52 protein-coding genes and 3 tRNA genes (2 of these 55 cut by a window edge) are annotated in these 56,409 nt (G+C 67.8%); 27 read left to right on the forward strand and 28 right to left on the reverse strand.

Features of this window, described 5'->3' with window-relative positions:
• From AC3A6P_RS14280 to AC3A6P_RS14315, 8 genes are all read right to left on the reverse strand, one after another.
• Positions 1 to 152: the 5' portion of an amidase gene (locus AC3A6P_RS14280; RefSeq protein WP_487692229.1), read on the reverse strand. The gene continues 1,312 nt to the left of window position 1, outside the view; only the first 152 of its 1,464 coding nucleotides appear in the window; the start codon lies at positions 150 to 152; its stop codon lies off the left edge, out of view.
• Positions 149 to 1,411 (reverse strand): cytosine permease, encoded by a 1,263-nt coding sequence (locus AC3A6P_RS14285; RefSeq protein WP_487692230.1) that lies wholly within the window; start codon positions 1,409 to 1,411, stop codon positions 149 to 151. Before AC3A6P_RS14285 ends, AC3A6P_RS14280 begins: the two co-directional genes overlap by 4 nt.
• Positions 1,408 to 2,067, reverse strand: a complete 660-nt coding sequence (locus AC3A6P_RS14290) for a GntR family transcriptional regulator (protein WP_487692231.1) — start codon at positions 2,065 to 2,067, stop codon at positions 1,408 to 1,410. Before AC3A6P_RS14290 ends, AC3A6P_RS14285 begins: the two co-directional genes overlap by 4 nt.
• 178 nt (positions 2,068 to 2,245) lie before the next feature.
• Positions 2,246 to 2,938 carry an SDR family oxidoreductase gene (locus tag AC3A6P_RS14295; RefSeq protein ID WP_487692232.1) on the reverse strand — a complete coding sequence of 231 codons (693 nt, stop codon included), beginning with the start codon at positions 2,936 to 2,938 and terminating at the stop codon, positions 2,246 to 2,248.
• A gap of 50 nt (positions 2,939 to 2,988) precedes the next feature.
• Positions 2,989 to 3,825 (reverse strand): alpha/beta fold hydrolase, encoded by an 837-nt coding sequence (locus tag AC3A6P_RS14300; RefSeq protein ID WP_487692233.1) that lies wholly within the window; start codon positions 3,823 to 3,825, stop codon positions 2,989 to 2,991.
• A gap of 25 nt (positions 3,826 to 3,850) precedes the next feature.
• Positions 3,851 to 4,684 carry an alpha/beta fold hydrolase gene (locus AC3A6P_RS14305; RefSeq protein ID WP_487692234.1) on the reverse strand — a complete coding sequence of 278 codons (834 nt, stop codon included), beginning with the start codon at positions 4,682 to 4,684 and terminating at the stop codon, positions 3,851 to 3,853.
• 22 nt (positions 4,685 to 4,706) lie between these two features.
• Positions 4,707 to 5,564, reverse strand: a complete 858-nt coding sequence (locus tag AC3A6P_RS14310; RefSeq protein WP_487692235.1) for an SDR family NAD(P)-dependent oxidoreductase — start codon at positions 5,562 to 5,564, stop codon at positions 4,707 to 4,709.
• Positions 5,561 to 6,808 (reverse strand): NADH:flavin oxidoreductase/NADH oxidase family protein, encoded by a 1,248-nt coding sequence (locus AC3A6P_RS14315; RefSeq protein WP_487692236.1) that lies wholly within the window; start codon positions 6,806 to 6,808, stop codon positions 5,561 to 5,563. Before AC3A6P_RS14315 ends, AC3A6P_RS14310 begins: the two co-directional genes overlap by 4 nt.
• A 96-nt stretch (positions 6,809 to 6,904) precedes the next feature.
• On the opposite strand from AC3A6P_RS14315, the gene AC3A6P_RS14320 reads away from it, so the two are divergent.
• Positions 6,905 to 7,489, forward strand: coding sequence for a TetR/AcrR family transcriptional regulator (locus tag AC3A6P_RS14320; RefSeq protein ID WP_487692237.1), 585 nt, complete (start codon positions 6,905 to 6,907; stop codon positions 7,487 to 7,489).
• Positions 7,486 to 8,502, forward strand: coding sequence for an NADP-dependent oxidoreductase (locus AC3A6P_RS14325; RefSeq protein ID WP_487692238.1), 1,017 nt, complete (start codon positions 7,486 to 7,488; stop codon positions 8,500 to 8,502). Before AC3A6P_RS14320 ends, AC3A6P_RS14325 begins: the two co-directional genes overlap by 4 nt.
• Positions 8,503 to 8,525: 23 nt before the next feature.
• Here the strand turns inward: AC3A6P_RS14325 and AC3A6P_RS14330 are convergent, their stop codons facing one another.
• From AC3A6P_RS14330 to AC3A6P_RS14360, 7 genes are all read right to left on the reverse strand, one after another.
• Positions 8,526 to 11,729: an arabinosyltransferase domain-containing protein gene (locus AC3A6P_RS14330; RefSeq protein WP_487692239.1), complete on the reverse strand. Its 3,204-nt coding sequence runs from the start codon at positions 11,727 to 11,729 to the stop codon at positions 8,526 to 8,528.
• Positions 11,726 to 15,034 (reverse strand): arabinosyltransferase domain-containing protein, encoded by a 3,309-nt coding sequence (locus tag AC3A6P_RS14335; RefSeq protein ID WP_487692241.1) that lies wholly within the window; start codon positions 15,032 to 15,034, stop codon positions 11,726 to 11,728. Before AC3A6P_RS14335 ends, AC3A6P_RS14330 begins: the two co-directional genes overlap by 4 nt.
• A gap of 71 nt (positions 15,035 to 15,105) precedes the next feature.
• A complete protein-coding gene (locus tag AC3A6P_RS14340; RefSeq protein ID WP_487692242.1) occupies positions 15,106 to 18,342 on the reverse strand; it encodes an arabinosyltransferase domain-containing protein in 3,237 nt (1,078 codons plus the stop codon).
• Complete coding sequence (locus tag AC3A6P_RS14345; protein WP_487692243.1) at positions 18,342 to 20,288, reverse strand: galactan 5-O-arabinofuranosyltransferase; 1,947 nt, start codon at positions 20,286 to 20,288, stop codon at positions 18,342 to 18,344. Before AC3A6P_RS14345 ends, AC3A6P_RS14340 begins: the two co-directional genes overlap by 1 nt.
• A 1-nt stretch (position 20,289) precedes the next feature.
• The gene (dprE2, locus tag AC3A6P_RS14350; protein WP_487692244.1) at positions 20,290 to 21,072 is read right to left on the reverse strand and encodes a decaprenylphospho-beta-D-erythro-pentofuranosid-2-ulose 2-reductase; all 783 of its coding nucleotides are present in this window, start codon (positions 21,070 to 21,072) and stop codon (positions 20,290 to 20,292) included.
• On the reverse strand, positions 21,073 to 22,434 hold the full coding sequence (gene dprE1 / locus AC3A6P_RS14355) for a decaprenylphosphoryl-beta-D-ribose oxidase (protein ID WP_487692245.1): 1,362 nt from the start codon (positions 22,432 to 22,434) through the stop codon (positions 21,073 to 21,075).
• 20 nt (positions 22,435 to 22,454) lie between these two features.
• Positions 22,455 to 22,850 (reverse strand): GtrA family protein, encoded by a 396-nt coding sequence (locus AC3A6P_RS14360; RefSeq protein ID WP_487692354.1) that lies wholly within the window; start codon positions 22,848 to 22,850, stop codon positions 22,455 to 22,457.
• Between the two features lie 167 nt (positions 22,851 to 23,017).
• Here AC3A6P_RS14360 and AC3A6P_RS14365 point away from each other — a divergent pair, with 167 nt between their 5' ends.
• Positions 23,018 to 23,641: an HD domain-containing protein gene (locus AC3A6P_RS14365; RefSeq protein WP_487692246.1), complete on the forward strand. Its 624-nt coding sequence runs from the start codon at positions 23,018 to 23,020 to the stop codon at positions 23,639 to 23,641.
• 40 nt (positions 23,642 to 23,681) lie between these two features.
• On the opposite strand, the gene pdxR is transcribed toward AC3A6P_RS14365, so the two are convergent.
• The gene (pdxR, locus tag AC3A6P_RS14370) at positions 23,682 to 25,109 is read right to left on the reverse strand and encodes a MocR-like pyridoxine biosynthesis transcription factor PdxR (protein ID WP_487692247.1); all 1,428 of its coding nucleotides are present in this window, start codon (positions 25,107 to 25,109) and stop codon (positions 23,682 to 23,684) included.
• 49 nt (positions 25,110 to 25,158) lie between these two features.
• On the opposite strand from pdxR, the gene AC3A6P_RS14375 reads away from it, so the two are divergent.
• Positions 25,159 to 25,632, forward strand: a complete 474-nt coding sequence (locus tag AC3A6P_RS14375) for a carboxymuconolactone decarboxylase family protein (RefSeq protein WP_487692249.1) — start codon at positions 25,159 to 25,161, stop codon at positions 25,630 to 25,632.
• A gap of 67 nt (positions 25,633 to 25,699) precedes the next feature.
• A complete protein-coding gene (locus tag AC3A6P_RS14380; RefSeq protein ID WP_487692250.1) occupies positions 25,700 to 26,128 on the forward strand; it encodes a pyridoxamine 5'-phosphate oxidase family protein in 429 nt (142 codons plus the stop codon).
• On the opposite strand, the gene AC3A6P_RS14385 is transcribed toward AC3A6P_RS14380, so the two are convergent.
• Positions 26,129 to 26,803, reverse strand: coding sequence for a hypothetical protein (locus AC3A6P_RS14385; protein ID WP_487692251.1), 675 nt, complete (start codon positions 26,801 to 26,803; stop codon positions 26,129 to 26,131).
• 160 nt (positions 26,804 to 26,963) lie between these two features.
• On the opposite strand from AC3A6P_RS14385, the gene AC3A6P_RS14390 reads away from it, so the two are divergent.
• Entirely contained in the window at positions 26,964 to 28,439 is a 1,476-nt protein-coding gene (locus AC3A6P_RS14390; RefSeq protein WP_487692252.1) for an HNH endonuclease signature motif containing protein, read from the forward strand.
• Here the strand turns inward: AC3A6P_RS14390 and wzm are convergent.
• Genes wzm through AC3A6P_RS14410 form a run of 4 tightly spaced genes read right to left on the reverse strand, consistent with a single transcriptional unit; the run spans position 28,338 to position 31,398 of the window.
• Positions 28,338 to 29,168 (reverse strand): galactan export ABC transporter permease subunit Wzm/RfbD, encoded by an 831-nt coding sequence (gene wzm, locus AC3A6P_RS14395; protein ID WP_487692254.1) that lies wholly within the window; start codon positions 29,166 to 29,168, stop codon positions 28,338 to 28,340. The genes AC3A6P_RS14390 and wzm overlap by 102 nt on opposite strands.
• Positions 29,165 to 30,064, reverse strand: coding sequence for a galactofuranosyltransferase GlfT1 (gene glfT1 / locus AC3A6P_RS14400; protein ID WP_487692257.1), 900 nt, complete (start codon positions 30,062 to 30,064; stop codon positions 29,165 to 29,167). Before glfT1 ends, wzm begins: the two co-directional genes overlap by 4 nt.
• Positions 30,057 to 30,878, reverse strand: coding sequence for a galactan export ABC transporter ATP-binding subunit Wzt/RfbE (gene wzt / locus AC3A6P_RS14405; protein WP_487692258.1), 822 nt, complete (start codon positions 30,876 to 30,878; stop codon positions 30,057 to 30,059). Before wzt ends, glfT1 begins: the two co-directional genes overlap by 8 nt.
• Positions 30,879 to 30,885: 7 nt before the next feature.
• Positions 30,886 to 31,398 carry a bacterial proteasome activator family protein gene (locus AC3A6P_RS14410; RefSeq protein WP_487692260.1) on the reverse strand — a complete coding sequence of 171 codons (513 nt, stop codon included), beginning with the start codon at positions 31,396 to 31,398 and terminating at the stop codon, positions 30,886 to 30,888.
• A 355-nt stretch (positions 31,399 to 31,753) separates the two neighbouring features.
• On the opposite strand from AC3A6P_RS14410, the gene AC3A6P_RS14415 reads away from it, so the two are divergent.
• Positions 31,754 to 32,950, forward strand: a complete 1,197-nt coding sequence (locus AC3A6P_RS14415; protein ID WP_487692261.1) for a cysteine desulfurase-like protein — start codon at positions 31,754 to 31,756, stop codon at positions 32,948 to 32,950.
• Positions 32,951 to 32,956: 6 nt separating this feature from the next.
• Here AC3A6P_RS14415 and AC3A6P_RS14420 read toward each other — a convergent pair whose 3' ends face one another.
• Positions 32,957 to 33,937 (reverse strand): NAD(P)H-quinone oxidoreductase, encoded by a 981-nt coding sequence (locus AC3A6P_RS14420; protein ID WP_487692262.1) that lies wholly within the window; start codon positions 33,935 to 33,937, stop codon positions 32,957 to 32,959.
• A gap of 65 nt (positions 33,938 to 34,002) precedes the next feature.
• Here AC3A6P_RS14420 and AC3A6P_RS14425 point away from each other — a divergent pair, with 65 nt between their 5' ends.
• A complete protein-coding gene (locus AC3A6P_RS14425) occupies positions 34,003 to 34,515 on the forward strand; it encodes a MarR family winged helix-turn-helix transcriptional regulator (protein WP_487692263.1) in 513 nt (170 codons plus the stop codon).
• Positions 34,516 to 34,533: 18 nt separating this feature from the next.
• A tRNA-Ser gene (locus AC3A6P_RS14430) sits at positions 34,534 to 34,620 on the forward strand.
• Between the two features lie 163 nt (positions 34,621 to 34,783).
• Here AC3A6P_RS14430 and AC3A6P_RS14435 read toward each other — a convergent pair.
• Both AC3A6P_RS14435 and AC3A6P_RS14440 read right to left on the reverse strand, forming a co-directional pair.
• Entirely contained in the window at positions 34,784 to 35,608 is an 825-nt protein-coding gene (locus AC3A6P_RS14435; RefSeq protein WP_487692264.1) for a crotonase/enoyl-CoA hydratase family protein, read from the reverse strand.
• Between the two features lie 35 nt (positions 35,609 to 35,643).
• A complete protein-coding gene (locus AC3A6P_RS14440) occupies positions 35,644 to 35,934 on the reverse strand; it encodes a hypothetical protein (protein WP_487692265.1) in 291 nt (96 codons plus the stop codon).
• Between the two features lie 47 nt (positions 35,935 to 35,981).
• On the opposite strand from AC3A6P_RS14440, the gene AC3A6P_RS14445 reads away from it, so the two are divergent.
• Positions 35,982 to 36,563, forward strand: a complete 582-nt coding sequence (locus tag AC3A6P_RS14445; protein WP_487692266.1) for a TIGR03086 family metal-binding protein — start codon at positions 35,982 to 35,984, stop codon at positions 36,561 to 36,563.
• Here AC3A6P_RS14445 and hisC read toward each other — a convergent pair.
• Positions 36,560 to 37,609 carry a histidinol-phosphate transaminase gene (gene hisC, locus AC3A6P_RS14450; RefSeq protein ID WP_487692267.1) on the reverse strand — a complete coding sequence of 350 codons (1,050 nt, stop codon included), beginning with the start codon at positions 37,607 to 37,609 and terminating at the stop codon, positions 36,560 to 36,562. The two genes, AC3A6P_RS14445 and hisC, sit on opposite strands and share 4 nt — an antisense overlap.
• Before the next feature lie 85 nt (positions 37,610 to 37,694).
• Between hisC and AC3A6P_RS14455 the strand changes: the two genes are divergently transcribed.
• From AC3A6P_RS14455 to AC3A6P_RS14465, 3 genes are all read left to right on the forward strand, one after another.
• A tRNA-Ser gene (locus AC3A6P_RS14455) sits at positions 37,695 to 37,786 on the forward strand.
• Positions 37,787 to 37,810: 24 nt separating this feature from the next.
• A tRNA-Arg gene (locus AC3A6P_RS14460) sits at positions 37,811 to 37,883 on the forward strand.
• 171 nt (positions 37,884 to 38,054) lie between these two features.
• Positions 38,055 to 39,848 carry an Ig-like domain-containing protein gene (locus AC3A6P_RS14465; protein WP_487692268.1) on the forward strand — a complete coding sequence of 598 codons (1,794 nt, stop codon included), beginning with the start codon at positions 38,055 to 38,057 and terminating at the stop codon, positions 39,846 to 39,848.
• Between the two features lie 5 nt (positions 39,849 to 39,853).
• Here AC3A6P_RS14465 and AC3A6P_RS14470 read toward each other — a convergent pair whose 3' ends face one another.
• A complete protein-coding gene (locus tag AC3A6P_RS14470) occupies positions 39,854 to 40,462 on the reverse strand; it encodes an AAA family ATPase (RefSeq protein WP_487692269.1) in 609 nt (202 codons plus the stop codon).
• Positions 40,463 to 40,573: 111 nt separating this feature from the next.
• Between AC3A6P_RS14470 and AC3A6P_RS14475 the strand changes: the two genes are divergently transcribed.
• The 12 genes from AC3A6P_RS14475 (at position 40,574) to AC3A6P_RS14530 (ending at position 53,923) form a co-directional block, all read left to right on the forward strand.
• Complete coding sequence (locus AC3A6P_RS14475; protein WP_487692270.1) at positions 40,574 to 41,458, forward strand: NAD(P)H-dependent oxidoreductase; 885 nt, start codon at positions 40,574 to 40,576, stop codon at positions 41,456 to 41,458.
• Positions 41,442 to 41,906 carry an RrF2 family transcriptional regulator gene (locus tag AC3A6P_RS14480; protein WP_487692271.1) on the forward strand — a complete coding sequence of 155 codons (465 nt, stop codon included), beginning with the start codon at positions 41,442 to 41,444 and terminating at the stop codon, positions 41,904 to 41,906. Before AC3A6P_RS14475 ends, AC3A6P_RS14480 begins: the two co-directional genes overlap by 17 nt.
• Positions 41,907 to 41,939: 33 nt before the next feature.
• Positions 41,940 to 43,136 (forward strand): acyl-CoA dehydrogenase family protein, encoded by a 1,197-nt coding sequence (locus tag AC3A6P_RS14485; RefSeq protein WP_487692272.1) that lies wholly within the window; start codon positions 41,940 to 41,942, stop codon positions 43,134 to 43,136.
• On the forward strand, positions 43,136 to 43,846 hold the full coding sequence (locus AC3A6P_RS14490; RefSeq protein ID WP_487692273.1) for an HpcH/HpaI aldolase/citrate lyase family protein: 711 nt from the start codon (positions 43,136 to 43,138) through the stop codon (positions 43,844 to 43,846). The genes AC3A6P_RS14485 and AC3A6P_RS14490 overlap by 1 nt, the downstream gene beginning before the upstream one ends.
• Positions 43,843 to 45,474: an ABC transporter substrate-binding protein gene (locus AC3A6P_RS14495; RefSeq protein ID WP_487692274.1), complete on the forward strand. Its 1,632-nt coding sequence runs from the start codon at positions 43,843 to 43,845 to the stop codon at positions 45,472 to 45,474. The genes AC3A6P_RS14490 and AC3A6P_RS14495 overlap by 4 nt, the downstream gene beginning before the upstream one ends.
• A gap of 61 nt (positions 45,475 to 45,535) precedes the next feature.
• Positions 45,536 to 47,179, forward strand: a complete 1,644-nt coding sequence (locus tag AC3A6P_RS14500) for an ABC transporter substrate-binding protein (protein WP_487692275.1) — start codon at positions 45,536 to 45,538, stop codon at positions 47,177 to 47,179.
• A complete protein-coding gene (locus AC3A6P_RS14505) occupies positions 47,176 to 48,141 on the forward strand; it encodes an ABC transporter permease (RefSeq protein WP_487692276.1) in 966 nt (321 codons plus the stop codon). The genes AC3A6P_RS14500 and AC3A6P_RS14505 overlap by 4 nt, the downstream gene beginning before the upstream one ends.
• Positions 48,138 to 49,043, forward strand: a complete 906-nt coding sequence (locus AC3A6P_RS14510; protein WP_487692278.1) for an ABC transporter permease — start codon at positions 48,138 to 48,140, stop codon at positions 49,041 to 49,043. Before AC3A6P_RS14505 ends, AC3A6P_RS14510 begins: the two co-directional genes overlap by 4 nt.
• Entirely contained in the window at positions 49,040 to 50,641 is a 1,602-nt protein-coding gene (locus AC3A6P_RS14515; RefSeq protein WP_487692279.1) for a dipeptide ABC transporter ATP-binding protein, read from the forward strand. Before AC3A6P_RS14510 ends, AC3A6P_RS14515 begins: the two co-directional genes overlap by 4 nt.
• Complete coding sequence (locus tag AC3A6P_RS14520; protein WP_487692280.1) at positions 50,638 to 51,765, forward strand: acyl-CoA dehydrogenase family protein; 1,128 nt, start codon at positions 50,638 to 50,640, stop codon at positions 51,763 to 51,765. The genes AC3A6P_RS14515 and AC3A6P_RS14520 overlap by 4 nt, the downstream gene beginning before the upstream one ends.
• Before the next feature lie 2 nt (positions 51,766 to 51,767).
• Positions 51,768 to 52,643 carry an LLM class flavin-dependent oxidoreductase gene (locus AC3A6P_RS14525; protein ID WP_487692282.1) on the forward strand — a complete coding sequence of 292 codons (876 nt, stop codon included), beginning with the start codon at positions 51,768 to 51,770 and terminating at the stop codon, positions 52,641 to 52,643.
• Positions 52,643 to 53,923, forward strand: coding sequence for an LLM class flavin-dependent oxidoreductase (locus tag AC3A6P_RS14530; protein ID WP_487692283.1), 1,281 nt, complete (start codon positions 52,643 to 52,645; stop codon positions 53,921 to 53,923). Before AC3A6P_RS14525 ends, AC3A6P_RS14530 begins: the two co-directional genes overlap by 1 nt.
• On the opposite strand, the gene AC3A6P_RS14535 is transcribed toward AC3A6P_RS14530, so the two are convergent.
• Positions 53,920 to 54,945, reverse strand: a complete 1,026-nt coding sequence (locus AC3A6P_RS14535; protein ID WP_487692284.1) for a 1-aminocyclopropane-1-carboxylate deaminase — start codon at positions 54,943 to 54,945, stop codon at positions 53,920 to 53,922. The genes AC3A6P_RS14530 and AC3A6P_RS14535 overlap by 4 nt on opposite strands.
• Positions 54,946 to 55,008: 63 nt before the next feature.
• Here AC3A6P_RS14535 and AC3A6P_RS14540 point away from each other — a divergent pair, with 63 nt between their 5' ends.
• Positions 55,009 to 55,644 carry a GntR family transcriptional regulator gene (locus AC3A6P_RS14540; protein WP_487692285.1) on the forward strand — a complete coding sequence of 212 codons (636 nt, stop codon included), beginning with the start codon at positions 55,009 to 55,011 and terminating at the stop codon, positions 55,642 to 55,644.
• Between the two features lie 12 nt (positions 55,645 to 55,656).
• On the opposite strand, the gene AC3A6P_RS14545 is transcribed toward AC3A6P_RS14540, so the two are convergent.
• Positions 55,657 to 56,022 carry a DUF1330 domain-containing protein gene (locus AC3A6P_RS14545; RefSeq protein ID WP_487692286.1) on the reverse strand — a complete coding sequence of 122 codons (366 nt, stop codon included), beginning with the start codon at positions 56,020 to 56,022 and terminating at the stop codon, positions 55,657 to 55,659.
• A gap of 75 nt (positions 56,023 to 56,097) precedes the next feature.
• Between AC3A6P_RS14545 and AC3A6P_RS14550 the strand changes: the two genes are divergently transcribed.
• Positions 56,098 to 56,409: the start of a TetR/AcrR family transcriptional regulator gene (locus AC3A6P_RS14550; RefSeq protein WP_487692287.1), read on the forward strand. The gene runs 312 nt beyond the window's last position; the window shows 312 of its 624 coding nt (coding positions 1-312); its start codon is at positions 56,098 to 56,100; its stop codon lies beyond the right edge, outside the window.

The raw sequence follows: 56,409 nt of genomic DNA on the forward strand, positions 1-56,409 counted from the left end.
TCGGCCAGTGCGTGGGGGTTGACCGAGACGACGGCGTTGAGCTGCGATTCGGCGATCCGGTCGAGGTACCACTGCGTGACGGCGACGGCGGTGATGGTGCCGGAACGAAATCCGTTGTGCAGGTCGGTGATGGTGAGTTCGTCGAAGCTCATCGCAGGGCTCCTTCGGTGACGGGTGCAGACGATGCGGTGTCGGTGGTGAGGCGGTTGAGCACGACGATGGCCACTCCGGCGGTGATGAGGCCGACGACGACGGTGCTCAACTGGGGTGCCTGCTTGTCGACCAGCAGGGCGGCGCCGGACCCGATGGCCCACGCCAGGAACGGCTGCCACCGGAAGGCAGGGGTCGCGCCGGTGACGGTGCGCCGCGCCAGTAGCTGGTCGACGATGAGGATGGCGCCGATCGGCGGGACGATGATGCCGAGCAGGTTGAGCCAGTTGATGAAGAAGTCCCAGATCCCCGCTGTCGCAGCGATGATGCCGATGACGCCCAGGACCGCGGTGAGGATCCGCATCCGGCTGCCCAGGATGGTCGACCAGCCGACGGCGGCGTTGTAGAGGCAGTGGGTGCACACCGAGCCGAGGTTGATGAACAGGAACAGCACGGCGATCACGGCCAGCACGCCGCCGCCCTCGGCCAGGATGCTGAAGACATCACCGGAGCCGCCGGCGGCTGCGGCGATGAACCCGCCGATCACCATGGCGATACCGTTGCCGACCGGGAAGGCGGCGGCCGTCGCGATCCAGGCATCGCGCGGTGTGCGCGCCCACCGCGTGAAATCCGCTGTCATGGTGCCGGAGTCGGCGAACAGGGCGAACACCAGCGTCACTCCCACGCCGAGGGCCAGGCCCATCGACGGGTCACCGGCGTAGCCCAGGATGTCCACCGAGCTGTCGCCGGCGGCGCGCACCGCGGCGACGATCCCCAGGATCAGGAACAGCGGCACCGAGATCTGCCCGATCAGCGACAGCGCGCGGATGCCCAGCAGCGTGAACAGTGTGAACAACACCCCGGCGATCAGCACGATCACCGTCTTGTTCACCTCGAACGCGCCGGCCACACTCTCGCCCACCAGGCCGGTCTGCACGGCGAACCAGCCGAGCACCAGGGTGGACAGCAGCCCGGAGCACACCACGTAGCCGGTGCGGCCGAAGGTCTCGCTGGCTTGCAGGGAGAAGTTCCGCCCGGTGCGGGCGGCCAGCATGCTCAGGGTGCCGACGTAGAGGAACAGCAACAGGTTGCCGAGCCCGATGGCGGCCATCCCGCCCCCGAAACCGAGTCCGTGCACCAGGGTGGCGCCGGTGACGGCCGCGGTGATGATCATCGGGAAACCGGCCCACACGCTGGCCACCGAGAACAGCGACCGGCGGGCGGCGGCCGGGACGGGAACGGATTCGTACTCGTCGTTCATGATTGGTCCTTCTGGGAGAGGGCGGCCGTGACGGTCCGCGAGGTGTAGTCGGAGTGTTCGGCGGTTTTGAGCAGCAGCGTGTAGGTGTCGCGGGCGGCGATGGCGTCGAGGATCTCCAGGTGCTGGCGGTGCGCCTCGGTGAAGTCTTCGACGGTGGAGGCGTAGATCGCCATGAAGGGCTCGACCTTGTCCCAGACCCGGCCGATCAGGTCCAGCAGGTCGGGACTGCGGGCGCAGTCGTAGAAGCGGCGGTGGAAATCCTGGTTGAGGGAACGCCATTCGTCGACGCCGATGTCGTCGCGGTCCATTTTGGCCAGGATGTCGCGCAGGTCGGCGACGTCGTCGTCGGTGACTTGGGCGATGGCCCATTCGCTGGCCAGGGTCTCGAGTTGCAGGCGGATGCGGAACACCTGGGTGACCTGCTCGGCGGACATGTTGCTGACCGTGATGACGCGGCGGCCGAAGACGACCAGTCCGTCGGATTCCAAGCGGCGCAATGCTTCTCGCACCGGCATGGTGCTGACCGAGAACGCGTTGGCCAGCGATCGGATGGAGATCTTGGTGCCCGGCGCGACGGTGCCCGCGGTGATGGCAGCGCGCAGCCGGCGGTAGACCTCGTCGCCCACCGTCGCCACCTGAATCGGATGAGGATGCACCGCGCTCCTTCAGCGTTCGTGATGTGTGATCACACCGAACGTTAGGAGCGGGGCGCGTTACGGCGCTGTTGGCCGGGTTTCGTTTGCGTTAAACGTGAGGGTGCTCAGCTCGGCCCACTGTTGTCGTCCCAGCCGGGCCGTCGCGGCCGATGAGATGTCGATCAACTGCCGGCGCGGATCAGCGATCGTGGATCAGTGTGCCGAGCTGGGCGCGGACCTGGCGGGTCATCTCGTCGGCGAGCACCTCCTCGGCGCCTGACTCCAGGCCGTCGAGTACCTGACGCACCACCTCCACCGGTGAGGATTTGGGGCTGTCGCCGGCGAAGGACGCCATGTCGGTGTCGACCAACCCCACGTAGACGCCCATCACCTGCACACCGCGGGACGCCAGTTCGAGGCGCATGGAATCGGTGGCGCTCCACAACGCGGCCTTCGTGACGCCGTAGCTGGCGCCGACCGGCCACCAGGCCAGCACCGAGGAGACGTTGACGATCGCGCCGTTGCGGTCGGCGATCCGGTCGGCGAACGCCGACGCCATCGCCAGCGGCCCGAACAGGTTGGTCTCCAACTCTTCTCGCAAGGCGGTGGTGTCGGCCGAGAGTACCGAGGCGCCGCGCAGGAGGCCGGCGTTGTTGATCAGCACCCCGACGTCGGGGGTTGCGTCGGATACCGCGGCGACGGATGCGGCGTCGGTGACGTCCAGGCGCAGTGGGACGACGCGGGCATCGGTGATGTTGATGGTCTCCGGATTGCGCGCGGTCGCGTACACCTTGGCCACGCCGCGCTCATCGAGCAGTTGGGTGATGTACTCGCGGCCCATACCGCGGTTGGCTCCGGTGACGAGGACGGTCTGGCCCTTGAGGTCGGTCACTTCAGGCTCCTGGTGGTGGTGTTGGTTGATGGACGGGACGAAAGAAGCAGTCACGCCAGGAAGGCAAGCGCTTCGGCGGTGAATTCCTGGTGGTACTGGAAGATTCCGCCGTGCCCGGAGTTGGGGTAGATGACGAGTGTGGATCCGGCGATTCGGCGGTGCATGTCCTCGGAGAGCACCGACGGCACCATGCGATCGTTGTCGCCGTTGACGATGAGGGTGGGCTGGCGGATGCTCGACAGGTCGGCGGGGGTGGCCCGCCCCCAGCGTTTGATGGCCTTCAGTTGGGTTCGGAAGGCCTTCACACTGATCTTTGCGTCCCTGTCGTGGGTGCGTTCCTCGAGACGTCGGACGAAAGCGCGGGCGGCTCGTTTGCCGATGTCGTCGCGGTTGAAGAAGAGGAACTCCTTGGGATCCTTGCCGGTCAGGGTGGCTCTCAGTGTGTCGAAATAGGTTGTGCCGGCTACCTTGTCGATTCCCTTGCCTCCTGCCGGACCGGTCCCGGCCAGGATGAGCTTGCGAACCAGTTCGGGGTGTTTGAGCACCAGTGCCTGGGCGACCATCCCGCCGAGGGAGAAGGACAGGATGTCGACGGCAGTGAAACCAAGCGCGGTGATGAAGGTGTAGGCGTCGTCGGCCATCGACTCGATGGTGTCGGGGACCGTGCCGGTGGAGGCTCCGACTCCGCGGTTGTCGACGGTGATGACGTGGTGTGTGCGGGCGATCGGGTCGATGACGCGCGGATCCCAGTTGTCGAGTGTGGCGGCGAGGTGGGTGAGGAAGACGACGGGGATGCCACCTTTGGGTCCAAGTTCCCGGTAGGCGTAGGTGACCCCGCCGGCGGTCACGGTGCGTGCCGGTGCGGCACTGTACGAAGTGGTGGTCACGGTGTCTCCTGGTGGGTGGGGATGCTCAGTTGGCGAGGAATTGCAGTGCTTCGGGCACGAACTCTTCGTGGTGTTGGAACACTCCGCCGTGTCCTGAGTTGGGATAGATCTTCAACTGGGCGTTGGGAAGTCGGCGTGCCATATCGGCGGAATGGGCGCTGTCGACCATGAGGTCGTGGTCGCCATTGGCGACGAAGACGGGTGCGGTGATGACCGAGAGATCGTCAGGCTTGCTCCGGCCGGCGTGCCGGATGGCCTTGACCTGGGCGACGCCGGCCTGGATGGAGATCTTCTTGTCCCGGTGGCGGCTGCGTTCCTCGAGTCGGCCGAAGTAGTCGGCTGCGGCTTTTTTGCCCTCGGGAGTACGGGGAAAGAACAGGAAGTTTCGGGGGTCGCTGCGAGTCAGTATTGCCTTGGCATACGCGCCGCCGACAATGGTGGCCATCTTGTCGATACCGCCGCCACCGCGAGGACCGGTGCCGGCCAGGATCATCCGACGGACGAGATCCGGTGCTTGTAGCGCCACCATCTGAGCGACACCGCCGCCGAGTGAGAACCCGAACAGATCAACCTTGTCGAGGCCCAGCGCGCGGATGAACGCGATGGCGTCGGTGCCCATCTGCTCGACGGTGGGTGGCACCGATCCGCCACTGCCCCCGACTCCGCGGTTGTCGAAGGCGATGACGCGGTGGTGGCCGGCGATGCCGTCGACCACGCGCGGGTCCCAGTCGTCGAGGACTGCGGTCAGATGGTGCAGGAACACCACCGGAACGTCTGAGCCGGTACCGAGTTCGCGGTAGGCGAACGGAACGCCGTCGACCTCGATGGTGCGATTCGGCGTGTCTTTCCAGGTGGTCATGTCGTGCCTCTCGTGCGTTCTGTCAGGGTGCGGTGTGTGTTCGGGCGTCGAGTTCGGCCAGTGCGGCCTGCGTGCGACGGTTGCGGACCAGGCGCGGATCCAGGGCCGGGGCGACGAGTCCACGCAGCACCGAGATGGGTATTATCCATCTGCCCGGTGCCATGACGCGCGGGGAACGGCGGCTGAGCCCGTCGGCGAGTGCCGTTGCGGCCGTCTCGGGTTGGAGGCGCTTGAGCAACGGCCGCGGCAGGGCCGCCAGGAGTTCATCGACGATCTGGTCCCCGTCCACACCGTGTCTGATCATGTCGGTGTTGATGAGGGAGAAGTAGGCGACCGTCGTCGACACGCCATACGCGGCGAGTTCGATGCGCAGCCCGCGGCCGAGTTGTTCGACGGCGGCCTTGCTCATCGCGTAGGGGATGGTTCCCATTCCGTTGAGGAACGCGAACACCGAACTGATGAGGACGAATTGGCCGTGGTGGGTGACGACCTGATCCATGGCGGCCTGGATCGTGTTGACGACGCCGGTGACGTTGACCGCGAGCACGGACTCGAGCGACGATGCCGGTGTGGTGCGCAGGGTGGCGGCGCGGGAAAGGATGCCGGCGTTGGCGATGGCGACGTCGATCCGCCCAAAGTGCTCGACGACGCCGGCGACGGCGTGGTCGAGTGTGGATCGCACCCGGACGTCCGCGACCGCTCCGAAAGCCGAGTGCGGCGACATGTGCGCGGCGATGCTTGGTGTGTCGGGGTCGACGTCGACGATGGCCACCTTGGCGCCCCGGCGGAGCAGTTCGCGGGCGGTGGCACTGCCGATTCCACCGGTCCCACCGGTGATGAGGACGACCTTGCCGGCCACGTCGTAGGACTGACGTGTCACCGGACGCCCCGCTTGGGACGCAAGGATGAGCGGCCGTTGCGCCGGAGCATGGCCACCGTCGTGGCCAGGCGACCTCGGTTGAGGTCCGGCTCGTGGCCCGCGCCAAGGCGGTGCAGCTGGTCGGTATTCCAGCTGATGTTGAGTACCCCGTCGAGTGCCTTGACGTCGACGAATCTGCCCAGCGCGCGGCGCATCCCGTAACGCAACTCCCGGGTCTGCAGCACTCCGATGCGGTCCGACAGGAGAGCTGCCGCGGCGTCGGGGGTCGTCACCGTCGGGCGGGCGAGTCCCACCACGTCGCAGTCACCGGCGCGCAGCGCGTCTGCGATGGCCGTGGCAGAGCGGAACCCGCCGGTCACGGCCAGCGGCACGTCGCCGGCCAGCTGCCGTACGGTGCGCGCGTAGTCGAGGAAGTACGCCTCGCGGTCGCGGGTGCTGGCGGCGGCCGAACCCGACATGGCCGGTGACTCATAGTTGCCGCCGCTGATCTCGATCAGGTCGAGGCCTTCTCCGGCCAGGGCCGCGACCACGTCGCGTGATTCCTCCTCGCTGAATCCGCCGCGCTGAAAGTCCGCGGAGTTGAGCTTCACGCTGAGTGCGAAGGCAGGTGATACCCGGGCGCGGATGCGACGGACGATCTCGAGGAGGAATCGCATCCGTCGTCGCGGGTCGCCGCCCCACTCGTCAGTGCGCAGGTTTGTCAGCGGTGACAGGAACTGCGTGACCAGGTAGCCGTGCGCGGCGTGGATCTGAACGCCGTCGAACCCGGCTGTCTCGCAGACCACGGCCGCCGTGACGAACCGCTCGATGATGTCCACGATCTCGGCCGAGGTCAGCTCGCGCGGCGTGGGTGAACCGGGCAGGCTCATCGGCACCGCGCTCGGGGCGACCGGAATGTGGCCCAGCGCCAGCGGGTTCGATTGCCGCCCTGGGTGATTGAGCTGAACCCAGATTGGCACACCGCCGTCGTGGGCGGACTTTGCCCACCGGCTGAGAGCCTCTGAGTCGCGGTCGTCCTCGATCACCACGTTGCCGGGTTCGCCCAGCTGGGTGCGGTCGACCATCACGTTGCCGGTGATCAGCAACCCGTATCCGCCTCGACTCCACGTGCGGTAGAGCCGCTCCAGGCGTGCATCCGGTGTGTGCGCAGCATCGGAGAGCGCTTCACTCATTGCGGCCTTCATCAGCCGGTTCGGGAGGACCTGCCCGCAGGGCAGCGGCAGTGGATCGTGCGGTGAAGGCATGGAGCGGTCCGTCCTCGAGAACTATTGGCGTACGACTGTAATATTATGACTGTAAGATAACTGCTATGGTTGGTCAAGCGAATCGGGAGGTCGACAGTGGCGAGGTACGACACAAAGCACAAAGCCCACACCCGGCAGCGGATCCTGGAGGCCGCGGGCCGACGTCTGAAGCGCGACGGCATCGACGGCTCCGGTATCGCCGCGCTGATGACCGATGCGGGGCTGACCAATGGTGCGTTCTACGCCCACTTCGAGTCGAAGGACGACCTCGTCGCCCACGTGGTGGCCGAACAACTGGAAGCCCAGCGCGCCGTCCTCGCCGCGTTACCCCAGGGCAGGGCGGCCCTGGAGCAGTTCGTGCGCGGGTACCTGTCGCCGCAGCATCGCGACGACCCCAGCACTGGCTGCCCCAACGCTGCGCTGCTCGACGAGATCGGCCGGTGCGGTGATGCGGTCCGCGATGCCTACACCCAGGGGATGCAGTCCATCATCGATGTGATCGCGGCCGCCCTGGCGCCAGAGGACCCGTCCGCCGCGCGCACCACCGCGCTGGGACTGATCACCACCCTGGTCGCCACCATGCAGATCGCACGGGCGGTCTCCGACCGTGACATGTCCGACGGCGTACTCCGGTCCGGAATCCTCAACGCGCAACTGCTCCTCGAAGGGGAGATCTCATGAAGGCATTCGTCGTGAACCGGTACGGCAAGGACGGGATCCGCGCCGCCGAGGTGCCCGAGCCCAAGGCCGGACGTCGAGACGTTCTCGTCAAAGTGGTTGCCGCGAGCATCAATCCACTGGACAGCATGGTCCGCAACGGTGAGTTCAAACAACTCCTGAAGTACAAGCCGCCCTTCGTGCTCGGCCATGACGTTGCCGGTGTGGTCACCGAGATCGGTCCCGAGGTAACTGATTTCGCCGTCGGCGATGAAGTGTACGCACGTCCCCGCGACCTCCGCATCGGGACCTTCGCCGAGTACATCGCCATCGATCAGGACGACGTTGCGCACAAGCCGACTGCCTTGTCGCTGCAGGAGGCGGCCGCGGTTCCTCTGGTTGCGCTGGCCGCCTGGCAGATCCTGGTCGATGTGGCGCACATCGAACCCGGGCAGAAAATCCTGATCCACGCCGGTGCCGGAGGACTGGGATCAACCGTCATCCAACTGGCCAAGCATCTCGGCGCACACGTGGCGACCACTGTCAGCGGTGCCAGAGCGCAACTGGTCCGCGACCTCGGAGCCGACGTCGTCATCGATTACCGCACGCAGGATTTCGCCGAGATCCTGTCCGGATACGACGTCGTGGTGGACTCCCTGGGCGGAGAAAATCTGGCGAAGTCGCTGACCGTGCTCAAGCCCGGAGGCGTGGTGATCGGTGTCGCCGGCCCGCCCGACGCCGGCTTCGCCCGACAGCTCGGCGCACCGAAGCCGTTCGAATTCGTGCTGTCGCTCCTGAGCCTCAAGGTCCGCAGGGCAGCCAAGAAGCTGGGCGTGCGCTACGGGTTCTTCTTCATGCACGCCAGCGGCGCACAGCTCCGCAAGCTTGCCGAGTTGTACGACGCGGGACATCTACGGCCCGTCATCGACACCACCTTCGGCTTCGACCAGACTCTCGACGCCCTCGCCTACGTCGAGAGCGGTAAAGCCAAAGCCGGCAAGGTCATCGTCACACACTCAGCTGACAACCTCCGCTGACCCGCCATCTCACAGCAGCGTGATTACGGCCCGATCCGGATGTGCCCCGGTGAGTACAGCCCGGAGTGGGTGGTGGTGCCGAAGTCCAAGGTGGCCACCTCCGCGTCGACGATGGTGTCGAACCGGCGCAGCGAACCCCAGTCCCGGCCCCAGTCCCGCGACAGGTAGGTCGACATCACCTGGGCCCGCAGCAGCAGATCGGTGATGCCCAGCAGGCCACCGTTCATCCCGTCTTCCCAGCTGTCGGTGTCGTTGCGCTTGGCGTTGTAGTCCGGGGTGATCCGGAACTTCGGCACCTCGGTCACGCCGTGCGCGTGGAGCATCGGCTGCTGGCACGGGAACGCCAGGCCCACCGCCCAGTCCATCAGCACCGGCTGCTCGGAGCCGACGTACTCCTGGATCGAGCGCAGCTCCGGCACCCGCGGCGGTGTCACGGCCACCCAGTCACCGGGGGTCAGCGACAGGTCCTCGGCGACGATCCGCACCGCGGTCGCGTCATCGGGGATCTCCGAGCGGTCGTAGCGCAGGTTGCGCCACGACGGGACGGGGCCCAGGTCGTAGGGCTCCACCCGGCCCGCGGGCACCGGCGTGCCGTCGGGACCCGTTGTGGCGTATTCCAATTCGACAGCCTGGCCCTCGGTGCGGCCGTTGAACAGGCTGTTTCCGGTGATGGTGCCGGCGGCCGTGACGACCACCAGGGGGTGCGCGTCGTCGCGGGGCGGCAGCTGATACCAGGCCGAGTTCAGGATGCTCTGTTGCTGGGCTCCCTGCGTGTAGGAGCCGGCCACCGGTACCCGTGCCGGATCCAGTCCGTAGGGCAGCGGCACCGTGGAGCCGTTGACACCGGGGGAGTCCAGCTCGCTCGGGGCATCCCAGTCATAGTCGGTGCCCGGCATCGGGAACGGCTGCCGAATGGTCTCGGCGACAATCCGATCGGGCACCCCGCCGGGGGAGAAGCCCACCGGGTCCACGCCGCCGAGCGGGCCCAATGCACCGTAGTCGCCGGGCAGCGGGGCCAGGAAACCGTCGTTGGAATCCGGTTCCACCAGCACGTCATCGGCCAGGCCGCAACCGCCGGTGAACGCCCGCAGGTTCGACCAGGTGTTGGAGTAGGTCGGGTACTGCCGCACCACGCCGATCGCCATGGAGGCCACGAACACCACGACCATGAACCCGGACACCACCGGGATCGGGGCCTTGGTCACGGCCCGCGCGAACCGGCCGTTTCCACGGTCACGCGGCGCGAAGTGCAACCACAGCGCATACAGCGCGGCCGCCGCGAACAGCACGAAGAAGATGGTGCTGATCGTGAGGCCGCCGATCTTCGGCATCGAATTGTTGAACGGCACACCGTAACTGGAGACGTACCACCAGCCGTTGGTGGTGGCCCAGCACAGCGCCAGGATGAACAACACGGCCGCCAGGAACGCCATCCGGTTGCGGGCCCAGCGCACCACGGTCGGGGACACCAGCACCGTCGTCAGCGCCGCCATGGCCGCGCCCACCGCGGCGAACAGGCCCATGTGGTGCACCCACTTGGTGGGCGCGAACATCAGGAAGAAAACCGTGGCGAAGATGATGCCCATCAGCCGCCAGGCCGGGCCGCGGGCCACGCCGGGAACCCGCTTGCGCCGCAACATGATGAACATCGCGGCGAGCAGGCTCAACGCGGTGATCAGGAAGCCGAACCGGCGCGACAGTGAACCGTCGACGGTGGGCAGGATCATGTAGAAGTAGCGCAGGTTCTCGGTGTACCACTCCTGGCTGGGGCCGATCTCCGTGCGAATCCTGGTGGCTTCCAACACCGTTGCCAGGGTCTGGTCGGCGAACACCACCGGCAGGATCACGGTGCCCGCGGCCAGCAGCGGCAGCAGCAGTGGCCACGTGCCCACCAGCTGTCGGCGCTGGGCGATGATCCGCAGGATCGGGCGGCCGCCGGCCAGCAGTGCGGCCACGGCGATCAGGCCGGTGGGCTGGATACCGAGGGTGAACGCGGCGCTGATGATGGCCAGCGCGGCGGGCAGCAGTCGCCGCGAGGTGACGGCGCGTTCGATCAGGACGTAGGTGATCAGCGCGCCGGTGGCGATCTGCCCTTCGGGGCGCAGTCCGTTGTTGAACGGCATCCACGCCGCCAGCAGCACAAAACCGGCGGCCCACAGGGCGGGCCTGCTGGTTGCGACGGCGGGACCCAGGCGCGGCAACACTTCCCGCGACAGCAGCAGCCAGCACACCAGGGCACACACCAGATCGGGCAGCCGCATCCAGATCGAAGCGGTGCTCACCTGGGTCATCAGCGCCAGCAGGTTGTAGTACCAGCCGAAGGGATCCTCGGGGCTGCCGAACCAGCGGAAGTAGTTCGACATGTAGCCGGCGTGGTCGGCGACGCGGGCCATCTGCAGGATGTAGCCGTCGTCGGACGAGTTCGCCCCGCCCACGTACCAGACCAGGAACGCACCCACCACCGTGACGTCGACGGCGGTGAACGTGCGCCAGCGCGTCGGGATCAGCCGCTGCATCCGGTGGCCGTCGATGCGGTCCAGCCGCCACAACGCAAGCAGCGCAATGACGGTCGAGGCGACGGCCAGCAGGATCGAGACCAGCTTCAAGGTGGTGGGGGTGGTGGTGAAGCGGGTGTCGATGTCCGCCGACACCGACAGCCCGGGCGGCGCGGGCCCGGTCAGGTCGGTGAACATCCCGACGATCGCCGGGCGCAGGTTGGGGTCGGCAAAACCGGTGCGCTGCGGCTGCCCACGGTCGGGGCCGGTCACCTGATCGAGGCCGACGAACTCGGCGAACGTGCCGTCCTCGGAGGAGGTGATCTCGATGCGCTCGCAGGCGGGCGACTCGACACGTTCGCGGGAGACGCTGGCCACCACGACGTTTCGGTCGGTGACGTCGACGCGTTCGTCGGTGACGTTGACGAACAGACCGTTGAGCGCGGCCTGTTTGCCGTCGGCGGGGGCGGTGCCCAGCACCATCGCGCCGTCGGCGGGCAGGCCCCGGATCACCTCGCACGGCACCGTCGCCGTCATCGACACCGGCACCTGGGAGATCAACGGCGCCGTCACATTGGTCATCTGGCCGTTCTGTGGCCAGTTCAGCGCCGCGGTCGTCTGCGTCACCGGCAGCAGCGGGGTGGCCACCGCGAACAGGAAGCCCAGCAGGCCGGCGATCATCGCGACCCAGCGGGCGGTCTTCACCTCGTCTCTCACCGCGGAGTCCCTCATGGCAGCGCCCGGATCGGTCCGGACCGGCTCCACCCGAACACCCGCTCGGAGCCCTGCTCGATCTCGGCCGTCGGCGACTCGTCGGCGGGCACCACCCGGTCGTAGCGCTCGATGGAGCCCCAGTCGCGGTACCAGTCGTCACGCAGATAGGTCGGGATGGTGGATGTGCGCAGCAGCGCCTGGATGAACAGGAAGGGGCCACCGTCCTGCGCGCTGAGCCAGAGGTTCGACGATGCCTGCATCTGACTGAAGTTGGGCAGGATGCGGTACTCCGGTAGTTCGGCCACGCCCAGGTGTTCTGAGAACGGGCGCTGGCAGGGGAAGTTGGCGGCCACGGCCATGTCCATCAGCACCGGGGTCTCGTCGCCCAGGAAATCTTGAGCGGTTTCGAGCACCGGCACCCGGGGCGGGGTGAACGCGAACCATTGGTCTTCGCTGAGGTTGGGGTCGTCGGCGACGATGCGGACGACGTTGGCCTCGGCCGGCGCCCACGACAGCGGGAACCGCAGGTTGCGCCAGGCCCGCTGCATCGCGACGTCGATGGGTCCCACTTCGTCGAGTTCGGTGAACTGACCGTCGGGGCCGCGGACACCCCACTGCAGCTTGAGGTTCTGGCCATAGCTGAATTCGCCCTCTTCGTTGAAGCTCCAGATGGCGCCGGCCGCGGCGACGGTGACCAGGGGCCGGTCCTCGGTGCGGGGCGGCAGTTCGTACCAGACCGACGTGGCTTCGGCGGCCACGGTGTTCTCGTCGAAGCTGCCCATCACCGGCGTGGTGGCGGGGTCGAGGCCGAACGGCAGGAACACCGAGGATCCGTTGACACCTTCAGGGCCGTAGCCGCCGCCGGTGCCGGCCTGGTAGCCGGAGCCGACGTTCGGCTTGTTGGGCGAGCCGTCCGAGTTCGGGGTGCCCGGTTTGATGGAGGTCGGTTCGACGGGATCCAGTGAATCGCTGACGCCGTTGGGGTTGAAGCCCACCGGGTCCTCACCGCCGAGTGGCCCGTATTCGCCGAACTGCTGGCCGGGGACCGGGGTCAACATCCCGGCATTGGTGTCTTTCTCCACCAACACCGCATCCGCCAGGGCGCAGCTGCGGCCCGTCAACGCGGCCACGTTGGCCGAGGCGTTGGTGTAGGCCGGATAGCGCTGCGCGGCGCCCTTGAGCATCGAGCCCACCTCGAGGACCACCATGATGAGCGCGACGACCAGCAGTGGCGTCGACGCCAGCACCCGGTTGCGTTTGTTGTTCTTGACCTCGGTGTGCCCGGCGTAGTCCATGCGGAAGTGCAGCCACGCCGCCAGCAGTCCGCCGAGGATGGCCAGCACCAGGAACATCGACGTCACGGGCCGGCCGGCGATCACCGGGGGCCGGTCGAACCACGGCACGCCGTAGTTGCCGACGTCGAACCAGGAGTTCCAGCCCGACGTCGCCCACGCCAGCACGAACAGCAGGGCGGTGACGTACAGCGCCAGGTTGCGTCGGCTGTGCAGTCCCACCCGGGAGAACGCGAAGGCCGTCACCGCGCCCAGCGCACCGGTCAGGCCGGCGAAGACGCCGTACTGGATGGCCCATTTGGTGGGGGTGAAGGTCAGCAGCAGCAGGCCCACAAAGGTGGTGCCCAGCAGGCGCCACACCGGCCCGTTGGCCGCACCGGGGACTCCGCCGCGGCGCAACAGCACCGCCAGCACCCCGAACAGGCACAGCATCAGCACGAAGAAGGCGAAGCGCCGGGTCAGGGAGCCGTCGATGCTGTCCTCGACGGTCAGGAAGTACGGCCGCAGGAAGTCCTGGTACCAGGCGATGGTGGGGCCGACGACGTACTTGATGCGGGCCGACTCGGCGACGGTGGCCAGGGTCTGGTCGCGGAACACGACCACGAACAGCAGTGAGGCCGACGCCAGCAGCGGCGCCAGTTGCGGCAGGACCCCGTGGGTGGCGCGGCGGGCGGCGACGATGCGGGCGATGGCGCGGGCGCCGACCAGCAGCGGCGCGAGGACCACCAGACCCTGCGGGGCCAGGGTGACGGAGAAGACGGTGACCACGATCGCGATCGCGGCCGGCCACAGCCGCCGGGTGGCGATGCTGTTCTCGATCAGCATCCAGACCAGCACGGTGCCGAACGCGATCAGCGGTTCTGGGCGCAGTCCGTTGTTGAAGGCCAGCCAGCTCGCCAGGAACACCGCGGCACCGGTGAACACCGTGACCCGGTTGGCCGCCATCCGCCGGCCCAGCCGCGGGATCACCCATCGGCTCAGCACCAGCCAGGTACCGATGCCCGCCAGCAGTGCCGGCAGCCGCATCCAGATCCCGGCGGTGCTGATCGCGGCCAGGTGGCCGAGCACCGACTGGTACCAGTCGAACGGTGCCTCGGTGGCGCCGAAGTAGCGGTAGTAGTTGGCGGAGTATCCGGCTTCCGACGAGATCCGGGCGATGGTGAGGTTGTAGCCGTCGTCGTTGGAGACGGGGCCGATGATGTGCCAGAGCAGCAACGTGCCGATGACGCCGATATCGGCGACCCAGGTGGCGATGCCCGCCCGCAGCAGCCGCCCGCGGCCCGGCGCGCGGAAAAACGCCGCTCGCCGAACCCGGCGGATCCCATGCCGCCGGGCCTCTTGCTCGCGGAAAAACGCCGCTCGCCGAACCCGGCGGTCCAGCAGCGCGAGCGACACCACGGAGGCGATGACGCAGCCCACCCCCAGGATCATCGCGATCAGTTTCAGCGCGGTCGGGGAGGTGATGAACCGGGTGTCGATGTCGACGCGCGCCGACAGCCCGTCCTGCGGCGCCACCTCGAGATCGGTGAACAGCCCGGCCACCTGGGGGCGTTTCTCCGCGGGCTCGGCGCCGGTGGCGTCGGGGATGCCGACGAAGTCGGCGCCCACACCGCCGATGTTGGCCCAGACGTGGATGACGCTGCAGGCACCGGTCTCGACGGCTTGGCGCGGTGCGACGGCGGCCACGGTGTCCCGGACGACGACCACGACGGTCTCGGTGTTGGCGCGGACGAACAGGCCGTTGCGGCCGGCGTCGATACCGCCGGAGGGGACGGTGGACACCACGACGCCGCCGGCGGCGGGCAGGGTGGCCACGGCCACGCAGGGGATCGAGATGTCCAGCGCTTGCGGGGCGCCCGACACCAGCGGCGCGGTGACGTCGGAGACGAAGCCGTCAGGCCCGAGACCCTGCGGCCACAGCACGGTGGCGGTGGTCTGTCTGACCGGCAACAGCGGCACGAGCGCGCACAGAACCAGCCCGGCGATACCCGCGATGACAGCGATGAGACGGGCTAAGCGGTGTGCGGGCACGAGGCTCGATGGTAGGCGACGTACTTGTGTGGTCGGCCCTACAGGGGATTGTGTCGCCGACCGGGCCCGACTCAAGACAGTCGAAGCGGTGCCGGGCTCCACAACCCGCTACGGGTTTCGCTGCCCAGGTCCAGCCGTGCGGGCTCGGCACCCGGATAGAACAGCACCAGCCGCTGCAGCGCACCCCAGTCGCGGGACCAGTCGTCCTGCAGATAAGTGGGCACGGTCTCGGCCCGGAACAGCAGCTCGGAAATGCCCAGCGGCCCGCCGCCCAGGTAGTCCATCACCGGCGAGTTGGCCTCGGCGCCGAACCTGTCCGGCAGGATGCGCCAACGCGGCACCTCGGTGACACCGTTCTGATGGCCGAACGGACGCTGGCACGGGAACGCCAGGCCGACCAGCCAGTCCAGCAGCACCGGATCCTCGGAGCCGACCACCTGCTGCAGGCTCTGCAGTTCCGGAATCCGGGGCGGGGTCACCGCGATCCAGTGATCCGGCGCCAGGTCGTCCTCGGTGGAGACGATGCGGATGCGGGTGGCGTCGGCGGGGATCGCCCCCAGCGGGGCGCGCAGGTTGCGCCAGGCCGGTGCGGCGCCGACGTCGGCGAAGCCGATCGAGCCTTGGGCTTGCCCGTCGGGGCCGGCCCACTGCACCTGGAGGTCGCCGGCGTCGAAACGTCCGGCCGCCGAGACCACCAGCAGCGGCCCGGCCTCCTCGCGCGGGGGCAGCTGGTACCAGGCCGACCGCAGGAACGCCGGCAGCTGTACTCCCGAACGCCAGCTGCCCAGCACCGGCGTGCTGGCGGGGTCCAGGCCGTAGGGCAGGCGGGCCCGGGAACCGTTGATCCCGGTGGTGGCCGTCGTACCGCCCTCGGTGCCGGCCTCGCCGGTTTCCTCGGAGCTGCCGCCCGCGTCGGCGAAGTTGTCACTGGTCTGCTGGTCGGAAACCGGGTCCGGCGACACATCGGTGGGAATTCCGTTGGGCGAGAAGCCGGTTGAGGTCACCGCGCCCAACGCGTCCGCCGGGGGGACGTCGACGGGGGTCAGCATGCCGGCGTTGGGATCCTGCTCCACCATGACGTCGTTGGCCAGGCCGCAGGTCTTGCCGGTCAGCGCTTCGAGGTTGGACCGGCCCACCGTCCAGGCGGGATACTGCGTCACCATCGCCATGGTCAGTGACACGACCTCGAACATGACCAGCGCCCATGCGGCGATCGCCAACGGCGAATGCAGGATTCGGCCCGCTCGGGTGGGCCGCCAGGGCCCTTCGCCGCGGCCGGAGAAGTGCATCCACACGGCCACCAGTAGTGTCAGTACCGACAGTCCGAGCAGGATGGTGGTGAACCCGAACCGGTACTCGGGGAACGCATTCGACCACGGCACACCGAAGTTGGACACGTACCACCAGCCGTTCACGCTGGCGAAGCACAGTGCCGCCATGAACAGCACGATCGCCGCGAACACCGTGCGGTTGCGCCGCGATTTCATGGCGTGCGCGGTGACGGCCACCGCCGCCAGCGCCCCCAGTGAACCGGCCAGCCCCGCGATGACGCCGAAATGGTGGGTCCACTTGGTGGGGGTGAACATCATCGCCAGGAACAAGATGATGGTGATACCGATGATGCGACGGCTCGGTCCGGCCGCGGTGCCGGGAATGCGGCCCTTGCGCAACGACATCGCCACGGCGATGGCCAGGGCCAGCAGTACGGCCAGCACGGCGAACCGTCGGGCGATGGACCCGTCGGGGGTGGCCATGAACAGCCGCTCGTAGCGGGTGTGCTCGTCGAACCAGGCCAGGCTCGGGCCCACATCGGATTTGAAAGAGCTGGCCTGCAGTTCCCCGGCGAAGGACTGGTCGCGGAAGATCAGGATGGCCGACACGGTGATGGCGGCCAGGATCGGCGCCAGCAGCGGTGCCAGCCCGAACTGGCCGGCGCGGCGGCGCAGGATCGTCAGCAGCGGGCCGACGGCCACCAGCAGCGCGCCGATCGAGGCGATGCCGGTGGGCCCGGAGAACAGGGTCAGCGCGCCGATGATGCAGGCCACCGCCACGGGTAGCAGCCGGCTGGTGGCCACGGCGCGTTCCACCGAGCACCACGTCAGCAGGATGCCCAGGGCGATGATCGGTTCGGGCCGTAGGCCGTTGTTCAAGGGCAGCCACACCGCCAGGAACATGCCCGCCGCGGTCCAGGCCGCCGCGCGGCTGCGCTTGACGGCGGCGCCGAGGCGCGGGATCACTTCGCGGCTGATGATCCACCAGCAGGCCAGCGCCATCAGGAGGGTGGGCAACCGCATCCAGACGCTGGCGGTGGTGACGTGGGCCCACAGCGCCAGCAGGTCGTAGTACCAGCCGAACGGCGCTTCCGGCGTGCCGAACCAGCGGTAGTAGTTGGCCATGTAGCCGGCGTTCTCGGAGACGCGGGCCATGGTGAGGATGTAACCGTCGTCGGCGGTGTTGGCGCCCACGAAGTGCCACCACACCAGCACCGCGGCCACGAGGGCGTCCAGCCCGGTGATCGACCACCAGCGCGATGGCAGCAGCCGGTGGTGGCGCACCCCGTCGGCGGTGTCGAGGACGTGCAGCGCGATCAGCGATACGAGCGTCATCAGGACACCGAGGAACATCGCCACGAGCTTGAGCACGGTCGGGGCGCTGCTGTAGCGGGTGTCGATGGTCGCCGACAACTCCAGGCCGGGTGGCGCCGGTCCGGACAGGTCGGTGAACACGCCAACAACCTGCGGGCGGAAGTCGTACCCGCCGCGTTCGCCGCGCAACGGGGCGTCGGGATCGTCACCGGTGTTGGCGGGGGAGACCGCCTGGGTGAGGCCGACGAACTCGGCGCTCACCTTGTCGGCCTGGGCGGTGAACTCCAACCGCTGACAATCCGGTCCCAGGACGGCGCTCATCGGGGCGACGACCACGGGGGTGTTGCGGACGACGACCACCAGGTTGTTGTTGGCGCGTTCGATCAGCAGGCCGCGGTCGACGGCCTGCGGGGCCTGCTTGGGAACCGTGGACAGCAACACCGTGCGGTTGACGTTGGCCGGTCCCGCCAGGCCGGCGGCGACCTGGCACGGCACCGTGATGGTCAGATCGGTGGCGACGTAACCGATCAACGGCGCGGTCACGGATTCGAGCACGCCGTTTTGCGGCCAGTTCAGTTCCGCGGTGGTCTGCTTGATCGGCAGGAACGGGGTGGCGATGGCCAGCAACGCGCCCAACAGTCCGGTGACGACGGCGACGGTCTTGGCTGTGCGATAACTGCGCCCCGCGTCCGTCACGGAGGTAGATCGTAACTGCGTGGCCATCAGGGTGACTTTCTGATGGCGAGCACGAACGGGCCGATGGTCTGCACGTCGAACTCGGGGCTGTCGAACAGCGCCGAGTCCAGTTCGACGGTGTAGCGCCGCACGTTGGGCTGGTTGGGGTAGACGTCCTCGGCCAGCCGCAGGGTGTAGGTGGCCCCGGATCCGGATCCGGCGCCGCGGCGCATCAGGAACACCGTCGGCGGTTCCCACGGCAGTTCGTCGAGGGCGGTCAGGAACTCCTGGCTGCCGTCCAGCTCCGCCCAGCTCTCGATTTCGGCGGAGCGGGCGTCGAACTGGGCCAGCGGGTTGGCATAGTGCGAGGTCAGGCCCTGGAAGCCGAAGTAGGGATAAAAGGACAGGAAGCTGTAGTCGGCGGTCAGCACCACGGTCTCGTTGCGGGGCCGGCCGGTCTTCTCCAGGATGGTGTCGTCGATCTCGCGGTAGTACTGCTCCGCGCCGGGCGGTCGCTGGTCGCCGCGCACACCGTCACCGTCGGTGTCGGTGTAGGCCACCGTGATGTCGGGCCGCAGGGTGTCGGGGATGTCCTGGCTGAACGCCATCGCCCCGGCCAACCCGACGGCCGCCGCCACCGGGATCAGACGCCGGCCCCAGCGCGCCGCCGCGGCCAGGCTGACTTCGAGGAACCCGAACACCCCGGCCGTGGCCAGCAGGACGGTCAGAGTGGGCTGCAACCGGAACGACAGCAGGGTGGTGCCGGCCAGTGTGGTGAGCATCGACAGCAGTGACCACAGATAGACGGCCAGCACCCCGACGGCCAGGGCACCGGCGCGCACCGAGGACCGGGCGCGCACGATCAGCCAGATGGTGCCCAGCATGCACAGCGCCCCGAGCAGCGAGAACTGCAGCATCGGGAACGTCAGCACGGCGCCGTCGTTGGGCAGGTAGTGCATGGCGCTGCCGGTGTCCGACAGCGGTTGCTTCGATGCCCTCAGCAGGAACGGCAGCCAGGTGGTCAGGGCGATCAGGATGGCGATCACCCCGGCGACGAGCAGTCTGCGCAGGGGTTCGATGCTGCGCCGGGAGACCGCCAGCACAACGGCCATGCCCGTCACCGTCATCGCGGACAGGCCCAGCAGCAGCGTGTAGAAGGTGGCGCTGATCCCGAGGAAGATCCCGACGCCAACCACGGCGGCCCACCCGCCCCTGTCCGAATCTGACTTGCTCGACTCGTTCCCGTCTCTCGCTGCGCTCGTTCCGCTCTCTCGTCTCGCGGGCCGGCGCAGCCCTGCCCACGCCAGCACCAAGATCGGCGGCAGCAGCACGGTGATCATCGCGCTGTAGGGCTCCGGCGAGGCATAGGCGATGGTCACCGCGGCCGTCGCCGTCGTCACGATCAGTGCGTAGGTGAAGCGAATCAGCTTGGACCACAACACGAATGCCAGCGCCACCGCAATCGCGATCGAGGTCACCGCCCACGGCTTGTAGACCTCCCACGCCGGCATACCCGCCAGATCAGCGGCCCGGCCGCCGATCCAGAACCAGCCCGGCGGGTAGTACGGCGGCAACCCGGCGTATGTCATGTCCTGCAGCGCGGGACTGTCGGCCAGCCGGGTCACGTACTCGGTGCGGAACTGCTGGTCGACGGAGATGCCGAACAGATACAGCTTGGTGGCCCCCAGCGGCATGCCCAGGGTGGCCACCACGAAAGCGGGCAGGAACACCAGCGCGGTACCGGTGGCCACCCGCCGCCGGCCCCGGACCCAGAACCAACCCGCCGCGAAGAGGGCCGCCAGACAGGCGAATTGGCCGACCGTGGTCAGCGCGTGCAACTGATTGCTGGAAGGGAACGCGGGCCACTGGACGCGGCTGATCGCCGCCAGTGACACGACGGAAACGACGACGGCGATCAACGCCGCCAGTGCCATTTCGCCGACTGTGCGGATGGCCGCCGTTGTTGTGCTGGACGAGGCCAGCGCTGCCCTCATCTCAGATGGGCAGCTTGCGGAAGATGGGGCGCGGGATGTGCCGCAGCACCATCATCACGAAGCGGAACGGGCCCGGGGCCCAGATCAGGTCCTTGCCCTTGGCCGACGCGGCGACCGCCAACTCGGCGACGTCCTCCTTGTCGACCGTGAACGGGGCTTCCTTGGCGCCGGTGGCCTTCCAGTGCTCGATCGTGGTCGTCGTGCGTACCTGGCCGGGCCGGATCACCAGCACCCGCACACCGAATTCCCGCAGTGCTTCGCCGAGGCCGAGGTAGAAACCGTCGAGACCGGCCTTGGTGGACCCGTACACGAAGTTCGATCGCCGCACGCGCTCGCCGGCCGCCGAGCTCATCGCGATGATGCGGCCCGACCCTTGGGCTCGCATCTTCTCGCCGAGCAGCACACCGACGGAAACCGCTGCGGTGTAGTTGATCCCGGCGATCTGTACGGCTTTGCGCTGGTTCTGCCAGAGCTCTTCGGCGTCGCCGAGCAGACCGAAGGCCACGACGGCCACATCGATGTCGCCGCCGGCCCACGCCGCGTCGATCACCGCCGGGTGGCTCGCGGTGTCCAGCGCGTCGAAGTCGATCCAGTCAACGGCTTTGGCGCCCGCGGCGCGCAACTGCTCGATGGCGGCGTCCTTGCGCGGGTGGCCCGGCAGATCGGCCAGCACGATCCGCGCGGGTGCGTCACGCAGATAGCGCTCGCCGATCGCGAGGGCGATCTCGGACGTGCCACCGAGGAGCAGGATCGCCTGCGGATTACCTACTGCGTCGAACACCATCTAGAGCAGCTCCAAACGTCGGGCCATATCGGAGGCGAACACACCCTCGGGATCGACGCTGCGGCGCACCGCGATCCATTCGTCGATCCGCGGATACATGGCGTGGAAGGTCTCGGCGGTGGTGCGCGAATCCTTGGCGGTGTACAGCCGTCCGCCGAACTGCAGCACGCGGCGGTCGAGTTCGGTGACGAATTCGTGCAGGCCCGCCTTGATGGGGAAGTCGACGCACACGTTCCAGCCGGGAATCGGGAAGCTCAGCGGCGCTTGGTTTCCCGGGCCGAAGAGCTTGAACACGTTGAGGAACGAGTAGTGCCCGCTGGCCTGGATATCGCCGATGATGGCCTTGAACTCGTCGACCGCCTCTCCTGGCACCACGAACTGGTACTGCAGGAATCCGCGGGGGCCGTAGGCGCGGTTCCACTCACCGAACATGTCGAGTGGGTGATAGAACTGCGTCAGGTTCTGGACCTTGCCGCGGTAGGTGCCGGATTTGCGGTACCAGAGCTCGCCGATGGGCCCGAAGGTGTACTTGTTGGCCAGACCGTTGGGGAACACATCGGGCAGCGTGAGTAGTTGCGGCGCATCGAATTTCAGCGGGTCTTTGCGCAGTTTGGCGGGCAGCTGGTCCAGCGTCGCCAGGGAGCCGCGCGAAATCGCCGCGCGGCCCAGCTTCGGCGGTGCGCTGATGGCGTCGAACCACGCGCTCGAATACGTGTAATTGGATTCGCTGCCGTCGCTGTGGAAGGCGATGGTCTCGTCGAGGCTGCCGGTGACGTCGCCGTCGGCGATGAAGTAGGCGGTCTCGGTGGGGGTCATCGCGACGGTGGCCCGCAAGATGATGCCCGTCAGGCCGTTCCCACCGACGGTCGCCCAGAACAGGGCTGCGTTGTCGCCGTCGGGGGTGAGGTGGCGGACCTGCCCGTCGGCGGTCAGCAGTTCCATCGAGCGCACGTGGTTGCCGAAGCTGCCGGCGCTGTGGTGGTTCTTGCCGTGGATATCGCAGGCGATGGCGCCGCCGATGGTCACCTGCCGGGTGCCCGGCAGTACGGGCACCCACAGTCCGAACGGCAGGGCGGCCTTCATCAGCTGATCGAGGTTCACCCCGCCGTCGACGTCGACGGTTGCGGTGTCGGCGTCGACCGAGTGGATACGGTTCAGCGCGGGCATGTCGATGACGAGGCCGCCACCGTTCTGCGCGTTGTCGCCGTAGGAGCGGCCGAGGCCACGGGCGAGCACACCGCGCGGTCCGGCCTGCGAGACGGCCTTGATGATCTCTTCGGCGTCGGGGGTCGACAGCACCTCGGCAACCGAGGGCGCGGTGCGTCCCCAGCCGCTCAGCTGGCGTGTGGTGGTCACAGACATCGAGACAGAGGGTACCGCTCTTATCTCAACCGGAAGATCACCGCGCGCTGCACGATGAAGTTGATCACCGTGGCCGTGCCCTGGGCGATGACGAATGCCACGGGCACCCGCCACGGCTTGTCGTCCCACTGCGTGTAGAAGAGATAGTTGATGCCGACCTGTACGGCGTAGGTCAGCGCGTAGAGCACCATCACCGCGATGAACCGGGCCCGGCTGGGTGTGGCCTGGAAGGTCCAGCGCCGGTTGATCAGGTAGGCCGTGGTGGTGCCCGCGATGAAACTCAGCGTCTTGGCCAGGTTGACGTGCAGGTCCAGCTCGAGGAACACCAGGTAGAGGCCGAAATCGACGATTGCCGACAGGCCGCCGGTCACCAGGAATCGCCACACCTGCGTCCCGAGGCTCAGGTTCGGTGGCATAGGGGGCTCGGCCATCGCGGGGAAGCTTAGCTGGCACGTCGGCCCGGCCCTGACTCCCCGGCTCCTTCGTCGCCGCATCGTCGACCGGGCTGGCTCATCGGCCCGGCCCTGACTCCCCGGCTCCTTCGTCGCCGCATCGTCGACCGGGCTGCTGCAAGAATGAGTGCGTGCACGATCTGCTGAAGGTCTGGGACGCCCTGTTGGCGCGCCACACCACCCACTCGGCCGACGCGCACGCGACCGGCCGGGCACTGCTGGCCCGCTGGAGCGAGCCGCACCGGCGCTACCACGACCTGGCCCACCTGGGCGGCATCCTGTCCTACGTCGAAGAGCTGACCGGGCACGCCACCGACGCCGACGCGGTGCGGCTGGCGGCCTGGTATCACGACGCTGTGTATGCCGGCCGCCCCGATGACGAAGAACTCAGCGCCCAGCTCGCCGAGACCGACCTGGCCGCCCTGGGCGTCGAGGTGGGGTTGGTGGCCGAGGTCGGGCGGTTGATCCGGATGACCGTCGAGCACGACCCGGCCCCGGGCGATCGCAACGGCGAGGCACTCTCGGACGCCGATCTCGCGGGCATGGCGTTGCCGCCGGAGCAGTACCAGCGCAACTCTGCCCTGATCCGCCAGGAGTACAACCATGTGTCCGACGACGCGTTCCGCGCCGGCCGCGTCAAGGTGATCGAGAGCCTGCTCGCCGGTCCCGGTGTGTTCCGGACGCCGTGGGGGCGCCGGCACTGGGAGGCCGCGGCCAAAGCCAACATGAATGCGGAGTTGGCCTCGCTGCGGTGAGTCATCTGACGGCCGGCTGTCCGGAAGCGAGCTACGCCTTTTAGTGCAGCGTGCCGGCCACTACCGCGCACAACGCGTCGACCGCGTGTGCAAACGCGTGCTCCCCAGGTGTGCCGAAATTGACCACAACGCCGTCGGGCCGCGGAATGCTGCTGTCGGCCAACGGGTGTCGTAGTCGCGAGAGGCCGGCGATACCCACACCGGCTTCCCCGGCCCGCCGCAGGAGTTCCGGTTCTGCGCCCTGCGGCAGTAGCAGCAGCAGATGCAGGCCTGCCGACAAGCCACTGACGGTCACCGCCGGCGCGAACGGGGCAAGCCGCTGCGCCAAGGTGTCGCGCCGGCGGCGGTAGCGGGTACGCATCCGTCGAATGTGCTTGTCGTAGTTGCCCGCAACGATGAAGTCGGCCATGGTCAACTGGGTGATGCCGTCGACGTAGAACTGTTGCCCGCCCGCGGCGGCCACCACGTCGTCCACGAGTCCGGTGGGCACCACCATCCAGCCCAGACGAAGCACTGGTGTCAGGCTCTTGCTCGTCGAGCCCAGATAGATCACCCGCGCCGGGTCCAGGCTCTGCAGCGCGCCGACCGGTTGGCGGTCGTAGCGGAACTCGCCGTCGTAATCGTCTTCGAGCACATAGCCGTCCGCGCGTTCGGCCCAGTCCACCACGGCGGTGCGCCGCCCCGGATGCAGCGGAACGCCGTGGGGGAAGTGGTGTGCCGGGGTCACCAGGACCGCGGGGGTGTCCACGTGGTCGAGATCGCCGACATCGGCCCCCCACTCGTCGAAACCGATGGGCACCGTGGATCCCCCGGAGGCGGTGATGCAGTCACGAAAGATGAAGAGGCCGTAAGCTTCCACGGCGATCGGCCGGGCCGGACCGAACAGCCTCGCCAGGATCTCGATGGAGTGTCGGGTGCCCGCGGTGATCACCACGGAATCGGGGGAGACGCGCACACCGCGGGCGCGGGCCAGGTATTCGGCGACGGCTGCGCGCAGCTCCGGTCGGCCGCGCGGATCACCCATTCGCAGCGCCTCGTTGGGTGCCGAGTGCAGGGCGCGCCGGGCGGAGGCCAGCCAGGCCGACCGCGGGAATTGGGAGACATCCGGTGAGCCGGGCAGGAAGTTGTGTGTCGGGGCACCGACGGCGCCGCGTGGTTGCGACGGGGTGAGGCTGTGGCGTTTGAGGTGGTCGGAGTCGACCACCCAGGTACCCGCTCCCTGTCTGGATGCCAGCCACCCTTCGGCCACCAACTCGGCGTACACGTCGGCGACGGTGTTACGCGCCAGGCCGAGGTCGGCCGCAAGGGTGCGAGACGGCGGCAGCGCCGTGCCGGCGGTCAGGCGGCCCGAGCGCACCGCGTCACGCAGCGAGGTGAGCAGCACCTCACGGACACCCCGAGTACCTGGTGCCAGGGCGACGCGCAGGTCCAGGTGCAGATCGCTCCCCGAATTGGCCCACGAACTCATGCCGGTATTGAACCATCTGAACAGGCCTTTGTGGTTCTAGATTCGAGTCATGACACAGGTACTGGAAACCCAGAAGATCAACCGCATCAACCTCAACCGGGTCGCCCCCGAATTTTTCGAGGGCATGATGGCCCTGTCCGCGGCGGCCACCAAAGGCATCGACCCCACGCTGGCCGAACTCGTCAAGATCCGCGCCTCGCAGCTCAACCACTGCGCGTTCTGCCTGGACATGCACACCCACGACGCCCGCAAACAGGGCGAGACCGAGCAGCGCCTCTACCTGCTCGCGGCGTGGGAGGAAGCCGGTGACCTGTACACCGAGCAGGAACAGGCCGCGTTGGCACTGACCGAGGAGATGACGGACCTGACCCGCGGCGGGCACGTCTCCGACGCGGTGTACGCCAGGGCCGCAGCCGCGTTCACCGAGCAGGAACTGGGTCAGGTGATCGCCATGGCCACCGTGATCAACGCCTGGAACCGGATCAGCGTCAGCACCCGGGTCAAGCCCCCGCACCGGCACTGACATTGGTCACCGGCTCGAGTGCCCCGCGCCCCTTTCCGGCGCGGGGCACTTCCGCCAGGATGGGGGCATGGACGAACCGGTGATCGCCCTCGATGACCAGGACAGCTGGCAGCTGCTGTCGGGTGTGCACCTGGGCAGGTTGGTGACGGTCGTCGACGGCCGAGCCGAGATCTTCCCGGTCAACTTCGTGGTGCAGCGCAACACCGTGCTGTTTCGAACTGCGGAGGGCACCAAGCTGTTCGGCGCCGTCACCAATGACCAGGTGCTCTTCGAGGCCGACGACCACAATGTCGTCGAGGGCTGGAGTGTCATCGTCCGGGGCACGGCGAAGGTGCTCTTCGCCGCGGACGAGATCCAGGACGCCGAACACGCCGGGCTCTATCCGTGGATCGCCACCCAGAAGCTGCGCTTCGTGCGGATCACGCCCAACGACGTCACCGGCCGGCGGTTCGTGTTCGGGCCGGAGCCCGATGACGAGGACGGCGTTCCGGGCTGACTAACTTTCGTCGGCCGGCGCCGGCAGTGCAGCCTGGATTCGCTGCCGCGCAACGCTCACCGCGTCCTCGACGTCGTCGCGCGCGGCGGCTACCGACGCCAGGAAACCCTGCCACTCTTCGTCGAAGCTGTCTCTGATGTCCGCGCCCCGGGTGGCCACGGACGCGACAGTGAATGCGGCGTCGAAGGCCGACGAGACCACCGAGCCCTGGGCGCGGACAGTGGTACCCGCAACTTCGGCGGTCCCGGTGATCAGCGCATTCGGTAGCGCCGACTGCGCGTTCACGTAGGTGGCCACCGCGGCTCGGATCCGGCCCCCGGCCTCCAGGGCGGCGTCGGTCAGCGTGTCACCGGTCAGTCCGAACGCACTCGGCAGGGTGGCTCCGTCGCGCACCGCGGCGACCACCCGCGCGGGGGATTCGACGAGGGTGGCGGTCACATCGGTGGCCGCGTCGGTGACTCGGGTGCTCAGCGTCCGGCAGGCGATCAGCTGACGCTCGATCACCTCACGGAGAACGAGGGTGGCGCGCTCGTCCTCGGAGTCCCCGTCGTCGTACTCGTCGTCGAGGTCGTGGTCTTCCTGGTCTTCCTCGAAGTCGACGCCGTCGTCCTCGACGATCTCGGCAACGATCACTGCCTCGCTCACGACGGCGGGCTGGGTATCTGTCTCACTCATAGGGCCATTGAACGTTCCGCGTCCCAATTCCCGGTGGCGCTGAGGTGAATTCGGCGCCAGCCTGTGGATGAAGTTCGGACTGTGGACAACTTGGCTCGTTTCGCTTTGATCCGGGTTCGGCCGCGCCGGTCTGTCGGTGATGGTGCGCAGCATCGTAGGTATGAGTTCGCCACCGACCGCCATGCAGGAAGACCCCGTGTCACGGGCCTTCCAGGCGATCGATGCTGCGGTGACAACATTGCTGGCCTCCGAACCCACCCAACGCACAGTGCTGCAGCACAAGGACTTCCTGGCCCGCACCCAACGCATCCTCAACCGACTCCCCGCCCTGCAATACCGCGAGATCGCCGCCCTACGCCACCACGCCAGCCCGAAAGAACTCGGCGACACGCTGCCACGGGCGCTGGCCGAAATCCTGCGCATCACCCGCCGCGAGGCCAACAAACTCGTCGACGACGCCGAACGACTCGGCCCCCGCACCGCCCTGAGCGGGGAACCGTTGCAGCCCTGGCTGGCCGACACCGCCGCGGCCCAAGCCGACGGCGCGATCAACACCGGACACGTCGCAGTGATCCGCGAATTCCTGAAGCAGCTCCCCGGGCACATCAGCCAGACCCAGCGTGATGAGGCCGAAGCGAAGTTGGTGCAGTTGGCCCGCCGCAAACGCCCCGATGAAGTCCGCAAAGAAGCCGACGACCTGTTCCGCCAACTCGACCAGGACGGCCGCCCACCCATCGACCCGAAACCCCGGACGGCCCAAGGTGAGATGCACGTCGGCCGCCAACTACGCGACGGCCGCCGCAAATTCTGGGGCTACTTCACCCCCGAAGGCGCCGCCACCTGGGAAGCCATCCACGCCAAATGGGCCGCACCGGGTGCCTGCAACCCCGGCGACGAATCCCCCTGCATCGACGAGGTCACCGACGACGCCGCCCGCCGCGACGGACGTACCCAACCCCAACGCAACCACGACGCACTCGTCGCCGTCGGCCGCGCCATCTTGGCCTCGGGACAACTCGGTAAACACCACGGCCTGCCGGCCACCATCATCGTCTCCACCACCCTGGCCGAACTCGAAGCGAAACTCGGGCTCGGGGTCACCGCCGGTGGCACCCGCCTACCTGTGCTCGACGTGCTGCGGCTGGCCCGCCACGCTTACCACTATCTGGTCATCTACGGCGACCATGGGGAAGTGCTGCACCTGGGCCGCACGAAACGGGTGGCCAGCCCGTCGCAGCAGATCGTCCTCTATGACCGCGACCGGGGCTGCACCCGACCGGGTTGTGACGTGCCCGGCTATGGCGCCGAGGCCCACCACGCCGTCCTGGACTGGGCCCAGGGCGGACTCACGAATATCGATGATCTGGCCTTCGCCTGCCCGAAGGACAACAAACTCGTCACCGACGGCGGCTGGATCACCCGCAAAAACCCCTTCGGCCAGACCGAGTGGATCCCACCGGCGCACCTCGACGTCGGCCAACCCCGCGTGAACGACTACCACCACCCCGAGCGACTCCGGCGTCGGCCGGAGCCGTCAGACCCAGTAGGGCACCCGGGCCCGGTACTGCCGCATCGCAAATGCGGTGACGGTCCACCCGACGATGGTCAGGACGATGACCACCACCCAGTGGTGTAGTTCTTGATCCGCGCCCAGCAACGGTGCGCGGACGATGTCGACGTAGTGCAGCAGCGGATTGAACTCGATGATCTTCGCCCAGCTGCCTGCGCCCTGATCCCGCAGTGTCTGGTCGTTCCAGATGATCGGGGTCATGTAGAACAGCAGCTGAACCAGGCTGAACAGCAGCGGGCTGATATCGCGGTAGCGGGTGGCCAGGATGCCGAAACACAGCGCCACCCAGATGCAGTTCAACACGATCAGCGCCAGCGCTGGGATGAACGCCAGATCCGTCCACTTCCACTGCTGCGGGAAGATGATCGCGATGATCACGAAAATGATGATGTTGTGCGCGAACAGCAGCACCTGCCGCCACACCAACCGGTAGACGTGCACGCTCAGCGGCGTCGGCAACTGTTTGATCAGTCCCTCGTTGGCGACGAACACGTCGGCGCCTTCCAGGATCGAGGCGTTGATCAGGTTCCAGATGATCAGGCCCAGCGTGACGTACGGAAGGTGCTCGGCGAGTTCGAGATTGAACAGCTTGGAGTACAGCCCGCCCAGCGCCACGGCCATGGTGCCGGTGGCGATGGTGATCCAGATGGGGCCCAGCACGCTACGCCGGTAGCGCTGTTTGATGTCCTGCCAGCCCAGGTGCAGCCACAGCTCGCGCTTGTTGAAGCCGTCCACCAGGTCACGTCGCGCCCGTGAGAACGTCCTGGACTGTGCCGCCGCATCGACGAACGTCATCGTTGGAACCTCTCCCGTCTTCCCAACCGCCTTAGCTTGATCCACTCCCACAGGCCGGCCGGATCACGCCGCGAGACCAGAAAGAACCAGCCGAAGCGCACCCATTCCTGCGGGATCAGCCTGCGCATGCCCGGTTGTGACTGCAGGTAGCCCCGGTTGCGGTAGGTGAAGAACCGTTTCGTGGCATCGTCGGGGAACTGCGTGTGCATCCGCCCGCCGAGAATCGGTTTGAACTCGTCGCCACCCTGCGGATGGACGTAGACCGCGTCCAGGCAGGTGCCGAACGGCACCCCCGAGCGCACCAGCCGGCGGTGCAGTTCCACCTCGTCGCCGCGGACGAACAACCGGAGATCCGGCACTCCAACAGCTTCCACCGTCGAGGCCCGGAACAGGGCGCCGTTGAACAGCGAGGCGATACCGGGCAGCAGGTCGGCTCCGGCGGAGTCGTCCACCCGCAGCTCGTCAACGCGACGCCGCCACACCAGCCCGCGGCGCAGCGGAAAGGCCAGCCGCGAGGGATCGTCGAGATCACACACCATCGGCGACACCTCACCGAGTCCGTGTCTGGCGGCACACGAGAGCAGGGTCGCCAGGACATCGGGTCCGTGGGGATGCCCGTCGTCGTCGGCCAGCCAGATCCAGTCGGCGCCCGCCGCCAGCGCGTGCAGCATTCCCAGCGCGAATCCGCCTGCGCCACCCAGATTTCGGCGTGAACCCAGATACGTGGTCGGGGTGGGCTGGGCGGCCACCAGTTCGCGTACGCGGTCATCGGAGTCGTTGTCGACGACAATCAGGTGATCCGGCAGCCGGCTCTGGGTCGTCAACGCGCCCAGCGACACTGCCAACTGCTCCGGACGACGATGGGTGACCACCACGGCGAACACCGTGTCAGTCATTCGGCACAGCCCGATCCCGTGCTGTCTCTTCGAGCACCTCACGTACATGCCGGGCCGCATCGGGGCCTTCGTAGGCGCCGACGACCTCCTCGATGCCACCACTCATCCGGATGGTGCCGTGATCGATCCACATCGCGGTGTTGCACAGCCGCGCCAGGAACTCGTTGGAGTGGCTGGCGAACACCAGGATCCCGGAACGTTCCACCAGATCGGCCAGCCGGCTCTGCGCTTTCTTCAGGAAGTCGGCGTCGACGGCGCCGATACCCTCGTCGAGCAGCAGGATCTCGGGGTCGATGCTGGTCACCACACCCATCGCCAGCCGCACCCGCATACCCGTGGAGTAGGTGCGCAGCGGCATCGACAGGTACTCACCGAGCTCGGTGAACTCGGCGATGTCGTCGACCTTGGCCATCATCTGCTTGCGCGTCTGACCCAGGAACAGGCCGCGGATGATGATGTTCTCGTAGCCGGAGATCTCGGGATCCATGCCGACACCGAGATCGAACACCGGCGCCACGCGGCCGTGCACGGTCGCCGAGCCCCGGGTGGGCTCATAGATGCCGGACAGCAGCCGCAGCAGCGTCGACTTGCCGGCACCGTTGTGGCCCACGAGACCCACCCGGTCACCCATCTTCAGCGACAGGGTGATGTCCCGCAGCGCCTCGATCACCACCACGTTGGACTCGTTGCGGCCGATCGTGCCGCCGGCCTTGCCCAGGAACGCCTTCTTCAGAGAACGCGATTTGGCGTCGAAGATCGGAAACTCGACCCACGCGTCGCGGGTCTCGATATGTGGCCGGGTAGGTGAACTCACAGCGGTACTACAGGTACTGCCCGGTGCCAGGGTGCGCGCCACCTCGCTGCTGGCCCGGTACGGCCACTCCCGGCGGCAGGGCGCCCTGTCGCATCTGCTCCAGCTGGGCCCTGGCCGCCATCTGCTGGGCGAACAGTGCGGTCTGGATGCCGTGGAACAGCCCTTCCAGCCACCCGACCAGCTGCGCCTGGGCGATCCGCAGCTCGGCGTCCGAGGGCACGGCGTCGTCGCTGAACGGCAGGGCGAGCCGTTCGAGTTCGTCGCGCAGTTCCGGCGCCAGACCTTCTTCCAGCTCGGCGATCGAGGTCTTGTGGATATCGCGCAGCCGGTTGCGGCTGGCGTCGTCGAGCGGCGCGGCCTTCACCTCTTCGAGGAGCTGCTTGATCATGGTGCCGATCCGCATCACCTTGGCAGGCTGCTGCACCAGATCGGTCACCGCCTTGTCGTCGTCGCCGTCGGCCGCGCCGGCCAGCTCCGGATCCGCGCCGATGATCTCGATGTTGTCGTCGTCCGTGGTCACTTGTTCTCTGTTCCTTCGCGCCATTCGTCCATACGGTTGCCGCCGTTGCCTAGCGACCTTAGTCCGTCGGGGACATCGTTCCCGTGGACGGACTCGAGTACCACTCCCGAGGCCGCCGGCACGTGCCGGATGAGAACACGTTCCGCTAGCGGCGGGTTGGTTTGAGCAAACTCCTACGGAGCTCTCAGCTGTACAAGAACTGTCACCGCAATGTTCAGAGAGTTAGCACTCCGAACTCGTCGGCCACTGGACTAGTATTGCCCACCAAGTGACCCGGATCGGGCAGCGAAGGTGCCTCGTGAGCATCCCCCCGCCCACCCGCCGGACCAATATCTGACCTTCTAAGGTGGCTGGCATGGCATTTGACGTCGCCCGGGTGCGAGGTCTGCACCCATCTCTTGGCGACGGTTGGGTGCACTTCGATGCACAGTCGGGGATGCTCGTTCCGGATGCGGTGTCGACCACCGTGTCGACCGCATTCCGCACCTCGATGGCCAGTACCGCCGGCCCGCATCCGTCGGCTCGCCGCAGCGCCGCGTTGCTGGACGCCGCGCGCCAGGCGGTCGCCGATCTGGTCAACGGCGATCCCCGCGGTGTGGTGCTGGGGGCCGACCGCGCGGTCCTGCTCACCTCCCTGGCCGACGCGTCCTCGTCGCGAGCCGGCCTCGGCTATGAGGTGGTGGTGACCCGGCTCGACGACGAAGCCAACATCTCTCCCTGGCTGCGAGCGGCGAACCGGTACGGCGCCAAGGTGAAGTGGGCCGAGGTCGACATCGAGACCGGCGAACTGCCCGGCTGGCAGTGGGAAGGCCTCATCACCAAGCCCACCCGACTGGTGGCCATCGCGTCGGCATCGGCGACGCTGGGCACGGTGGTGGATCTGCCACCGGTCAGCAAGCTCGTTCACGACATCGGCGGTCTGGTGGTCGTCGACCACACCGCCGCGGCGCCGTACCGCCTGATCGACATCCAGGAATCCGACGTCGACGTGGTGGCGCTGAACACCGTGGCCTGGGGTGGACCGCCCATCGGAGCCCTGGTGTTCCGCGATCCCGCACTCATCGACACATTCGGTTCGGTGTCCATGAACCCGTACGCGGTGGGCCCGGCCCGCCTGGAGATGGGTGTCCATCAGTACGGACTGCTCGGCGGTGTGGTGGCCAGCATCGAGTACCTGGCCGGACTGGATGAGTCCGCGACGGGGACCCGGCGCGAACGACTAGCCGTGTCAATGCAATCCGCCTCGGCATACCTCGACCGGATCTTCGACTACCTGCTGAACTCGTTACGGTCACTGCCGCTGGTGATGCTGCTCGGCGCTCCCGACGAACGCATCCCGGTGGTCAGCTTCGCCGTGCAGAACGTGCCCGCCGAGCGGGTGGTGCAGCGGCTGGCGGACAACGGAGTGCTGGCGATCCCCAACGCCAACTCCCGCGTGCTCGACGTCATCGGCGTCAACGACGTGGGCGGCGCGGTCACCATCGGTCTGGCGCACTACTCCACGATGTACGAGGTCGACCAGCTGGTCCGCGCGCTGGCCAGCCTCGGCTGAGGCCGATCAGGCGACCGTCAGCAGGATCTTGCCCGTCACCTGACCCGATGACATCAGCTGATGGGCGTCGGCGGCCCGCTCGATCGGGAACCGGGCACCGATGATCGGTCGCACCTGGCCGTCGGCGATCAGCGGCCACAGCGAGTCCTTCACCGCCTGCACGATCGCGGCCTTGCCGTTCGCCCCGTCCACCGGGCGCCCGCGCAGCGCTGTCCCGATCACCCGCGCGCGCTTGGAGATCAGCTTGCCGATGTTGAGTTCACCCTTGATCCCGCCTTGCATGCCGATCACGATCAGTTGTCCGTCGGCGGCCAGGGCGTCGACGTTGCGGCCGAGGTAGGACGCCCCCATGATGTCGAGGATCACGTCGGCACCGGCGCCGTCGGTGGCGTCCTTGATCCGTTCGACGAAGTCTTCGTCGCGGTAGCAGATGGTCAGCCCGGCGCCGAGCTCACGGCACAGATCCAGCTTGGCGTGCGAGCCGGCGGTCACGGCCACCCGCGCCCCCAGGGCGCGCGCCACCTGGATCGCGTGGGTGCCGATACCGCTGGCGCCGCCGTGGATCAGCAGCATCTGACCGGCTGACAGGTGGGCCGTCATCACGAGGTTGGACCACACCGTGCACGCCACTTCGGGCAGCGCGGCCGCGTCGTGAACGTCGACCCCGGCCGGCAGGGGCAGGACCTGACCGGCCGGCACAGCCACGTATTCGGCGTATCCGCCGCCCGCCAGCAAAGCGCAGACTTCTTGCCCAATCTGCCAATCGGAGGTTGCTCCACCCAGGCCGACCACGGTCCCCGACACTTCCAGGCCCAGAATCGGGCTGGCGCCGGGCGGGGGTGGATAGTTGCCCGCTGCCTGCAGCAAATCCGCGCGATTGACGCCCGCGCAAGCGACCTTGATCAGGATTTCCCCGTGGTCGGGTGCCACATCGGGCGCGTCGCTCCACTCCAGCTGCTCCGACGGGTCAGCGACGATTGCACGCATATTTGTCACGCTACTACCTGCAGGTTTGGCTTACTTGATTCGCTTCGATCGCATACCATCAGCCCATGGAGGGGATGATTGCCGGGCGCACCGCAAGCGATATGCCCGGGCTTGATATTGCCGAGGAGAGGGCGTGGCAACACTTCCTCGATTCGGCGCTGCGTATGTACGCCGCATTGAACCGGGGTCTGACCGACTCGCATCAGCTCACGCTCAGCGATGTGCGGCTTCTCGACATCTTGGATCGCTCGCCCACCGGGGCGGCACGCATGGGGGATCTGGCGCAGGCGCTGCTGTCGCTGCCCAGTCGGGTGACCCGGCAGATCCGGCGTCTCGAGAAGCAGGGACTCGTGAGACGCACCGCGAGCCCCGATGACGGCCGGGGGGTGCTGGCCGCCATCACCGACGAAGGCCGGGCCGCCGTGCGGGAGGCGATGGTCACCTACTGCAAGGGTGTGCGCACGCACTTCCTCGGTCAGTTGTCGCGCCCGCAGATGGCGGCGATGGGGGAGAACTGTCGGCGCATCAGCACCGCACTCAAGCACGTGGAGCGTCCGGGCAAGTTCGGCCGCGCCTGAGCCGCTACTCTTGTCGGCGGTGGCGTGGCAGAGCGGCCTAATGCACTCGCCTTGAAAGCGAGAGACGGCTAACACCGTCCGGGGGTTCAAATCCCTCCGCCACCGCTCATTGCTCGTGCAGTGTCGGTGCGAATCGCAGCACGGCGGACCGGCTGTGTCTCCAGCGAGCCCTGCCGCAACCGCTGCGCCGCATCGTCCATCGTTGCCAGCTGGCACCGGAGTAACTCCTCGTCGACCGCACGCTGCGCGTCGAGCGAATGCACCAGGGTCATTCGCCCTTGAAGTCCGGCGGACGCTTGGCGAACATGGCGGAGATGCCCTCGGTCAGGTCCTTCGACGGCAGGAAGGCCGAATTCCACGCCGCCACGTAGCGCAGGCTCGCCGCCACCGCGGCCGTGCGCTGCTCGTCGAGAACGTCCTTGACACCCTGCACCACCAGCGGGGGGTTGGCGGCGATCTCGGCTGCGGTGGCATGGGCGGCGGCCAGGGAGGCCTCGGCGTCGTCGTACACGTCGTTGACCAGGCCGATCTTCTCGGCGCGGGCCGCGGTGATGTCTTTGCCGGTCAGTGCCAGCTCACGCAGATGCCCGTCGTTCAGGATCAGGGGCAGCCGGGCCAGGCTGCCCACGTCGGCGACGATGGCCAACTTCACTTCGCGCACCGAGAACTTGGCATCGGCGCTGGCGTAGCGGATGTCGACGGCACTGATCAGGTCGACGCCGCCGCCGATGCACCAACCGTGCACCGAGGCGATGGTCGGGGTGCGGCAGTCGGCGACCGCGGTGATCGAGTCCTGCATGGTCTTGAGGCGGGAGTGGAACTCGGCGCGCGGCCGGGCCAGCGCCCCGTCGGCCATCATCGGGCCGAGGGTGTCACCCATGGCCGCCAGGTCCAGTCCGTAGCTGAAGTGCTTGCCGGAGCCGGTCAGCACGATCGCCCGGACCTCCGGATCGGCGTCCAGCGCGCGGAACGCCCGAGGCAGCTCCGCCCAGAACGCCGGGCCCATGGCGTTGCCCTTGCCGGGACCCAGCAGCGTCACCTGCGCAACACGGTCCTTGATCTCGACCGACAGCGATTCGTAAGCGTCACCCATGACGCCAGGCTAACCGGTTGGTTGGGGTCTGCGGGTCAGCGCCCGGCAAGTCCACGCAGCAGTCGCTCGACGTCGGCTTCCGGTGCGGTCCGGCACAGCACATCGGCCAGGCCGCTGATCAATGCGGGATTGCGGGAAGTCTGACCGTCCATGATCTCGTCGATCACCGCCATCTTGTCGCGGTCGCCGAGGGCGTTGAACTCTGCGCACTTCATTCCGGTGACGGAGACGGGTTCGGTGGTCTGGGCCACCACGCCTTCGGTGGTGCGGGTGCACCCGGTCAGCACGCAGGCCGCAACCAGGACCGCCATCACGATGCGCTTCATCGCTTCGACGCTAGTGCCATGTCGGGGGCCGGGCCTAACGTGACACCATGGCCGACCCCACGTACAAGCAGACTTTCACCCCACCCGTCGACGAATTGGCGTGTGCCGAAGCGACGCTCACCGTGCTGCATGCCGTCATCCGCCCCCTTTCCCGGGATGACATGTCCCGACCGACACCGTGTACCGAGTTCGACGTGGCCCGTCTCACCGAGCACCTGCTGTCCTCCATCACCACCCTGGGTGGTGCGGCCGGCGCCGAGTTCCCCGACAACAACAGCGAGGACGCGGTGGACCGCCAACTCATCATGGCGGCGCGTCCGGCCCTCGATGCCTGGCACCGGCGCGGCCTTGACGGCACGGTCTCCGTCGGCCCGGGCCAGTTCCCCGCCACCTCGGCCGTCAGCATCCTGTCCTTGGAGTTCCTGGTGCACGGCTGGGACTACGCCCAGGCCGTGGGCCGGGAACTCGAAGTCCCCGACACGCTGGCCGGGTACGTGCTCGAGGCTGCCAAGGGCATCATCACCCCGGAGGGCCGTAAGGCCGTCGGCTTCGATCAACCCGTCGAGATAGGCGGCGACGCATCCGAATTCGAGCAACTGCTGGCGTTCACGGGGCGCACGCCCGGTTAGATCCAGCCCTGCGCGAACGCCAGGAAGGTGTCGTTCTCGTGCGGGGCGCCGATGGTGACACGCACCCCGTCGGTGCCGTACGGCCGCACCAGCACCCGGGCGTTGGCGGCCTGCTCCACGAAGTCGGCCGTGCGCTCGGGTCCGAGTGGCAGCCAGACGAAGTTGGCCTGGGAGTCCGGCAGCTCGTAACCCGCCTCGCGCAGCGCGGCTGACACCCGGGCGCGTTCGGCCACCACGGCGTCGGTGCGGGCCATCAGTTCTTCGGACGCCTGGATCGACGCGATCGCCGCGGCCTGGCTCAGGCTGGTCGCGGTGAACGGGACGTAGACCTTGCCGAGCGCGGTGATGATGTCGGGGTCGCCCACCGCGTAGCCCACCCGTGCACCCGCCAACCCGTAGGCCTTCGAGAACGTCCGCAGCACCACGACATTGGGGTGGCTGCGCACCAGCCCGAGGCTGTCGGGGACCAGGCCGTCGCGGATGTACTCGACGTAGGCCTCGTCGATCGCGATCAGGATGTCGCTGCGCACTGCTTCGACGAAGGCGGCGAGCTTGTCCGGGTCCACCACCGTGGAGGTCGGGTTGTTCGGGTTGCAGATGAAGATCAGCCTGGTGTGGTCGGTGACGGCGGCCAGCATCGCGTCCAGATCGTGGGTGTGATCTTTCAGAGGCACCTGCACCGGCGTGGCTCCGGCCACACGAACCTGCAGCGGGTAAACCTCGAACGCGCGCCAGCCGAACATCACCTCGTCACCCACCGACGCGGTGATCTGGATCAGCTGCTGGCACAAACTCACCGAACCGGCGCCGGCGGCGATGTTCTCCGGCGCGAAACTCACGTGCTTGGCCAGGTGTTCTTTGAGTTCGACGTAGCCGTTGTCGGGATAGCGGTTGAGGTTGCCGGTGGCGTTCTCGATGGCAGCGCGCACGCTGGGCAGCGGACCGTCGACGGTTTCGTTGCTCGCCAGCTTGATCGCGCCGGGCACTGTCTTGCCTGGTGTGTAGGCCGGAAGATCGGCCATCAACGGGCGCAGTCGGGCGGTCATTTGGTCAGCATATGTGAGTGCCTGTACGCTTCTCCCTCGGCGGTTCCGGTGCTCCGAGCGGGTCCGGTAATCTCCGAGGACGCAAGGAGGCGTGCCAGAGCGGCCGAATGGGACTCACTGCTAATGAGTTGTCCCCCTTACAGGGGACCGGAGGTTCAAATCCTCTCGCCTCCGCCATACAACTGAAGAAGCTGTACCCAAGCGCCCGTAGCTCAACGGATAGAGCATCTGACTACGGATCAGAAGGTTAGGGGTTCGAATCCCTTCGGGCGCACTCCCTGAAAATGCCGGTTGCCGATGCAGCCGGCATTTTTGTGTTCGTAGGCATTCGCGGGCGCGAGTGGGTGCGCCGCGATAAGTTGACCTCTCCTGTGATTGCCGGAGGGGTCAAAAAGTGGCGAATCGGTCAGCTGCGCGCCGGTCTCGACGGTCTAGAGCCTTTGCCGTGCGGCGTTGGCTGCAGCTGGGCGCCGCCTCGGCCGGAATGGGCGCGGCATTGCTGGGCTTGTCCGCGCTGAGCCCCGATCTGGGAGTGGCGACCGCGGAGACCACCGGCCAGTCCACGGTGTCGTCGTCCGCTTCCGACAGCGACGAGTCCGGAACGTCGAATGACACTGGTGCCTCCGAGGCGGCCGGAGACACCGACGCGGCCGACCGGGACGACGAGGACGACGCAGCGGAGGACGACCCTGCCGAGGACAACCCTGACGAGGACGACCCTGACGAGGACGACCCTGACGAGGACGACGCCGAAGATCCTGACGAGGAGGACGCGCAGAACGAGCCCCGCCCTGCCCAGCGCACCGCTCGGGACCGGACCGGACCGGTCGCACCGACGGAGACACCTGACACCACCGACGACGAACCGGCCGCGGTAACCCGCGAGGACGCAGCCGGGCGGGCGGCCGCAGAACCGGTCGCGGCACCGCCGGTGAGCGACCCGGCCGACGCCGATCACCCCGCCGCGCCCGCGCCCAGCCAGCCGTGGGCATTGCAGGCCAGCAGCACCGTCGGTGAACGGCAGCAGCAGGTGGCCGGTCAGATCGCGGCCCTCATGGCGTTGTCACAGTCGTTCATCGCGTCGTTGCCTGTCAGCACGCCCGTCCGGGAGGCACTCACCGGGACCGTGTTCACGCTGCAGCGGGCCTTTCTCAATCAGGCGCCGACGGTCCAGTCCGTCGTCCAGTTCACCGGGCAATCCGGCGAACCGGTGGGCGGCCGGCTCGGTGCGGTGGATCCAGAGGGTGACGGGATGGTCTACCGCGTCGTCCAAGGGCCGAAAGCCGGGACGCTGCAGCTCAATCCGGACGGCAGTTACACCTACACCCCCGGAGCCGACTTCGCCGGGGTGGAGACCTTCGTGATCGCGGCGTATGACCGTGGGCTGCACGTCAATCTGCTCGACCTCTTCCGCAACCCTGGCACGTCGGCCGCGATGCTGGTGAACCAGGGCGCCATCCGATTCGCGTTCGACTACACCACCGGCGCCGAGCACTGGACCGCGGAACGGCGGGCTGCTCTGGAGTCGGTGGCGACCTCCGTCGGTACGTACTTCTTCGTCACGGCCCCGGTCACGCTCACGTACGACGTCACCGGTCTCGACAACCCCGACACCCAGATCCTCGCGACCGCGGGCAGCAATCTCGTCGGAAACGCGGACGAATTCCTCCGGTCCGTCATCCAGGTCAAAGTCGTGACCGGCGTCGACGCCAACGGCGCTGCGGCTGACGGGGTGATCAACTGGAACTTCGCCTACCCGTGGGCGCTCGGCGCGCCGGTGGGGCCGGACAGTCTGGACTTCCGGACGGTGGCGGTACACGAGTTGATGCACTCGTTCGGGTTTCTGTCCCGCATCGATTCGCCCGGGAACAACGACCACCGGTACTGGTCGGTCTTCGATGCCCACGTCGCGGCTCCGGATGGGACGAAGGTCATCTCGAGTGACTTCACCTGGAACAGTGCGTACGACGGAAACATCAACGGCCACAACGGTGGCCTGTACTTCGCCGGGCCCAACGCGGTCGCGGCGTACGGCGGGCTGGTTCCGTTGTTCACATCGGATCCGTGGAGCGCGAGCAGTGTGGTGCATCTGGCCGAATCGGCTTCCGCGCCCGGCCGCGCGATACTGATGCTCCCGTGGTTGGAGTACGGCCCCGGCGTGCGGGTCCTCAGTCCGGTCGAACTGGGCATCCTGAAGGATCTGGGGTACACGGTTCTGCTCCACCCCATGCCGGTGTAAGCACGTCACACCCGGATGTGTCGCGCTGCCACTTCCAGCCGACGGATCTGGGCACGCAGCGGTGACAACCGCGGCGCCACCAAGGTCAGCCCGGCGTCGGCGGCAACGGTTTCCACCACCTCGTCCAGGGTGTGGTCGTCGGTAGGCACGTGCGTGGCATACCGAGGTGACTCCAGTGCGGTGACGCAGCGGTCGATCTGACGCATGGCCCAGGTTTCGTCGCCACCGAAGACCCGGGCGCCGATCGCTTCCAGCCGGGAGCGCAGCCGCTTGTGCAGCGTCGCCGGCGATGCCATCAGGGTGTAGTGCCGCACCTCCCTCTCGGCGCGCAGCGCGCCGATGATCTGGTCGAAGTAGTCGTCGCGCACGATCGTCATCGGCACGATCAGCGGGCCGGCGGCGGCGCGTTCGGCGGTCCGCAGCGTGGCCACCACCGCGGCGCGCCAGCCCGGCAGGTCCTGGAAGTCGGCACGCGCGCAGGCGGGCAGCATCTTGTGCATCGCGAACCCGAGCAGCTCCGGGTCGGCGACGTGACCATCCGGCAGCCGCCGGTGCAGTTCGTGGGCGGTGTGCGTCTTGCCGGCGCCGAATGCGCCGTTGATCCAGATCAACACCGCTACGACGTTACAGAATCACGCTGAGTCGATCTCTTTCCCTACTAATCCGCTAGAGAAAGAATCAGCTGACATCGCAGGGTGAATACAGCTGTGCCAGAGGAGGTTTGAATGGCTCTCATCGTGGTGCTCGCCGGCGCCTCCGGAAAGGCCTCGCGCGCGGTCGCGCTCAGCGCCTACGTGGCCGAGTGCCTGGACGCCTACGGTCACACCACGCTGATCGTCGACCCCGCCCAGATACCCGCCGACGTGCTGGTTTCCGGGGATACGTCGGCTCCCGACGCGCGTCACATCGTCGAGACGGTCGATGTTGCCGATGCCGTCATCCCAGTCACCCCGGTGCGCAACGGTTCGTTCTCCGCGGTGCTCAAGGCGGTCCTGGACTTGTTGCCGCCCGGCGCCTTCGCCGACAAGACGGTCATGCCCGTGGCCACCGGGGGCACCTCGTCACACCTGACCGGCCTGGAGTACTCGCTGCATCCGGTGATCGCCGACCTCGGCGGTCGGCATCTACTACGCGGGGCGTATGTCCTGGACCGCGACCTCGACGTGCACGGCTGCGGAGCGGTGGTGGCGCCGGAATCCGACGAGGTGCTCAGGCTGGCTCTGGCCAACCTGTCGGCTGCACTGGGCTCCACTGTGCGCGCCGACGATCATGACGCGCTGCTGATCTCCCCGGAAGAGGCGCTGGCGCGCCATCGCGACGGTGCGGTGCTGCTCGACGTCCGCAAGAGCGGTGACCGCGAGCGCAGCATCACCGGGGTGGTACACGTCGAGAAGGCTGACGTGCCTGCGCTGTTCGACCCGAGAGCCGCCGGGGCGCTGGGCATCTCGACGGCGCGCTCCATCGTGGTGTTCTGCAACCGCGAGCAGGGGTCGCAGCGGGTGGTGCAGACGTTGCAGGATCTCGGCTACACCGAGGTCCGGCATGTGCGCGGTGCGGCAGCAGGGCTGGAGAATGCTCAGCAGGAATCGGCCCGTGCGCATCTCGGCTAAAACCGATTACGCGCTCAGGGCGCTGGCGCATCTGGCCGCGGACTGGACGGTGTCGCACAGTTCCGAGAGCATCGCCACCGAACAGGACATCCCGGCCAAGTATCTGGAAGCCATCCTCTCGGAGCTCAGCCGTACCAGGTTCATCATCAGCCAACGTGGCCACGGCGGCGGGCACCGCCTGCGGATCGCGCCGGAGCGCATCGCGCTGGCCGATATCGTGCGGGCCCTCAACGGACCATTGCTCACCGTGCGCGGCGAATGCCCAGAAGACCTCGAGTACGAAAGCCGTTCCGAAACGCTGCAATTGGTGTGGGTTGCGGCACGGGTCTCCTTGCGCCGCGTCCTGGAGCGCACCACACTGGCCGATCTGGTCGCGGGCCGACTGCCCGACGAGGTCGCCGAGTTGACCAGCGACCCCGGAGCCTGGGTGTCGCGCACCTACATCTGACCATCCCGACACTGAAGATCAGGAGCACTCCTCGTGACCTCGCTTGCCGCGCCCACCTCGGTGGCCGACCTGCGCGCCGCGGCCCGAACCGTCCTACCGGACATCGCCGCCGAAGCCGCTGACCGTGAACTGGTGCGCCGGATGCCCTACCCGGAGGTGCGGCGTCTTTTCGCCGAGGGTCTCGGAACCTGGCGGGTGCCAACCGGTTTCGGTGGGCCGAACTCGACGGTCGGCGAGCTGGTCAGGTTCGTGATCGACCTGGCCACCGCCGACGCCAACATCGCCCAGGCGGTGCGGTCCCACTTCGCCTTCGTCGAACAGCTGCGCCGGTCCACCAATGCCGAGCAGCAGCAACGGTGGTTCGCCCGCATCCTCGACGGTGACGTGTTCGGGCTGGCCAGCGGTGAGACGGGCGGCGTTCAGGGCCAGATGTCGACACGGGTCCGGCAGACCCCCGACGGGTGGCGGGTCAACGGGGTGAAGTACTACAGCACCGGCACGCTGTTCGCCGACTGGATCAACGTGCGGGTGGTCGACGAGGACGACCAACCGCGCGGTTTCGTCATCCCTGCCGACCGGGACGGTATCGAGCGCATCGATGACTGGGACGGTGTCGGACAACGACTGACCGCCAGCGGCACAACACGTTTCACCGACGTGGTGGTGCATGACGACGAGTTCGTCACCGTCGACCCGCAAGTCGGCGCGCGGCCGCCCATCTCGCCGTTCTTCCAGATCTTCCTGGCGTCCGTGGAGGTCGGTATCGGCCGCAACGCGCTGGCGGACGCGGTGGCATACGCCCGCAACAAAGCCCGGCCCATCAAACACAGCGGCGTCGAGCGCTCGGTCGACGACCCCTATGTCCGGTTGGCGGTCGGCGAGACCGCGGCACGCGTGTATGCCGCGGAGTCGGCGGTCCTGCGCGCCGCCGAGACCATCGATCTCGTCGATGACACCGAAAACGGTTCGCCGGCGGAGCAGGAAGCCCTGTTGGAAGCCAGCGTCACCGTCGCCCGAGCCCAGTTCTTCGCCATCGAGGCCGCACTCAAAGCCGGCGAGCAACTCTTCGACGTCGGTGGCGCCTCCGCCGCGGCCCGCCGCCACAACCTCGACCGGCACTGGCGCAACGCGCGCACCGTGGCCAGCCACAATCCACGGGCCTATAAGGCCAGCGTGGTGGGCGCCTACCTCCTCGACGATATCGAACCTCCTACCTCGGGATTCTTCTGATGACTGCACAATTCGATCCAGCCGCCGTCCGCTCGTACTTCTACGTTCCCGCCGGAGACGAAGACCTGGTGGCCGCCGCGTTCGACAACGACGCCGACGCCGTGGTGTTCTGCCTCGAAGACCTCACCCCGGCCGAGCGCAAGGATGCCGGCCGCAAGCTGGTCGCTGACGTGATAACAACGACACCACCCAAGCCCGTCCTGGTGCGCATCAACGCCGTCGGCACCGGTCACCTGGACGCCGATCTCGATGCCATCGTCGGCCCCGGGTTGTCAGCGATCCGGGTGGCCAAGTCGGTCCGCGCCGACGAAGTGCGCACCGTGGCAAAAGAACTCGACCGACGCCGCGCCGCCGCCGGGATCGTGCACGTGATCGGGCTGCAGGTGATGGTCGAGACCGCCGCCGGGGTGCTGGCCGTCGCCGAGTTGGCGCAAGCCGATCACCTGGTCGGATCGATCGGCCTCGGCGAGGGTGACCTCAAGAAGGATCTGGGCACCGCCACCGACGAGGGCCTGTTCACCTCCCGGGCGCAGGTGGTCCTCGCCGCGCGGGCCGCGGGCCTGCCGGGCCCGGTGCAGGTGACGTTCCCCAAGGGCGGCAACGAGGATGCCCTGCGCGCCTCCACCGAAGTGGGCCGCAGCCTGGGGTACTCCTCGCGCACTCTGCTCAACCCCGCCCACGTGCCCGTCGTCAACGAGATCTACGGATGATGCGTACCCGAGGTGTGGTGGCAGCGATCGCGGTGGCGGTGCTGGCCTCTGGGTGCGTCGGGTCTGCTTCGAATACCGGCCAGCAGAACCAGGATCCGGTGCGCGGCGGAACGCTGCGGTACGCGGTGGCGTCGTACCCGCAATGTATCGATGCAGCCCTGCGTGCCCGACTGTTCAGCGGGCCCGAGCAGTACGTGGAAACGTTGACCGATCAGGACCCCGAGGGGCGGATCGTCCCGCGCCTGGCGAAGTCCTGGGAGATCACCGACGGTGGCCGCACCTTCACGTTCGCGCTGCGCGATGACGTCACCTTCTCCGACGGCACGCCGCTGACGGCCGAGGTGGTGCGCGCCAATCTGGATGCACTGGTGGCTCTTTCGGAGGACGGCCACACCGACACTCCGGTCAACAGCGCGCTGGGCAGCTACCTGGGTTCGGACATCGTCGACGAACACACCGTGCGGGTGCGGTTCGAACTGCCCGAACTCGGCTTCCTGCGCAACGCCAGTGACCCGTACCTGGGCATCTACTCGGCGGCCACCGCCGCCTCGTCCTACGAGGACCGCTGCGACGGAAAGCTGGTCGGCTCAGGGCCGTTCGTCATCAAAGAGGTGGTCCGCAACCAGCGCGTGGTCCTGGAGCGTCGCCCCGACTACAACTGGGCCCCCGAGGACGTCTCCGAGCACCAGGGGCAGGCGTACCTGGACAGCATCGAGTTTCAGGTGGTGCCGGAATCCGGCGTGCGTGTCGGTGGCCTGCAGTCCGGTCAGTTCGACGTCATCGACGAAGTGCCTGCCACCGACCAGGAAGCGCTCAAGGCCGGCGGGGCCGAGGTGGTGTTCGGCACCATCCCGAACCTGAACCCGGGCATCTACCACAACCCGTACAGCCCGCTGGGTGCCGATATCGCTCTGCGACAGGCGATTTCCAAAGCCATCAACCGCGAGGAGATCCGCGACACGCTGTACAGCCCGGATTACCCGGTGCCGACGGGTCTGGTGGCCGCCTCCACGCCGCTGTTCACCGATCAGTCCGGCGAGCTGGCCTACCACCCCGACGAAGCGGAAGCGCTGCTGGAGGCCGACGGCTGGGTGCTGCAGCCCGACGGCGTGCGGGCCCGTGACGGGGTGCGCCTGGAGCCGAAGCTCACCTATGTGGCCGGTAGCAGCCGCGGGGCCGCCCAGCAGGATCTCGAGCTGATCCAACAGCAACTCAAGGGTGTCGGTATCGCCTTGCAGCTGGTTCCCACCACGGCGGCCGAGGAGTCGGCCAACCTCAACAGTGTCGGTAAAAGCGGCGTGGCCGCGCCTCCTTACGACTTCTCCTCCGGCGCGGGCCTGAGCAAGGACATCGATTTCCTGATCGGGCTGTTCCGCTCCACCAACCGGCGCCTCGGCAATTTCCCCGACCCGGAACTCGAAAAGCAGATCGACGCACTCGATTTCGCCGAGAACGACGAGCAGCGGGCCGCGGCGGCGGAGGCGCTGCAGCGGTTCCTCATCGACAGGGCTGACTGGATCCCGGTGCGCGAAGCCACCCGGGTGTTCGCCACCGCCTCGAACGTGCACGGCTACCGCGTCGACCCCTACGGCGAGAGCGTCTTCTACGACACCTGGATCGGCCGATGATGCCGCGATGTCAGCGCTGAACGCGTCCCCTCCCACACCCCCTCGACGAAAAGACACCACCATGAACACATCTCGTACCCTCGGCGCCGTCGCAGTGCTCGGCGCCGCCGCCCTGACCCTGTCCGCGTGCTCCGGTTCAGGCTCAGGAGGCGCATCGGAGCCGGCCGGTGACCCCGTCTCCGGTGGCACCCTGACCTACGCGCTGTCCGAATGGCCCAAATGTGTCGACCCGGCGCTGCGGGCCCGCGGCCTGTCGGCCCCCGAGCAGTTCGCCGACCGGCTCACCGATCAGGACCGCGAGACCGGCGACGTCATTCCGCGGCTGGCGGAAAGCTGGGACATCGCCCCCGGTGCGAAGTCCTTCACGCTGCACCTGCGCCAAGGGGTGACCTTCTCCGACGGCACCCCGCTGACCGCCGATCTGGTCAAGGCCAACCTGGACAACCTCAAGGAGATCACCGAGAGCGGCCAGGCCGAAACCCAGATCATCAGCGCGCTCAACACCTATCAGGGCGCGACGGTGGTGGACCCGCAAACGGTGCGGGTGGACTTCACCGAACCGGAGCTCGGTTTCCTGCGTAACCTGTCCGACCCGTACTTCTCCATCTACGCGCCGAGCACCCTGGAGTCCTCGCTGGAGGACCGCTGCGCCGGCAAGAACCTGGTGGGCAGTGGACCGTTCGTCATCTCCGAGGTGGTCAACCAGCAGCGCATCACACTCGACAAGCGTGACGACTACAACTGGCCCACCGCCGGCGTCACCGACCACGACGGTGCGGCTTATCTCGACCAGATCGTCTTCGAGGTGGTACCCGAGTCCGGCGTCCGCGTCGGCGGCCTGGCCTCCGGGCAGTTCGACATCATCGACGACGTACCGGTGGTCGACCAGGACAGCGTGACCGCCCAGGGCGCGGAGATCCTGACGGGTGTCACCCCCAATCTCGTCCCGGGACTGCGGCAGAATCCGCTGAGCCCGCTCGGCGGTGATCTCGTGGTGCGGCAGGCCATCCAGAAGTCGATCGACCGCACCGAGATCCGCGACACCCTGTTCTCCGACCGGTACAACGTGCCCACCAGCGCCATCGCCGCCAATACTCCGCTGTGGCAGGACAAGTCGGAGTACCTGCAGTATCAGCCCGACGAGGCGCAGAAGTTGCTGGCCGACAACGGCTGGGTCAAGGGCGCCGACGGTGTGTGGGCCAAGGACGGGTTGCGGCTGGCGCCCAAGATCATGATCATCAGCGGCTCCAGCCAGGGCGCCACGCAGCAGGAGCTGGAACTGATCCAGCAGCAGCTCAACAAGGTCGGCATCGCGGCGGAGATCCTGCCGGTCACCCAGGCCGAGTACACCGCGCTGATGAAGAACAAAGCCGACGGGGGTTACGACTTCCTGACCGGGTACGGACCGGCCAAAGACGTCGACTTCCTGGTCGGACTTTTCCTGCCCACCAATCCCGCGCTGGCCGGATCGGATCAAGCGGACCTGACCGCGGCGGCCACCGACCTCAACGTCGCGTCCACCGACGAGGATCGCGCGGCGGCGGCCGGGGCACTGCAGGAGAAGCTGGTGCGTGACGGCTACTGGATCCCGGTGCGCGAGCAGACCAAGGCAGTGGGCGTGGCACCGAATGTGCACGGCGTCGCCATCGATCCCTACGGGGCGACCGTCCTCTACGACACCTGGCGAACGGACGACGGCTCATGAGTCGCTACCTGCTGCGCAGGGCCGCCCAGGGAGTGTTCGTGCTGTGGGCGGCGTTCACGCTGACCTTCGTCATCCTGTACCTGCTGCCCAGTGACCCCGTCGAGATCATGCTCAGCGCCGGCGGTGACCAGGTGGCCGTCGATCCCGCTGTGGTGGAAGCGCTTCGGGCCGAACACCACATGGATCAGCCGGTGCACCTGCAGTATCTGCACACCCTGGCCGACGCGCTGCGCGGTGACTTCGGGACGTCGGTGCCCACCAACGAGAAGGTCACCACCTTGATCGCCGAGGCGCTGCCGCAGACGCTGCAGCTGGCGGCGCTGGCGTTCGTGCTGTCGGTGCTCGCCGGCGGGACGCTGGCCCTGTTGGCGACGTTCACCCAGATCCGCCCGGTGCGGCAGTTCCTGCTGTCGCTTCCGCCGGTGGGCGTCTCGGTACCGACGTTCTGGATCGGTTTGCTTCTGCTGCAAGTCTTCTCGTTCGGCACGGGTTGGTTCCCCGCCACCGGCAACAAGGGGTTCGCGTCGCTGGTGCTGCCCGCGGTCACCCTTGCGGTACCCACCGCGGCGGTCTTCGCCCAGTTGCTCGCCAAGACACTGACGGCCACCTGGGCGCAGCCCTACATCGACACGGCCATCGCGAAGGGTGTGCCGCGCTGGCAGATCCAGCTGCGCCACGCGTTGCGCAACGCGGCCATCCCGGTGCTGACCATCGTCGGCATCACGGTGGGCAACCTGTTGGCCGGCGCGGTGGTGGTCGAGACGGTGTTCAGTCGCCACGGCATCGGCCGCCTGACGGAGCAGGCCGTGGCAGCGCAGGACATCCCCATGCTGCTGGGCCTGGTGGTACTGGCGGCCGCGATCTTCGTGGTGGTCAACCTCCTGGTCGACGTCATCTACCCGCTGCTGGACCCGCGGATCGCCCGCGTGCGGCCCGTCACGGTCGGCGGTGAGAGCTCATGACGCTGCTCGATGTCACCATCGGCGCCGACGAGCTGGTGGACGCCGACTCCCGTGTCCGGGTGCGTACCCGCGGGGAGAAGTGGCGCCGGCCCGTCGTCACGCTGCTGCGCCGTCCCGGCCTGTTGTTGTCGGTGCTGTTCCTGCTCCTGGTGGTGGGCTGGGCGCTGTTTCCGGAACTGTTCGCCGGCCGTGACCCGCTGACCGGGGTTCCCAAGGACAAACTGCACGCCCCGGGCGCCGAATACCTGTTCGGCACCGACCATCTGGGCCGTGACGTGTTCTCCCGCGTGGTGCACGGCACGGCCCTGTCCCTGCAGGCCACCGCGATCGCGGTGGCCGTCGGTCTGGTGGCCGGTTCGGCCATCGGCGTGTCGTCCGGTTTCGCCGGTGGACGTGTCGACGACGTCATCATGCGGTTGGTCGATGTGCTGCTGTCGATCCCCGGGCTGCTGCTGTCGCTGGCCGTGGTTACCGCACTGGGTTTCGGCACCGTCAACGTTGCCATCGCGGTGGGGGTGGCGTCGGTGGCCAGCTTCGCACGGTTGATGCGTTCGGATGTGTTGCGCACCAGGACCCAGACCTTCATCGAGGCGGCCTCGGTGTGCGGTGTCCGCAAGTGGACGATCCTGTGGCGACACGTGTTGCCGCACTCCCTCGGATCGGTGCTGGTGTTGGCGGCACTGGAATTCGGGGCGGCCATCCTGGCGGTGTCGTCGCTGAGCTTCCTCGGATTCGGTGCTCCGCCACCGGCTCCGGAATGGGGCTCACTGGTGGCCGAAGGCCGCAACTACCTGGTGACCGCATGGTGGCTGACCACCCTGCCCGGCCTGGTGATCGCACTGGCGGTGCTCTCGGCCAACCGGATCAGCCGCGCCCTGGACAGTGACGGCCTGGTGCGATGAGCCTCCTGCAACTCAAGGGCCTGCACGTCGGCTACCACGGGCACGGCGTCGAAGTGGACGCGGTGCGCGGCGTCGACCTCGACATCGCCCCCGGTGAAGTGGTCGCACTCGTCGGCGAATCGGGATCCGGGAAATCGACTACCGCGCATTCGATCATCGGCCTGCTACCGGCAACCGGCAGGGTGACCGCAGGCTCCATCGGATTCGACGGCCGCGACATCACCCGGCTGCGGGGACGCGCATTGCGCACCATCCGTGGCGCCGAGATCGGCTTCATTCCCCAGGATCCGAACCTGGCCCTCAACCCGGTCAAGCGGGTCGGCGAGCAGGTCGCCGAAGCACTGCGGGTGCACGGTCTGGCCGGGCGCACCGAAGCCGCTGAGCTGGCCATCGAGATCCTGGACCGGGCCGGGCTCACCCACCCGAAAGCCCGTGCGCGCCAGTATCCGCACGAGCTGTCCGGTGGTATGAAGCAGCGGGTGCTGATCGGCATCGCGCTGGCGTGCCGGCCCAAACTCGTCATCGCCGACGAACCCACCAGCGCCTTGGACGTCACCGTGCAGAAACGGGTGCTCGACCACCTGGCGCAGCTCACCGCCGAGGACAACACGGCGGTGCTGTTGATCACCCATGACCTCGGCGTGGCCGCGGACCGGGCCAACCGGGTGGTGGTGATGCGCCACGGCGCCGTCGTCGAATCCGCACCCACCGCGCAACTGCTGAGCGCGCCCACCGAGGCGTACACCAAGAAACTGCTGGCCGCCGCGCCCAGCCTGACCGGGGCGTCGTTGGTCGGTGGCCGCCCGGCCCAGACCACGAGCCTGCTGCATCTGGAGAACATCACCAAGCGGTTCCCGCTACCGGGCAGCAAAGAGGCCGTCACCGCCGTCGACGATGTCTCCATCACCGTGCACCGTGGACGCACGTTCAGCCTTATCGGCGAATCCGGTTCGGGGAAGTCGACTCTGGCGCGCATCGCCATGCGCCTGGAAGAGCCGACCGCCGGCCGGGTGTGGTTCGATGGCGCCGACATCACCACCACCGAGGGCAGTGCGTTGCGGGAGTTGCGCCGCCTGGTGCAGCTGGTGTACCAGAACCCGTACTCGTCACTGGATCCACGGCTGCGTATCGATGAGGTGATCGCAGAACCGTTGCGGGCGTTCAAGATCGGTGACCGGGCAGCCCAGGCCAAACGCGCCGCTGAACTGCTGGACCAGGTGGCGCTGCCGGCCGGCACCGCAGAGCGCAGGGCGGCCGAGCTGTCGGGTGGTCAACGGCAACGGGTGGCGATCGCGCGGGCGTTGGCGCTGCGGCCGGAGCTGCTGGTGCTCGACGAGCCGGTGTCGGCGTTGGATGTGTCGGTGCAGGACCAGATCCTGCGGCTGCTGGTGCAGCTGCAGCAGGAGCTCGACCTGGGCTATCTGTTCATCTCGCACGATTTTGCCGTGGTGCAACAGATCTCCGACGAGATCGGGGTGCTGCGCCGCGGTGAACTGGTGGAGCAGGGACCCACCGCGCAGATCTTCGGGGCACCGGCCCATGAGTACACGCGCGAACTGATCACCGCGGTGCCCGGTACCACGGTGGCCCCACGATGACGACGCTGACCGCCCGCCAGGTCCGTGATGCGATCGCGGCCCGCGCCGCCGCGGATTGGGACTCCGGTTTCCAGCCGGAGAACTTCACCGATCTGCGCTCCAGTGACTTGCCCGAGCTGACGGTGCCCACCCGGTTCGGGGGGCCGGGTGGGGACATCGCGGCGGCCTCGGCCGCGGTGCGGGAGGTCGCGGCGGGGGACGCGGCCACCGGCCTGGTGCTGGCCATGCACTACATCCACACCATGCGGCTGTTCTCGGTCAACGGATCCGACGCGGTGGCCAAGCTCGCCGCCCGCATCCTCGCCGCCCGGGAACTCGTGGCATTGGCCGCCAGCGAGCAACTCAGCGGGGCACCCAGCCGGGGCGCGCCCATCAAGACGGTGGCCTCCCGTGACGCCGACGGGGGCTGGCGGCTCGACGGTGCGAAGACCTACGCCACGGGTGCGCGCGCTGCGGGAACCATCGTGATCGTCGCCCGGTCGAACGAATGGGAAGGCAAGGGCCACTTCCTTGTTCCGCAACCGGCGGACGGTCTCACGGTGGTGGAGACCTGGGCGGCGGCCGGTCTGCGCGGCTCCGACAGCCAGGATCTGCGGCTCGACGGTGTACGTGTCGAGGCTGATGCGTTGGTGGAGAGCATCGGCGCCGACGGGCGCACCGTGGACTCTACGCAGCCGATCTGGTGGCCGCTGATGCTGGCTTCGGTACACCTGGGTGTCGCCGAGGCCGCCCGTGCCGAAGCGCTGCACTTCAGTGCCGGACCGCGCACCGACGGAGCGCCTGGTGCGCTCAAGGACACCACCCGGATCAGGGACCGCGCCGCCCAGGCGGAACTCGAACTCCTGAGTGCGCGAGCACTTCTCGATGACGCCGTGCGTCGTGTGCAGGCGGGGGAGATCACACCGGCGCACGCCGCTGCCACCAAGGTGCTGGTGCATCGCCACGCCAGCGCCGTCGTCGATCACTGCGGCCAACTGATCGGCGCCGCGTCGATGCGGCTCAGTTCGCCGCTGCAGCGCTACTACCGCGACTTGCGGGTGGCGCTGCACAATCCACCCGCCGAGGACACCGTGCTGGCCTGGCTTGCCGCCGATGTCCTGGGCCCGATCGAGAACCACGAGTAGCCATGCCATTACACCTGCTGTTGCAGCCTGAGCCCGAGCCCGGCGACCGAGATCTGTCGTGGCTTCATCGCGCGGTGCACGCCGCCGAGGACGGCATCTTCGATGCGGTGCTGGCACCACTGCCCAGCGCGGCGGTTCCCGCTGAACCGTCCACGCTGCTGGCGAACCTGGTGGCGCGTACCACCGACATCGGACTGGTAGCCCCGGTCTCGGCGCAGTACGTCGCCCCCTACAACCAGGCCCGCATGCTCAACACGCTGGACAACCTCTCGGTGGGGCGGGCCGGGTGGCGGCTGGTCACGCCCGCCGAGGATTCACCGGCCGCACTTCACCCGCCGACAAGCGCTGAGGCACAACGTGAATCACGTGCCGCGGAGTTCATCGCGGTGCTGCACGAACTCTGGGAGAGCTGGGCCCCCGACGCCGTGGTGGCCGATACCGAATCCGGGGTGTACGTCGACTTCGACCGGCTGCATCCGATCAACCATGCCGGTGCGTTCTTCCGGGTGGCCGGGCCGCTGAACCTGCCCCGCAGCCCGCAACTGCATCCGCCGCTGTTCGTCAGCGTCGACTCGCCGGCCTCGGCGGAGCTCGCCCGAGCCCGCGCCGACGTCGCGATCATCGGGGCCGGCGCCGACCGCGACACCGTGGCCGGTGTGCCCGTCGTGCTGCGTGATCTGGCGCCGGGAATCATCGATGTCTCGGCCGGTGAGGCGGCTGACGGCGTGGTGCTGCACCTGACCGCCTCCGAGACCGAGCGGTTCGTCGCCGACGTGCTGCCGCGGCTGCGCGAGCGTGGAGGGGTCCGCGACCGGTACGAAACATCCACCCTGCGCGGTCATCTCGGGTTGGCCGCCGTCGTTGCTGGAGCGCTGTGATGAGCCCCCGTATGCATCTGAACCTCAATCTGCGCGGAATCGGCTTCCACCGCGCGGCGTGGCGGCACTCCACCGCCCAGCCCACCGAGGTCTCCCTTCTGCCGTACTACACGCGGATCGTGCAGGCCGCCGAGAAGGCCAAGCTGGACGCGGTGTTCCTCGCCGACAGCCCCAAGGTGTACAGCGACCGCGAGCCACTGGCGATGAGCAACGAACCGCTGACGCTGTTGGCCGCGCTCGCCGCGCAGACCAGCCACATCGGACTGATCGGCACCGTCTCCACCACCTACAACGACCCCTATGAGGTCGCACTGCGATTCGCGTCGCTGGACCACCTCTCCGGCGGCCGGGCCGGCATGAACTTCGTGACGTCCTCCGGTGACCCGATGGCCCGCAACTTCGGCTACGACAGCCATCCCGATTTCGAGTTGCGCTACGAACGGGCCTCGGAGTTCGTCGACGTCGTGCTCGCACTGTGGTCCGGCGAGCACGTCGTCCACCACGGCAGGTTCTTCGACATCGACGGCCGGCTCCCGATTCGGCCGTCGCCGCAGGGCTTTCCGGTGCTGGTCCAGGCCGGCGCCTCCGACCGGGGCCGCGATATGGCGGCGCTGCGGGCCGAGGCGGTGTACACGGGTTCGTCCACGATTCCGAACGGCCGGGAGTTCTATGACGATGTGAAGGCCCGCCTGGCGAAATTCGGCCGCTCACCGCACTCGGCGAAGATCCTGCCCGGTGTGGTGCCCTATATCGGGTCCACAGAGGCCGAAGGCAAAGCACTGGAAGCCGAGCTCGAGGAGCTGGCCACCAAGAACGTCGACGTCGTCGGCCAGCTCGGCGACGAGCTCGGAGTCGACTTCACCGTCTACGATCTCGACGGTCCGTTCCCGATGGAGGCGTTCCCGGCGCCCACCGAGTTCAAGGGCGGGCAGAGCCGGCTGAACCGGCTGCGCACCTGGGTGCAGCAGGAGAACCTGACCATCCGCGAACTGGCGACCAAGGTGGAGAAGGGCCTCAACAACGTGCACTGGACCACCGCCGGATCCGCCGAACAGATCGCCGACGAGTTGGAGAGCTGGTTCCGCGCCGGCGCGGCCGACGGCTTCAACATCCTGGTGCCGTTACATCCCAAGGGCACCTTGGATTTCACCGAGCAGGTGGTGCCGATCCTGCAGCAGCGCGGGCTGTTCCGCACCGAGTACGACGGCACCACCTTGAGTCACCACTTCGGCCTCGTCCCCGAACTGCGTCCGAGCGCGCAGCCGGTTTCGGCCCCCTAGGCGAACACCCCGGAGTACGCGTTGAGCGCCGGCTGGCCGCCGAGATGGGCGTAGAGGACGGTGGAGTCCTTGCCGATGGTGCCGTCGGTGACCAGATCGATCAGCCCGGCCATCGACTTGCCTTCGTACACCGGGTCGATGATCATGCCTTCGAGCCGGCCGGTCAGCTTGATCGCCTCGACGGTGGACTGCACCGGGATGCCGTAGAGGTCGCCGGCCCAGCCCTCCAGCACGGTGATCTCCTCGTCACGCAGGTCGCGGTCCAGCCCGATGAGCGAGGCGGTGTGCCGGGCGATCCGGGCCACCTGCGCGCGGGTCTTCTCCAGCGTTGCCGAGGCGTCGATACCGAGCACCCGCCGCGGCCGGTCCTGCCCGGCGAAACCGGCGATCATGCCCGCGTGCGTAGAGCCGGTCACGGTGCACACGATGATGGTGTCGAAGAAGAGTCCCAGCTCGGCTTCCTGCTGCTGCACCTCGTAGGCCCAGTTCGCGAAACCGAGGCCGCCGAGGTGGTGTTCGGAGGCGCCGGCCGGGATCGGGTACGGCTTGCCACCGGCCTCTTCGACTTCCCGGATGGCCGCTTCCCAAGACGAGCGGATGCCGATGTCGAAGCCGGCCGCATCCAGTCGCACGTCGGCGCCCATGATCCGCGACAGCAGGATGTTCCCGACCTTCTCATCCAACGCGGCGGCGTTTCCGGGCATGTCGGGCCAGTCCACCCACTTCTCCTGCACCAGCCGGGTCTTCAACCCCAGTTTGGCGGCGACCGCCGCGACCTGGCGGGTGTGGTTGCTCTGATAGCCACCGATGGAGACCAGCGTGTCCGCGCCGGAGGCCAGGATGTCCGGAACGATGTACTCCAGTTTGCGGGTCTTGTTGCCACCGAACGCCAGCCCGGAGTTGCAGTCTTCGCGTTTGGCCCAGATGCGGGCACCGCCCAGGTGATCGCTGAGGCGCTCCAGTGGATGGACCGGGCTCGGGCCGAACGTGAGCGGGTAGCGCGGGAAGTCTTCGATAGCCACGGAATGCAATATATCGCAGTAGCTGAGTTGACAACACCGCAGGCAGCGGGTTCACCATGTTGCATGCCGGTGCCCCAGACAGCAGCCCCCAAACGCCAGCTCCTGCGCGACGACGCCTTCACCGCCATCCGGGCGGCCATCGTGGACGGAACACTGCAGCCGGAGGAGAGGCTCGTCGATTCCGAGCTCAGTGCCTGGCTCGGGGTGAGTCGGACGCCGATCCGCGAGGCGCTGGCCCGGCTCGAGGCCGCCGGTCTGGTGCAGACCCGGCCCGGGCGGTTCACCATGGTCAGTCCGCTGGATGTGCGGAGCATGAAAGAGGCCCAGGCGGTGGCCGCGGCCATGCATGAACTGGCGGTCCGCGAAGCCGTGCCGGCCATGTCGGCCGAGCACATCGCCGCCATGCGACTGGCCAACGAACGGTTCGCGCTGGCGCTGCGTGCCGAGGACGTCGACGGGGCCATCGCCGCCGACGACGTGTTCCACGGCGTGGCCATTGATCTCTATGCCAACTCCGCTGTGCGGGCGGTGCTCGATCAGTACACCCCGCTGCTGCGTCGGATGGAGCGGGTGCGATTCTCGTCGCTGGTCGGCCGGGCGTCCGTGGACCAGCATGCGCGCATCGCCGATCTGGCCGAGCAGGGCGATGCCGAGGGTGCCGCGCGGGAGGCGCGGTTGAATTGGCTCACCCTGCAATGAGATTCAACTCGGTCACAGCGCGGGTCGGGTCGGCTGCAGAACGGTGGCGGCCACGGCTTCGGCACGCAGGTGCTCGAAGCGCTGATAGTCGGGATCGTTGACCATCTCGACGAAGTGCTTCCGGCTCGGGTAGCTCACCAGGGCCACCATGTCCCAGTCGGGCCCGTCCACGGTGGCCAGCGGGACACCGCCGGCGCCGGCGTAGACGATGGTGACGCCGTATCGCTCACTGACGCCGGTGCTGTTGAACTGTTCGATGTACTGCATGTAGGTCTCGGCGCCACCGGGGACGAAGCGCAGGAGATTGAGCATCACCACTGGGCCGTCGGGATCCTCGTCGACGAAGCGCTGCAGCAGTGTTGGTTCCAGGGATGTCATGTTCTTCCTCACTCACTTACTTGCTGTATGACACGCAACTGTAGCAGGCGGGCTCCGGCACCGGGAGGTGGAAATATGTCCGCCATGGAAAGTCAGGGCCGGCGCACCCAGGCGCAACGCCGCGCCACCACCCGGCAGCGGGTGCTCGACGCCGCGACGGCTCTGGTCGCGGCGCAGGGAACGCGCGCGGTGTCGCTGGCGGCCGTAGGCGAGGCAGCCGGGTACAGCCGCGGCATCGTCAACCACCACTTCGGCACGAAAGTCGGTCTGCTGGAAGCGCTCATCGAACACGTGGCCCAGTTCGACGCGCCCAGCGACGCCCCCACCGGGCTGGAGCGGTTACTGCAGTTCGTTCGGGCGTACCTGGGCGGAATGCGGGAGCGAACA

This window comes from Mycobacterium sp. Soil_C_30 (genome assembly GCF_057656995.1).

Coding starts and splice junctions, on each gene's coding strand:
- AC3A6P_RS14285 (WP_487692230.1), bottom strand. CDS start 1,411: ATGAACGACGAGTACGAATCCGTTCCCGTCCCGGCCGCCGCCCGCCGG.
- AC3A6P_RS14305 (WP_487692234.1), bottom strand. CDS start 4,684: ATGACCACCTGGAAAGACACGCCGAATCGCACCATCGAGGTCGACGGC.
- AC3A6P_RS14315 (WP_487692236.1), bottom strand. CDS start 6,808: ATGCCTTCACCGCACGATCCACTGCCGCTGCCCTGCGGGCAGGTCCTC.
- AC3A6P_RS14325 (WP_487692238.1), top strand. CDS start 7,486: ATGAAGGCATTCGTCGTGAACCGGTACGGCAAGGACGGGATCCGCGCC.
- AC3A6P_RS14330 (WP_487692239.1), bottom strand. CDS start 11,729: ATGAGGGACTCCGCGGTGAGAGACGAGGTGAAGACCGCCCGCTGGGTC.
- AC3A6P_RS14340 (WP_487692242.1), bottom strand. CDS start 18,342: ATGGCCACGCAGTTACGATCTACCTCCGTGACGGACGCGGGGCGCAGT.
- AC3A6P_RS14345 (WP_487692243.1), bottom strand. CDS start 20,288: ATGAGGGCAGCGCTGGCCTCGTCCAGCACAACAACGGCGGCCATCCGC.
- dprE2 (WP_487692244.1), bottom strand. CDS start 21,072: ATGGTGTTCGACGCAGTAGGTAATCCGCAGGCGATCCTGCTCCTCGGT.
- dprE1 (WP_487692245.1), bottom strand. CDS start 22,434: ATGTCTGTGACCACCACACGCCAGCTGAGCGGCTGGGGACGCACCGCG.
- AC3A6P_RS14360 (WP_487692354.1), bottom strand. CDS start 22,850: ATGCCACCGAACCTGAGCCTCGGGACGCAGGTGTGGCGATTCCTGGTG.
- pdxR (WP_487692247.1), bottom strand. CDS start 25,109: ATGAGTTCGTGGGCCAATTCGGGGAGCGATCTGCACCTGGACCTGCGC.
- AC3A6P_RS14375 (WP_487692249.1), top strand. CDS start 25,159: ATGACACAGGTACTGGAAACCCAGAAGATCAACCGCATCAACCTCAAC.
- AC3A6P_RS14380 (WP_487692250.1), top strand. CDS start 25,700: ATGGACGAACCGGTGATCGCCCTCGATGACCAGGACAGCTGGCAGCTG.
- AC3A6P_RS14385 (WP_487692251.1), bottom strand. CDS start 26,803: ATGAGTGAGACAGATACCCAGCCCGCCGTCGTGAGCGAGGCAGTGATC.
- AC3A6P_RS14390 (WP_487692252.1), top strand. CDS start 26,964: ATGAGTTCGCCACCGACCGCCATGCAGGAAGACCCCGTGTCACGGGCC.
- wzm (WP_487692254.1), bottom strand. CDS start 29,168: ATGACGTTCGTCGATGCGGCGGCACAGTCCAGGACGTTCTCACGGGCG.
- glfT1 (WP_487692257.1), bottom strand. CDS start 30,064: ATGACTGACACGGTGTTCGCCGTGGTGGTCACCCATCGTCGTCCGGAG.
- AC3A6P_RS14415 (WP_487692261.1), top strand. CDS start 31,754: ATGGCATTTGACGTCGCCCGGGTGCGAGGTCTGCACCCATCTCTTGGC.
- AC3A6P_RS14420 (WP_487692262.1), bottom strand. CDS start 33,937: ATGCGTGCAATCGTCGCTGACCCGTCGGAGCAGCTGGAGTGGAGCGAC.
- AC3A6P_RS14425 (WP_487692263.1), top strand. CDS start 34,003: ATGGAGGGGATGATTGCCGGGCGCACCGCAAGCGATATGCCCGGGCTT.
- AC3A6P_RS14435 (WP_487692264.1), bottom strand. CDS start 35,608: ATGGGTGACGCTTACGAATCGCTGTCGGTCGAGATCAAGGACCGTGTT.
- AC3A6P_RS14440 (WP_487692265.1), bottom strand. CDS start 35,934: ATGAAGCGCATCGTGATGGCGGTCCTGGTTGCGGCCTGCGTGCTGACC.
- AC3A6P_RS14445 (WP_487692266.1), top strand. CDS start 35,982: ATGGCCGACCCCACGTACAAGCAGACTTTCACCCCACCCGTCGACGAA.
- hisC (WP_487692267.1), bottom strand. CDS start 37,609: ATGACCGCCCGACTGCGCCCGTTGATGGCCGATCTTCCGGCCTACACA.
- AC3A6P_RS14475 (WP_487692270.1), top strand. CDS start 40,574: ATGGCTCTCATCGTGGTGCTCGCCGGCGCCTCCGGAAAGGCCTCGCGC.
- AC3A6P_RS14490 (WP_487692273.1), top strand. CDS start 43,136: ATGACTGCACAATTCGATCCAGCCGCCGTCCGCTCGTACTTCTACGTT.
- AC3A6P_RS14495 (WP_487692274.1), top strand. CDS start 43,843: ATGATGCGTACCCGAGGTGTGGTGGCAGCGATCGCGGTGGCGGTGCTG.
- AC3A6P_RS14500 (WP_487692275.1), top strand. CDS start 45,536: ATGAACACATCTCGTACCCTCGGCGCCGTCGCAGTGCTCGGCGCCGCC.
- AC3A6P_RS14505 (WP_487692276.1), top strand. CDS start 47,176: ATGAGTCGCTACCTGCTGCGCAGGGCCGCCCAGGGAGTGTTCGTGCTG.
- AC3A6P_RS14510 (WP_487692278.1), top strand. CDS start 48,138: ATGACGCTGCTCGATGTCACCATCGGCGCCGACGAGCTGGTGGACGCC.
- AC3A6P_RS14515 (WP_487692279.1), top strand. CDS start 49,040: ATGAGCCTCCTGCAACTCAAGGGCCTGCACGTCGGCTACCACGGGCAC.
- AC3A6P_RS14520 (WP_487692280.1), top strand. CDS start 50,638: ATGACGACGCTGACCGCCCGCCAGGTCCGTGATGCGATCGCGGCCCGC.
- AC3A6P_RS14525 (WP_487692282.1), top strand. CDS start 51,768: ATGCCATTACACCTGCTGTTGCAGCCTGAGCCCGAGCCCGGCGACCGA.
- AC3A6P_RS14530 (WP_487692283.1), top strand. CDS start 52,643: ATGAGCCCCCGTATGCATCTGAACCTCAATCTGCGCGGAATCGGCTTC.
- AC3A6P_RS14540 (WP_487692285.1), top strand. CDS start 55,009: ATGCCGGTGCCCCAGACAGCAGCCCCCAAACGCCAGCTCCTGCGCGAC.
- AC3A6P_RS14545 (WP_487692286.1), bottom strand. CDS start 56,022: ATGACATCCCTGGAACCAACACTGCTGCAGCGCTTCGTCGACGAGGAT.